We start from the raw sequence: 57,120 nt of genomic DNA, 5'->3' as shown, positions 1-57,120 counted from the left end.
AGGGTCTTCCGTAATACCCCTTGCATTAGTTTTAAGTAGCCTCCTTAAAATATGCCATTAATAAACTTTAATCTATTCGACATTTGTTATAGTATTTCCTTCCAATGTCGCCTTAAATACTGTTAAGAACTCATTAAAAAAGGGAGCGGCCTGACCGCTCCCCTTAAAATTACCGCCTTAAACCCAGGGCATCAACAATTTGCCGGTAACGCTCAATATCGTTGTCCCGCAGGTAGTTAAGTAAACCACGGCGTTGACCAACCATTTTCAGCAAACCCCGGCGTGAGTGATGGTCCTTGTGGTGCACCTTCAGGTGTTCCGTCAGGTGGTTGATGCGTTCCGTCAGGATGGCAATCTGGACTTCCGGTGAGCCGGTATCATTTTCATGCTGCTGGTAGCGGGCGATGATTTCCCTTTTTTTAGCTGGATCCAGGGCCATCGGCGTCACCTCCTTCTCCTTAAAATCCCCAACCGGCCAAGAAAAGCGTCGGAGCTTCGCTAATCCTCGCCTCGGGTTCATTAACTATATTATAGGCCTACCGGGCACTAAACGCAACTATTCCTTTTGCCTGCCTGTTACTTACCAATAATGGTAATCACCAGACGCCCGGCCAGCACATCTTTCACCACCAGGTCAAAGGGGCGCCCGGAAGCTGCCATAAAACCCCGGAAACGGGTGGCCGTGGGTATATGGCCGGGGATGCTTCTAGCTGCTACCCGGATATCATGCTCATTAATCTGTTCCTGGCGTAAGTCCTGCAGGCGTTTCCTGGCGTGGGCAGTAATCACTACCTTCATCATTCCCAGCCCCAATCTAGCCACGGTAAATTTTTGGATTCGCCGCAGTATATTTTACGCCATGGCCCTGCGGGTGGTTACGCCTGCCTGTCGCAGGGCTGGGAGGTAAACAAACTATCGCCGCTCAAAAACTCTCGCGCCCTGGCGCTATCTTCCTGTAACTGGGCTACTAATTCCTGGGGAGAGGCAAATTTGCGCTCCGGGCGTAAGAAAGCGCGCAACTCAAGTTCTACTTCCTGGCCATAGAGGTTACCCTCAAAGTCCAGCAAATGGGCTTCAATGGTTGCCGGCAGGGCGGGTCCGAAAGTGGGGCGGCGGCCGATATTGACTACAGCCTGGCGCACCTGGTCCTGGAAGCGGGCCAGGCAGGCGTAAACTCCCCATGCCGGCAGCTTGACTTCCGGCGGTACGGCCAGGTTGGCAGTTGGAAAACCGAGTTCACGACCGCGCCGGTCGCCACCAACGACGGTACCGGCCAGGACCGGCCAGTAACCCAGGAGATTCCTGGCGAGGGGAATGTCCCCCCGGTCGAGGGCGTTACGGATGGCGGTACTGCTGACGGTTAACCCTTCGTAGGTTACCGGGGCCATTACTTCTACCTTAAAACCAAGTTCCTCTCCCAGCCGGCGCAATAAAGCCGGTGTACCGGCGCCCCGGTGACCAAAGGTAAAATTAAAGCCCACGGCCACCAGCCGCGGTTGAAAATGGGGCCAGAGAATATCCCGCACAAAGGTTTCAGGCGGTAGCTGGGCCAGTTCCCTGGTAAAGGGCAGGAAGAACAAAAAGTCGACTCCCAGGGCAGCTATTAACTTTTCCTTCCTGGCCCTGGTCGTTAAAAGGCCCGGCGGATTATCACAGAGTACCTGGGCGGGATGGGGTGAAAAGGTAATAACTACTGCCGGCTTCCCCCTCGTCCTGGCTTTCTGGATAATACTGCCAATTAAATGCTGGTGACCCCGGTGGACGCCATCGAAATTTCCAAGGGCCAGGTAACAGTCTCTAGCTATTTCCCCTTCAGGCATTCCCTGCCATACCTGCATCGCTTTACCCCTTTACTTCAGAACCTTGTCGGGTTTAAAGCAATATACTTCACCTTTTGGCACCACCCTGGCTACGGCCAGGAGAACTCCAGCGGGAGTTTCCAGGCGGGCCAGGCTACCCGGCCGGAGTGCCGGTACCTGAATGCAGTCAGCCGGGTCGATGGCAGCGCCATTGGCCACTGCTTTGATGGCCTTTTCCCTGACGGTAATTACCGGCAGGTGGGTAAGACCCGCTGCCGGCGGCAGGAGAAAATCCCCGTTGCCCCCGGCCACCTGAGCCGCTATTTCTTCCAGGGTCCAGGCCTCTTCTAGTTTAAAACCGCCGGCGCGGGTGCGGAGCAAGAAGGCCAGGGTAGCCCCGTAACCCAGGTAATCACCCCAGTCGGCTCCCAGGGTACGGATATAGGTGCCTTTGGAACAGGTAATATCTGCCATCACCCGGAAGAACGGCCCGTCCGGCCACGCTTTAAGCACCTGGAAATTCTCGATGGTCACCCGGCGGGCCGGCCGTTCTACCTCCTGTCCCTCCCGGGCCAGTTCATAGAGGCGGCGGCCCTGGTAATGAACCGCCGCAACCATGGGAGGTATCTGGCTGATGGTACCGGTAAAACGCCGGGCCGCCGCCTGGAGTTCCTCGAGCTTTAAGCCCGGGCAACCCGGCCTGGCCAGGACCCGGCCGCCGAGATCCTGGGTATCAGTTTTGAGCCCCAGGATAAACTCCGCCCGGTAGGCTTTGCCCCCCGCCTGGATATATTCCAGTAAACGGGTGGCTTTCCCCACAGCTACCGGCAGCACCCCGGCGGCCATGGGGTCCAGGGTGCCGCCATGGCCAATCCTCCGTTCCTTTAAAAGGCGGCGCAGGTTCTGGACGACATCGTGGGAAGTAAGGCCGGGAGGCTTTAAAACGTTAATAAAACCCGTTACCATTAAAGTGCCTCACCTGCTGCTGCTACAACCATGGTTACAACTGTATCAAGATCACCTCTAATCGTACAGCCGGCAGCGCGGCGGTGGCCGCCGCCGCCAAAGCGGGCGGCTACTGCGTTAACGTCAACAATTTTTTTAGAGCGTAAACTGACCTTCACGAGGCCGTCAGGCAATTCCCGGAAGAGCAGGCCTACCTCAACGCCGGCAATGCTGCGCGGGTAATTTACCAGTCCCTCGGCGTGTTCCGGCCGGGCACCGGCGGCCTCTAACGCGGCCCTGGATACCGTCAGCCACGCTACCCTGCCGTCATAGGCCAGGGTCAGGGTGGGTAAAACTGCCGCCAGCAACCGGATACTGGCCAGGGGCTTCCTTTCCCAGAGATATTCCCTGATCAGGGACAAATCCGCCCCCTGCTCCATCAGTCTCGCTGCTAGGCGCATGGTCGTAGCCGTACAATTCTCGTACTGGAAAGAGCCGGTGTCGGTAGCCAGGGCTGTATAAAGACAGGTAGCTATTGCCGGCGTAATGGTTACCGGGATTTTTTCCAGGACGGCATAGATTAACTCGGCCGTTGCTGCCGCCCGGCTATCCACCAGGTTCAGGTCCCCGAAACGGGTATTGCTGACATGGTGATCGATGTTAATTACCATTTTGGTTTTTTGCCGCCACTGGCTGAAGCCTTCCCCGGCCCGCTCCATGTCGGTACTGTCAACCATTACCAGCAGCGGCGGTACCTCAGTTACCTTCTCTGGTGGGATGATGGTTTCCTGGCCGGGCAAAAACTGAAACATATCCGGTACCGGGTCGGCGTTAACGGCCACTGCCCTTGTACCCCGCTGCCGCAGGGCCAGGGCCAGGGCCAGGGTGGAACCCAGGCAATCCCCATCGGGGATAATATGGGAGACAACGGCTACATCCCGGGACGCGGCCAGGGCGGCAGCTATACTTTCAATGGCCGTCATGCCCCTGCTCCTCTGCCTTGACGCGCGCCAGCAACCTGTTGATATGATCGCCGTGCTCAATGGAAGCATCAAATTTAAAGGTAATTTCCGGAGTATAACGCAGGCTCAGGCGCTGGCCGATTTCCCGCCGTACAAAGCTCGTTGCCCGAGCCAGGCCTTCCATGACCTCACTCTTTTGGGCTTCATCCCCGTAGATGCTGACGTATACTTTAGCATAGTGGAGATCGTTGGAAAGCTCTACCCCCGTAACCGTAACCAGCCCGCTTTCCAGGCGGGGATCCTTTAATTCATCCCGCAAAATCTGGGCAATTTCCTTTTTCATCTGTTCGGCAACCCGCTCAACCCGCAGCGCCACGGCCATCGCCTCCCTACAGTTCCCGTTTAACCTCTTCTATCATATAGGCTTCGATAACGTCGCCTTCCTTAATGTCGTTAAATTTTTCCAGGCCGATACCGCACTCATAACCCTGGGCCACTTCCCGGACGTCATCCTTAAAGCGCTTCAGCGAGTCAATGCGGCCTTCAAAGACCACCACCCCGTCCCGGATTACCCGGGCCAGGGCCCGGTTCTGGATCTTGCCTTCGGTCACAAAGCAACCGGCCACCGTACCTACCTTAGGCACTTTAAAGGTAGCCCGTACTTCGGCCCGGCCCAGGACCACTTCCCGTTTCACCGGTTCCAGGAGACCGGTCATGGCAGCTTTAACCTCGTCGATAATCTCGTAGATCACCCGGTAGAGACGGATTTCTACCCCTGCCTCTTCCGCCGCCCTCCGGGCGTTGGCATCCGGGCGGACGTTAAAGCCGATGATAATGGCTTTAGAAGCTGCGGCCAGCATGACATCGGTTTCGGTAATGGCACCGACGCCGCCATGAATGATACTAACTTTAACTTCGCTGGTAGACAATTGCTCCAGGGCCGCCCTCAGGGCCTCCACCGAACCCTGGACGTCTCCTTTGACCACCAGATTAAGTTCTTTAACTTCGCCGGCTTCCATCTGCTTGAACAGGTCATCCAGGGAGGTCTTACCGGCTGCCTTTAATTCTTCCTGGCGCCGTTCTTCCTGGCGCAAGGTAGCAATCTGGCGGGCCAGCTTTTCATCCTCTACCACCTGGAAAATGTCACCGGCCTGGGGTAACTCGGAAAGACCCAGGACTTCCACCGGCATGGAGGGCTCGGCGCTCTTTACCCGCTCGCCCTTATCGTCAAACATGGCCCTGACCCGGCCGTAAACCGCACCGGCTACCAGGTTGTCGCCAACCTTCAGGGTACCCTTCTGGACCAGCATGGTAGCCACCGGGCCGCGACCTTTATCCAACTGGGCTTCAATGACAATCCCCCGGGCCGGACGATTGGGATTGGCCTTGAGTTCCATCATATCGGCCGTGAGTAAGGTCATTTCCAGCAATTCATTCAGGCCCTCCTTTTTGAGGGCTGAGACGGGTACCATGATGGTATCGCCGCCCCACTCTTCCGGCACCAGGCCGTACTCCGTCAACTGCTGTTTGACCCGGTCCGGGTTGGCGTCGGGGCGATCTATTTTATTAATGGCCACGACAATGGGTACCCCGGCAGCTTTGGCATGGTTAATGGCCTCTACCGTCTGGGGCATGACACCATCGTCGGCAGCCACCACCAGGATGGCAATATCCGTCGCCTGGGCGCCCCTGGCCCGCATAGCCGTAAAGGCCTCATGGCCGGGAGTATCCAGGAAAGTGATTTTCCGGTTTTTAACCTTTACCTGGTAGGCCCCGATATGCTGGGTGATACCGCCGGCCTCGGTGGCCGTAACATTGGTGCGCCGGATGGCATCCAGCAAAGAGGTCTTGCCGTGATCGACATGGCCCATAACGGTTACTACCGGCGGCCGTTCTTTTAGGGTTTCGGGATCGTCTGGCAAGTCTTCCAGGACAGTGAGGGGTTTTTCCTCTTTAACCTCAACAATGGCACCCATTTCCTGGGCGACAATGGCGGCCGTATCTATATCCAGCTCCTGGTTAATGGTAGCCATTACGCCCTGGCCCATTAAAAACTTGATAACTTCAGCCGCTGTTTTGCCGATCCTTTTTGCCAGTTCCTGGACGGTAATACTACCCGTCAGGGTTATCCGGCGGACGACTTTGGGCGCTTCCTGCTGGGCGGCCTTAGCCTTATTTTTATCTTTATCCCGCCGCAGCAAACGCTCTTCCCGCTGCTGTTCAAGCTCAACCAGCTTGCGGTTGCGACCGGTTTCGGCCTGTTTGGCAGCCGGCTTACCCGCAGGACGTTCCCGCCGCTTTTCCGGCGCCTCCTTGGTAACTGCCTCCGGCGGCTTCGGTATACGTAACTGTTTATTTCTAGCCGGCCTGCCGGCTCCTTTACCTGCCGGGCGCGGGGCAGCAACCGTGGCTGGTACCTGTACCTGCTGGTCAACCCTGGCCGGCCGCTCCTCCCGCTCCGGGCCCCGGCGTCCTTCCTGCTCCTGGCCTTTATTATCTCGCCGGCGCGCCTGCCCTTCTTCCTGCCGTTTCTTAGCCCGTCCTGGTTGTTGGCCAGCTTGCTGCCCGCCAGCCCGGGATTGCTGGTTCCCGGCCGCCTGCTTGCCGGATCGTTCTTTACCTTCCTGTTCCCGGGTCCGTTCGGGTTGGGCTGCAGCAGGGGCAGGTTCCCCTCCCGCCAGCTTCCGCTCTTTTTCCGGCCGGGCCTTAGCCCCTGCCTCTGCCGGCGGCATGGCAGGTGCCTTCCCGGTAACCTGTTGGGGCTGGCCGGCACCTGCCTTCTCTGCACCCTGCTGTAGCGGGGTAATTGCTGCCGCCTTCCCAGCACCCTCTTCGGGCCTGGTAACTGCGGCTTTCTCAGCACCCTGCTGGGGCTGCCTGGTCGCTGCTTTCTCAGTAATATGCTGGGCCTTCCCGGTCGCTGCCACCTTCTCAACATCCGGCTGGGGCGGTGCAACAGCTTCTGCCACCGGCGTCGCCGGTGATGCCTGTTGTTGTTTTAGCTTGGCTGCCCTGGCTGCCCGCCACATTTGCCGGTAATGGTTGCGTATTTTTATTACTTCCCCGTTTTCCAGGACACTCATGTGGGAACGGGTATATATACCCAGCTGAGCCATGGTATCCATTAAATCCTTATTAGAAACCCGTAATTCCTTGGCTAATTCGTAGACGCGTGTTTTGGCCATTAAACCACCCCCATATTCTCATGCACCAACCTCCCGTACATGTTGCCGGATTAACCTGGCCAGATTTGCATCAGTAACGCCGACGACGGCACATGGAGGTTTACCTAGCGCTGCTCCCATAGTAACTTTATCACCATAAACGATTCCTTCAATTGCGTACTCCCGGCAGGTTGTTAACAACTTTCTCTTTAGCCGGGGGCTGCTGTCACCCGCCATTAGCAGGAGAAAAACTTTCCTCCTCTTTAAAGCCGCCATAACTGCCTGGTATCCCCAGGCTACTTTGCCCGCCCGGTAAGCCAGACCAAGGAGGTTATAAACATCATTCATTGCCATTGCCCTGGCTGAGACTGGCCTCGAGATCTGCCAGGACCTCCGGGGTTAAACTTACGCCTAGAGCCCGCTCCAGGGCCCGGCTTTTAACGGCTTTGCGCAGGCATTCCACCCTGGGGCAGATATAGGCCCCTCTCCCGGCACGTTTCCCGGTAGGGTCAAGAACCACCTCTTGCGCCGGTGTACGGACAACGCGCAATAAATTACGCTTATCATTGCGCGCCCGGCAACCGACACACATCCGTACGGGTATTTTCCTGGGCTTGGGCAAGCTTACTCCTCCTCTATCCCGCCTTCAAGTTCCAGGTCATTATCCCAGGTATCCCAGTCACCAGCTTCCGACTCACTTTTAATATCGATTTTCCACCCTGTTATCCTTGCCGCCAGGCGGGCATTCTGGCCTTCCTTGCCAATGGCCAGGGATAACTGGTTATCAGGGACAATTACCTGGCTAACCTTATTTTCTTCATCCACGGTAACGTCCAGGACCCTGGCCGGGCTCAAGGAGTTGGCCACAAAAACAGCCGGGTCATCACTCCATTTAATAATATCGACCTTTTCGCCCCGGAGTTCCTGGACCACTGCCTGCACCCGGGAGCCTTTAGGCCCCACACAGGCGCCGACGGGGTCAACCTTTTCATCCCGGGAATGGACGGCAATTTTGGAGCGAGCACCGGCTTCCCGGGCCACTCCCTTAATTTCCACAATCCCATCATGAATTTCCGGTACTTCCAATTCAAAAAGCCTTTTAATCAGGCCGGTATGGGTGCGGGACACCAGGATTTGCGGTCCTTTGTTGGTCTTGCGTACTTCCAGGATATAAGCTTTTAAACGTTCTCCCTGGCGGTAAACCTCACCGGGACTTTGCTCGCTGGGCAGGAGGATGGCCTCGGCCCGGCCCAGGTCAAGGATAATATTTTTACCCTCCTGGCGCTGGACAACCCCGGTAACAATATCGTTCTCGCGGCCAATAAACTCATCGTAAATTAAACTCCGCTCGGCTTCACGAATACGCTGGACGACTACCTGTTTGGCCGTCTGGGCAGCAATACGCCCAAAATCCCGCGGCGTTACCTCCTTTTCCACCACATCGCCAATCTCATAATTGCTATTTATGGCCCGGGCTTCAGCCAGGGAAATCTCCGTCCGGGGATCGCCTACCTCTTCTACCACCTGGCGCTGGGCCAGGACTTTAATCTCCCCTGTATCGCGCTGGATTTCCACCCGGACATTCTGGGCCGACCCAAAATTTTTCTTATAAGCCGATATCAAGGCTGCTTCGATGGCTTCCAGCAGGATGTCGACCTTAATACCCTTTTCCTTTTCCAGGTCCCGTAATGCTTGGATAAATTCGATATTCATCCTTAGGCCTCCTCATCCTCCGCCAGGTCAAACACCAGCCTGGCAGTCGCTACCTGGTCCAGGGGGATGGCCAGCCGGCGCCCATCATCGAGCTGCACCTGCACCCGCCCCTCCTGGTAACCAAGGAGCCGCCCCTGAAAATGACGTTGACCGTCAATAGGGGCAAACATACGCAATCTAACTTTACGCCCGGCAAAACGCTGAAAATCGGCTTCTTTTTTTAAGGGGCGCTCCAGGCCCGGCGATGATACTTCCAGGTAATAGCTGTTGGGAATGGGGTCCTCCTGGTCCAGGATGTCACCGACGATCCGGCTGACCTTCTCACAGTCATCCAGGCCAATACCTTCCGGCCGGTCGATAAACAGCCGCAGGATATAGCGCCCTCCTTCCCGGCCGTATTGCAGGTCGACCAGTTCGTAGCCCATCCCGGTCAGGACTGGTTCTACCAGGCCCTGGATTAACTCTGTCAGCTTGCTCAAAAAAGTGGCCTCCCTAAATTTTCAACATAAAAGAGTGGGCAGGAACCCACTCTTTTCCAGCTAAACAGCAAGTAATGTCGGCCTGAAAAAACAACCTGGAAATAGTATAGCACAGGTTGTTCCGGGCTGCAAGGGAAAAAATAAATTTGCCTGTCTTCCTATGCCCCCCGGTTCAGATCGCTTAATGCGAAGTTGCATTTCTCCAACCGGAACCGTTTTATCGTCGAGGCAGTTGTTGAGAAAATGCGGCGCGAAATGCAAGTTCAAGCATTTAAAAATACGCGCGGTATTCTGGCGGCCGAGGATGTCCCGGAATGGGTTAACAACTCCGGCGCTGATTGGGTGAAAAAATTGCGGCAGCCCATGGCTTCCCCCTCAGGGTGTTAAGTTACACTTAACCCGGATACCCCCACACCCTCTCCACATCATCACCGCTTTTGCTCCGCTTATGTTCCCAATTTCACAATTAAGCCAGGTTTAACTAGCAATTTTTCCTAACTACAATTTCTGTAAAACTCCCTCCAGCATACTGCCCAGGTTTAAGTACGCCCGATACAGCTCGCGGTACCTGGCGGCATTTTCCGGGTCAGGGGTATAGGTTTTCGTGAAGCCGCAGCCCATCTTTTCCTGGGCCGCCTCCACCGCCGGGTACAACCCGGCAGCAACGGCACCGAACATGGCTGCCCCCAGGGCGCAGGTCTGGTCCGAGGCTGCTATCTTGATGGGCATGGCTAGCACATCGGCCAGGACCTGCATAGCAAAGTCGTTCTTCCTGGCAATGCCGCCCAGGGCGATGACTTCTTTGATTGCTATGCCTTCTTCCATAAACCGGTCGTTGATGGCCCTGGCCCCGTAAGCCGTAGCCTCTACCAAGGCGCGGAAGATCTTCGGCGCGGTGGTTCCAAGGGTCAGGCCGGTAATGGCTCCCTTCAGTGTCTGGTCGGCGTAGGGGGTCCGCCGGCCGTTGAGCCAGTCCAGGGCCAATAATCCAGTCTCGCCAGCATTGATCCTGGCTGCTTCTTCCGAAAGGCACTGGAGGAGGCAGCCTTCTATCTCTTCCTGCAACTTTTCACCGGTCTCCCTATTTACCAGGGAGGTTTCCGGCAAGATGGCCTCCAGGGGCCAGGTGAGGAGGTCTTTGAACCAGGCATAGACGTCGCCGTAGGCTGACTGGCCTGCCTCCAGGCCGATGAGGCCGGGTATGACCGAGCCGTCTACCTGGCCGCAGATGCCGCCGATTAATTTATCGCCGATTGTTTCCTTATGAGCAACCATAATATCACATGTGGAAGTGCCCATGATCTTCACCAGGGCTCCGGGGGTAATCCCGCCGCCAACGGCCCCCATGTGGGCGTCCAAGGCCCCTACCGCTACCGCGATCCCCGGCGGTAGACCAAGCCGCTCCGCCCAGGCGGGCGTGAGATTTCCGGCCCTGGTAGCAGCGGTGTACGTCTTGCTGTAGAGCCGGTCGCGCATGCCCTGCAGGAGGGGGTCGATACGTACCAGGAATTCCTCCGGCGGCAGCCCTCCCCATTCTTCGTGCCACATTGCTTTGTGCCCGGCCGCACAGCGGCTTCTCTTGAGGAGGCGGGGGTTTTCGGTGCCTGTGAGCAAGGCCGGTATCCAGTCGCAATGTTCTACCCAGGAATAGGCTGCTGCCCTTACCGCCGGGTCGTGACGTAATATGTGGAGGACCTTGGCCCAGAACCACTCGGAGGAATAGACCCCACCTTCATATTTGGTGAAGTCGGTGTCGCCCCAGTGGCGGGCCGCATGGTTGATCTCCCCGGCCTCCTGCACGGCGGTGTGGTCCTTCCAGAGTATGAACATGGCGTTGGGGTTCTCGCTGAATTCTTCGCACAGGGCCAGGGGCCGCCCACCTGCATCGACGGGGCCCGGTGTTGAACCGGTGGTGTCGATGCCGATGCCCGCTGCCCGCTGCGCGGCCTCCGGCGGCAATTTGGCCAGGGCCCCCTTGACGGCGGTTTCCAGCCCTTCGAGATAGTCCAGGGGATGCTGGCGGAATTGATTCCGGGCCGGGTCACAGTATTTACCTGCGGCCCAGCGCCGGTAATATGCTACCTCACTGGCCAGCTCTTCCCCGGTGGCGGCGTCGACCACCACCGCCCGCACCGAATCGGTGCCAAAGTCGACGCCGATGACCAGATTATAGTCATCCATATAATATACCTCCATGGTAAATAACACGACAAACTATGGGGAAGTATCAGCCCAGCAGCCTAATAAATGCCTCATACTTTTCCTCCCACACATCTGTCTTTTCTGCTTCATAAGTTTTTAGGGCAAAGGAACGACGAACGATTTTCCGGGCTTCATTCAAGCTTCCCACTTCTCCCATGGCCATAGCCTGGACCAGGAGGTTGCCGGCGGCCGTAGCTTCCACCGGACCGGCCACCACCGGGCGCCCGGTGGCACTGGCGGTAAACCGGCAGAGAAGCTCGTTCCGCGTGCCGCCGCCAACCATGTGAATAACCGGAAGTTCCTTCCCCAGTATACCCTCCAGCTTTTCCAGCACCCAGCGGTATTTCAGGGCCAGGCTTTCCAGGGCGCACCTGACGATTTCGCCTTTAGTCTGGGGTACCGGCTGGCCCGTTTCCCGGCAGTAGGCCTGGATGGCCGCCGGCATGTCTTCCGGGTTCAGGAAGGCCGGGTGGTCCGGGTCGATAACGGCAGTCAAGGGACTGGCCTCCCGGGCCAGGGCCGTCAGCTCGCCGTAACTTAATTCTTCTCCCCGGCGCGCCCAGGCGCGGCGGCACTCCTGGACCAGCCACAGGCCGGTGACGTTCTTGAGGAGCCGGAAGGTACCTCCTACCCCGCCTTCGTTGGTAAAGTTGAGGCTCAACGTTTGCTCGTTGATTACCGGTTCCCTGACCTCCACCCCTACTAACGACCAGGTACCGCAGCTGATGTACATGTAGTCCGGCCCTGTTGCCGGCACGGCGGCTACGGCGCTGGCCGTATCGTGGCTGCCGGGGGCAATGACAGCTATTTCCCCCGCTCCTGTTTCCCTGGCCACCCGGGGTAAAAGTGGGCCCACAATCGTCCCCGGCGGGTTAATGGCCGGCAGGATGGCAACCGGTAATCCTAATTTTTCCAGCATCCCGGTGGCCCAGGTGCCGGTACGGGGGTTGTACATCTGGGTGGTGCTGGCGTTGGTGAATTCCCCGGCTTTTATGCCGGTAAAAAAGAAGTTGAAGAGGTCGGGCATCATCAACAGGGTCTGCGCCTGGCTTAACATGGCGGGCTGCTGCTGCCGCCAGGCCAGAAGCTGGTAAAGGGAGTTGATGGGCATAAACTGGATGCCCGTCTGGGAAAAAATCTCTTCCCTGGGTACAACTTTGAAAGCTTCTTCCATCACGCCCCGGGTGCGGTCGTCCCGGTAGTGGTAAGGATTGCCCAGGAGGACATCCTTTTCCCCCAGGAGGCCGAAGTCCACGCCCCAGGTGTCGACGGCCAGGCTTTTAAGGCCCGTCCCGTAACGGGCCGTGGCCCGGCGCAGGCCTTCTTTCATTTCGTGAAAGAGGCGTAAAACATCCCAGTGCAGGCCGTCCGGAATCCGTACCGGTTCGTTGGGAAAACGATAGATTTCTTCCAGGGTGAGGCGGGCATCCTCCAGGGTACCGATTATGGCCCGGCCGCTCTCTGCCCCCAGGTCAAAGGCAAGATAGCGCATGCTTGCCCAGCTCCTTTGGAAATAATTGCGGTAAAATGGGATCGGGATCACCCCTGGCCAAAAGCCCCGGAGGGCTCTTTCCCGGTCAACACCTTTACAGTTTCCCGGGCGATCATTACTTCTTCATCGGTATGCACCACCAGGACCTGGACGCTGGCCTCCGGGCTGGAGATTAAGCGGTCGCCGCTGCCGTTTTCATTGCGTTCATCATCCAGCTTGATACCCAGGAACTCCAGGCCGCGGCAGATTTCCCGGCGCAGGCTGCTACTCTTTTCGCCGATGCCACCGGAGAAAATCAGGACGTCAATCCCGCCCATGGCCGCCGCATAGGCGCCGATATATTTTTTCGCCCGGTAGGCCAGGACTTCCAGGGCCAGGCGGGCCCGTTCATGCCCCTGACGGGCGGCTTCTTCCACCGCCCGGTAATCGTTGCTGATGCCGGAGATACCCAGCCAGCCGCCTTTTTTGTTGATGACTTCCTCCAGGGCATCGGGGGCAAGGCCTTCCTGGCGCAGGAGATAAACAAGGACGCCAGGGTCGACATCGCCGCAGCGGGTCGACTGGAGTAACCCCTCCGTGGGCGTGAAGCCGGTAGAGACATCGATAGATTCCCCGCCGCAGCAGGCGTTAGCCGTAGTGCCGCTGCCGAGCATGAGGGACACAATTTTTAGCTCCTGCAGATCCCGTCCCAGCATTGCCGCGGCGCGGTGGACCATATAGCTGAAAGTTATCCCGTGGAAACCGTAACGGCGCAGGCCGTATCGCTCGTAATATTCATAGGGCAGGCCGTAGAGATAGGCCCGGGGCGGCAGGGTCAGATGAAAAGTATTGTCGCAGACGGCCACCTGGGGTACTTCCGGCAGGAGTCGCGCCACGGCCTCGATACCGGCAACGTTGGCCGGGTTGTGCAGGGGGGCCAGCTGGCAGCAGGCCTTTAAAGTGGCCAGGACAGCGGCATCAATCCGGGCCGGCCGCCGGAGGCTCGCGCCGCCGTGAACCACCCGGTGACCGACGGCATCAATCCGGTAAGGCTGCAATAACTTAAGGATTTCTTCCAGGGCTTCGCCATAGTCACCCCGGGGTAAATGCTTCCGGCACTCAGCCGCCTCGCCTGTTAAATCTTGATGCCGTAGAGTAGTTCCCTGGCTGCCGATGCGTTCAACGCTGCCCTGGACCAATACTTTTTCTTCGGGCATGGAAAAAACTTTATATTTAATCGAAGACCCCCCGCAGTTTAGAGCCAGAATTTGCACCGGTTTTCCCTCCCGCTTCTATATCTTCTCCTGCCAGCATTCTCGGGGGATGCTCAAACCGGTAACCGGATGAGGAGATAATAAGGGCGGTGCTAACTTAGCGCGGCAGCCCCTTGATGTCCCCCTCCACCTGGTCGATAATGCCCACGATAGCCAGGTCCACCGGGGCCTGGGGGACACCCAGGCCCAGGCGGGCGGCACTCCCTGTGGCCACCAGCACCAGTTCCCCCCTGCCGGCACCCACGGTATCCACGGCCACCAGGGTTTCTCCCCGGCGGCCGCCATAAAGGGGCCGGACGAGAAGGAGCTTGCTGCCGGTAAGGCTTTCATTTTTCCGGGTAGCGACCACTGTCCCGGTAACTTCGGCAATGAGCATCTTCTCACCTTATTTCCACTTCGTCGTTGCACTGGAGCCCGGCGGCATTGGCGTCGTCGGTGTCGATGTGCATGACGAGCTTGAATTTGGGGCTGACCCGCACCTGGACGCCGCCGAAGATGGTGGGCCGGTCGGATTTAATGGTACGCACGGTGACTTCGTCGTTGTCTTTTAGCCCCCACTTTTCCGCTTCGACCGGGCTCATGTGGATGTGACGGTTGGCGATAATGGCCCCTTCGGGTAAAGTAACTGAACCTTTCGGGCCGACCAGGGTAATGGGGGCGGAGCCGGCCAGGTCCCCGGAACGGCGCACCGGCGCCGGAATGCCTAAGGTTATGGCATCGGTGCGAGAGATCTCTACCTGGGTGCGGTCACGTACCGGCCCCAGGATGCGGACGTTGGTCAGGGGGCGCAGTTTCGGGCCTACCAGGGTGACGACTTCGTTGGCGGCAAATTCTCCCGGCTGGTAGAGGTCGTTCCTTTTGGTGAGCTGGTAGCCGGGGCCGAAAAGGATGTCGATCTCCTTTTGGGCCAGGTGAACATGGCGTGCCGAGATGGCCACGGGAACACGTTTGGCTGCCGGGGTGACAGGGGCAGAAGAGCCGGCCGCGGTGGTTTTACCCCGGCGTTCCTTTAGCTCGGCCAGGACTTCCCTGGTGATTAATTCGATAAGGGCGGCTGTGGACATTGAGCGGTCACCTTGCTTTACAAAGGTTAAAGGTCAAACTACAACTTTTACAACTTTTATAGTTATGCGCTTGTTCAGGTCCGGGCCGTTGCCGCGTAAAACCTGTGGGTGTCAAGAACAACCCATCGGTTCCAAACTACTGGTGAGCTAGCAACAGGCTGTAGTGATCCAGGCCCATATTTTGGCTTAGCAGGGTGTCTTTACCCCAGCTGCTCCCACAACTTTGAATGGGGAGATGGAAGAACGATGGCATCCACTAGTTCCCCTTCTTCTTTGAGGGGAAGTGCAGCGGCGTTTACGGCGGCCTGGACAGCGCCGACGCTACCGGTCAGGATGACCACCCCTTTACCCCCCAGCCCGTAGGCCGGACGGATGTCCAGGAGTTCGACAACGGCCGCCTTGGCGGCGGTGTCGGCGGCTTTGATGGCGGCCGTGACGCTGAAAGTCTCGAGGACTCCCAGGGCACCTTTAGGGGTTGCTGCGGCTACCCCGCTCAGGGCCGGCAGGACCCCGGGATGGAGGTTACCCAGGATTAAACTATTGACGACCGTTACCCCGCCGGTAGCGACGCCATGTTCTACGGCGCTCGTTACGGCGCTGATCTCGCCGCTTATGATAATCAGGCTTTTGCCGGGGCAGGTAGTGCGTATTTTCAGGTCTACCGGCGCGGCCTTAAGACAGCTGTCGGCTACCATTAATCCCCGCGCCAGGCTCTTAAGTTCGATAAGTCCGACGGCGATACCCATCAGTCACCACCTCCATTATTGAGCCTCATTATGGGTATTATGGGTTGGCGCCTCCCTGGATGACAATGTTGCTATTGATAGCGGTAATAATGCCGTTGATGCTGGCATGGAGGTTGGCGCCCGGGGTATCGTCCTTGATACGTGCTAAAAGGTCCCCCGCTGAAACCCGGTCACCTATCTTTACTACCGGCTCCGGCGCGACCCCGGTGCTCTGCTTTAAGGGCAGGTGGACCTGGTTAACTGTGGGGTTTTCTTCCCGAAAAGTTACCGGGCGTTCGCAATACTCTCTTAAGCCGAGGCGGCTGATAAGGCGTTGAGTTGGTACCTGCCGTCCTTCCCGGAAAAGGGAAGGGGTAGTAGCTTGCCAGGGGCCGGGCCGGAAACCCTTTTGCTGCAGTTCGGCCTTTATTTTCCTGTTGACCTGCCGCGGGGAGAGGTTGAAGGGGCAGGCGTAAAGGTCGCAGAGGCCGCATTCGCTGCAAAGCAGGGCCTGGGGCAGGGTTATATCAGCCAGGCCATAGGTGACGGCGCGCATGACCCGGTGGGGTTCCAGGGGATGCCCTAAAAGGTGCCGCGGGCAGAAGTCCGTGCACTGCTGGCACTGGCAGCAGACCTTGAGGGCGAGTGTTAGCTCCCGGTTCAGATCCCGCTGGTAACCGAAAGCCAATGGGTGGTCCAGGGGCAGGACAATTATGCCCTTGGTAGTTTTGGTAACCGGCGCATTAATGCTTGTAACCTTACCCATGCAGGGGCCGCCGGCGATAAGCAGGTATTGGTCTACAGCCGGGCCGCCGGCCAGGGCCAGGAGTTCCCGGACCGGGGTGCCGACCGGTACCCTGGCAGTGATGGGCTGCCGGACGGCGCCGGTGACGGTGACGTACTTATGGGTTACAGGGTGGCCTTCCAGGGCCTGGTGGATATTGTATAAAGTCTCGACGTTTAAAACTACCGCTCCCGCCTGTAGGGGTAAACCTCCCGGCGGGATTGTTCGGCCGGTGACGCTATAGGTTAATAAGTGCTCGTCCCCCATGGGGTAGACGTCCGGCAGGAGGTGAAGCTTTAGCCCAGGGTAATTGCTTATTTCTCCTGCCAGGGCAGTATGGGTCTCCCGGTATTTTTCTTTGAGGGCTATGACCCCTGTTCGGGCGCCGGTGGCCTGAACAAGGGTGGCTAAAGTGGCCAGGAGTTCCGCCGGGTAGCGGGCCATGAGTTCCTGGTCGACTTTAAGCAAGGGTTCGCACTCGGCCCCGTTAATGATAACGGTCTGGATAGGTGTTCCGGTCTTCAGTTTAAAGGCGGTGGGAAAACCGCCCCCGCCGGCGCCGACCACGCCGGCAGATGCTATTTTATTTATGATGGCGTTTAGTTCGCTGCCAGGCATTTCCTTCAAAGCGGCATCCACTCCGCTCTCGTTCCAGATTTCATAATTAAGCTGCATTTAATTACTAGTCTACCGTCCGCAGCGCTCCGACGATAACCGTCCGCTGTTCCCGGGTGTAGGTGCGGGGGGTGCAGATGCCTTCGCCTGTGGGGCTGGCGATGGTGTGGCTGAAGTGCCCTTCGCCGCCGATGTTTAACCCGGCAGCCGAGGAAGCGTTGGCCACCAGGATGTCGGTGCGGAGCTTGCGGGCGTAAGCGGTGATGCGGCTGACGTCCTGGCTGTGGATGATGGCTGTGTGTTGGAAGCCGTGTTCTACCTGGGCGGCCAGCTCCAGAGCGGCGTCGAAGTCCGGCACCCGTACCAGGGGCAGGACCGGCAGCAGCTGTTCTTCCTGCACCAGGGGATGCTCCGGGGGACATTCCAGGAGGGCGATCCTGGTGTTTTCCGGGGCGTCGATGCCGGCTTGCTTTAGAATTACAGTGGCGTCCCGGCCGATAAGATCGGGGTGGAAGCGCTTGCCGTCGGGCAGGATGGTGCGCATGAGTTTTTCTTTATCTCCTTCGTCCCGCACGAGATAGGCGCCGTGGCTCTGCAGGTGGAAGAGGAGCTCATCGGCTATTGCTTCCACGGCGATGATGACCTTTTCGGCTATGCAGAGGACGGTGTTGTCAAAAGCAGCGCCGTCGACAATACATCTGGCGGCGTAGTCCAGGTCCTTGACGGTTTCGTCGACGACTACGGGGGGATTGCCGGGCCCGGCGGCAATGGCTTTTTTGCCGCTTCTTAAGGCGCGGTTGACTACTTCCGGCCCGCCGGTGGCGACGACCAGATCTACATCGGGATGGCTTAAGACCAGGTCCAGGTTTTCCAGGCTGACTTTATCGCCTACTACTAATAAGTCTTCCGGCCCGCCGGCTTCCTGGATGGCGGTGTTGAAAAGGCGCACCAGGTACTGGGTGGTCTTGAGCCCTTTAGGATGGGGCAGGAAGATTATGCTGTTGCCGGCGGCGACCATGCTGATGGCGTGGTTGATGACGCAGGAGCCGGGATGGGTGGCCGGCTCGATGGAGGCGATGAGGCCGAAGGGCGCCCGCTCAATCAGGATGAGGCCGTTGTCGCCGCTGATGGCTTCGGTCTTTAAGTCTTCGACGCCAGGGGTTAGACGGGCGGCATAGAGCTTCTTCTGGATCTTGTCTTCTACCCGGCCGTAGCCGGTTTCTTCGTGGGCCAGCCTGGCAATTGTTTCTACGTTGGCGATGGCCGCCCGGCGGATGGCGGCGACAATCTCGCCCCTGGTTTTGAGGCTTAACTTTACCAGTTCTTGCTGCGCTATTTTGGCAGCGCGGATAGCTGCCTTCAAGTCGCTGTATACGCCTTTGTCACCGCGGGAGGTAGTGGCCGCGGCCTGGCCGGTCCGCGCCTGGCAGGCACCGCTACACGTTGTTGCCGTAGTAGCTGTTGTCCCATTGCGGGACTGCTGCTGGATGTTTTTTAATACTTCGGCGACAATGCTGGCGATAGTGGTTTCGTCGATCATTTCTGCTCACCGCTCAGGCTGGTAATATCCTGCTGAGGTCCGTATGGGGCCGCGGGATGACGTGGACGGCGACAATCTCGCCGAGTCTCCCGGCGGCAGCGGCTCCGGCTTCGGTGGCGGCCTTGACGGCTCCGACATCACCGCTGACCATGACGGTGACCAGGCCGGAGCCGATCTTCTCCATGCCTACCAGCTCGACGCTGGCGGCTTTGAGCATGGCATCTGCCGCTTCGATGGCCGCAACCAGTCCTTTGGTTTCGATGAGCCCCAGGGCGCCGTCCTTCATGTTAATCTACCCCCTTGGCAGAGGCGTCTTTTTTCCCGGGCAGGATGCGGGCGACGTCGCTGTGGGGCCTGGGGATGACGTGGACGGCGATGACTTCCCCGAGCCGGGCGGCGGCGGCACCACCCGCTTCGGTGGCGGCCTTGACCGCACCTACTTCGCCGCTCACCATGACGGTGACAAGACCCGAACCGATCTTTTCCATGCCTACCAGCTCGACGCCGGCGGCTTTGAGCATGGCATCTGCCGCTTCGATGGCCGCGACCAGTCCTTTGGTTTCGATGAGTCCTAAGGCGCTCATGGGTTGACTCTTCCTCCTTTAATTTCTAAGGTTCTCCTGGGTTTTTACTTGGAGAGTTTCTTAGGTTAAATACCGCGCTAGTTCTTCATGGGGCCGGGCGATGATCCGGCTCGCAAAAACGGTGCTGACGTTAGCAACCTGTGCCTTTGCGGCTTCGATGGCTGCCGTGACGGCGCTGACTTCACCGCTGATTTTTAATACTACTAGGCCGCTGCCTTTGGTCGGTTCGTAGCCGAGGATGGTGACTGCAGCCGTCTTGGCGGCCGTGTCCGCGGCAGCGACGGCGGCGGCCAGGCCGCGAACTTCAATTATACCCAGGGCTTGATGGTTCATATTTTGCCTCCGAAATGGACTTGCAGTGGTTGTAATTAATTTAACTTAAGGGAAGACGGCGCTATCCTGCCCCTCCTTTACTGTTGCCTATCCCCAAGGGAAGCCAGGACGCGTCGGGTAACATTGGTGATAATCTCTTGCAGTTCTTCTTCCGTTATGCCGGTTGCGGTCGGGGCTTCGCGGGTAGAGACGCTGCAGGCGCCACAATCAACACAGCCGGGGTTGGGTGAAGTAACTCCTGACCTGGCCCGGATTTCCATAAGCTTATAGACCTGTTCCGCCGAGAGAACATTTTCATTTCCCAGCAACCTGGCGGTAAGGCTGATTTTGGCGAATAACTCCAGCGACTCCATTTTATAATAAGCATTATATACGTCCGTACCGACAGTCAGGGCTCCGTGGTTGGCAAGCAGCAGGGCATCATGGCTACCGATATATTCCTTCACCGCAGCCGGCACTTCATCAGTCGAGGGCGTCCCGTAGGCAACCAAGGGTATACTCCCCAGGTTGATAATAATTTCCGGCAGCACACAACGATCCAGGGGAATACCGGCCACGGCGAATCCGGTAGCCGTCGGCGGATGAGCATGAACCACCGCCCGTACATCCGGCCGCTGGCGGTATATTTCCAGGTGCATTTTCAATTCCGATGAAGGTTTTAACTGCCCGCTCAATTGTTCTCCCTGCATATTGACTTTAACTAGCATCTCCGGGGTCATAAAACCCTTACTGACGCCGGTAGGTGTCGCCAATACTTCTTTTTCATTCAGGCGGATGCTGATATTACCGTCATTGGAAGCCACGAAACCATGCTGGCAAATCCGCCGCCCTACTTCGCAGATATCCTGGCGTAATTGAAATTCCGAAGGCACCATGTTTGCCCCCCAGCATGTTTTCTAAATCTAAAAGATACCCCGGGGGCACTGCTACAATCATCAGTCCCCCGTTAACAGCTATATTTCCTCGTCAAATTCACCCAGATCTAGCGGATACCTGCCATATTCCCGTACCAGTTGCACCAGGTAATCATAATTCTCCGGCGGTACATTAGCAGCTACGGAATGGTCAGAAGAAATGATATAGCCCCCACCTTTGGCAGCGTTTAGTTTACGCAGGACCTCCCTCCGGATCGCATCTTTATCCCCTTCGGCTAAAACCCTGACGTCAATATTACCATTAAATGCCAGCCGGCCCTTGTACTGGCGCTTTAATTCCACCACATCCAGGCCAGCTTTAGCTTCTAGGGGGTTATAGCAGTCCACACCCGCGTCGATCAGGTCCTCGTAAATAGCACGAGCATTGCCGCAGCCGTGGTAAATGATCTTCGCCCCCATGGCGTGGAATTCAGTGCATAGCTTTTTCACTGCCGGGTAAAACATCTTCCGCCACAGTTCCGGGGAAAAGAACATGCCCTTGTCGTAAGCCACATCGCCCCAGATGTACATGCCCTTTAAATTAAACATTTCAATCTGCTTCTTACCGATGGCCAGCATATGCTCAGTCAGGCGGTCGATAAAGGCTTGGGTTTCATCGGGATAGAGCACCAGGTCCATCAAAGCTCCTTCCGTACCACGGCAGCGCCAGAGGGCTTCAAAGGGTTCGCAGACGCTACCAAAAATGAAATAGTCGTCTTTATAGCGCTCTACTGTCTCGGCAAAACTGGGCAATACGAGGTAGGTGTCACCGGTATTGATGATATCGTCCCGCTCGTCATAATAACGGCGGGGATCGAGGGGATCATCGAACTCAAACTTCTCATATTCAGCTGCTGACTTGATACCAAATTCGAGGAACATGGGCATGGGAGCTTCAACCTGTCTTTTGATAATTGAACCCCAACCGGTTTCGTAAATCATATACTCATCATTTTTTTCAATAAAACGGCTACGCATAACACGGGGGTCCATGTTAGGGCTGACTACAAGGATATCAAGGTCGTAGTAATCGTATATAAAAATGTCCTCACTATTTCTTTTTTGCCATTCTTGTAAGAAAAGGCTCCAGAAGAAATCAGTAATAGGTACCCGATCCGGTTCTTCATGGTTTAAGGCTTTAAGTACCCGTTCAGTTTTAACCTCACCTTTAGTTTTGCTCATGGTAGTAGAAACCTCCTATCCTCTTCCCTTACTATAGTCTTGTTAATCAATACTTCCCGTACAGGGGCCCAAAGTTACGACAGGCCCTATAATCCGCACCTTCCAGGTCTTCTGTTCCAAAGGCACTCCAGGCACTTGGCCGGAAGATTCTTTCCGGCGGAACATTGTGCATGCACACAGGTATTCTCAAAATGGAGGCAAGGGTTATTAAATCTGCCCCGATGTGGCCATAACTGAAGGCGCCATGATTGGCTCCCCAGTTATTCATCACCGAGTAAACATCGGTAAAGGCACCCTTACCTGTCAGCCTTGGGGCGAACCATGTCGTCGGCCAGCTGGGATCAGTCCTGTCGTCCAGGACCCTGTGTATATCTTCCGGTAATTCTACTGTATAGCCCTCCGCTATCTGCAGTACGGGTCCTAGCCCCTTAATAATATTTACCCGCGAAAGGGTTATGGGCATCCCCCCCTTAGTAACGAATTTTGAGGAGAAGCCGCCACCCCGGAAATACTCGCGGACAGCGGGCCACCAGGTGGTTGCCTCCAGGCAGGCTTTTACATCTTCTGGTGCTATCTCCCAGAAGGGTTTCATGGCCGGCCGCCCATCTTTAAGCATTCTCCCCGAGCCATCCAGGGCCGCAGCACCGGAGTTGATAAGGTGGATAATACCCCCCGCGGCAATCCCTTCCAGTTCTTTGCCGGTTACTCTCTTGACGGCAGCCGGGCTCCAAAAGGTTCTAACATCGGCAAAAACCTGGGCGGTATTAGTCAACAAATAGCCAAACAGCATGGCCACACCATTGAGGCTATCGTTTTCCGTGGCCATAATATAAGGTCGCCTGATGCCGTTCCAGTCAAAGGAGGAATTTAAAATGGCTTCCATGAAATCGCCGTTGGGGAAATGGTCGGTCCACTGCCGCTGCCCCTGGAAGCCGGCAGCCAGGGCATTATGGCCTTCGGCTTCTTCTTTATATCCCATGTCGGCCAGCCTGGGATTGCCAACCATTAGATCCCGGCATATTAAGGCCATCTTAACAGAAGTACTCCATTCATTATCCTTTTGTTCCCAGCCGGCCTGCTTGTCAGGTGGGTTGCGATCTGCACCTTCTTTACAGTTCTCCTTCACCCATTGCATCGCCCTGGCATACTCTTCCTGGTCGTAAATTACCTCTTCAATCCTCCGAGTTATTTCCGACATATCGACGTATTCACATCTCATCCCGAGATAACTCTCAAAAAAATGAGGATCGACTATAGATCCGGCAATGCCCATGGATACATTGCCGATTGATAGGTAGGATTTGCCCCGCATCAAAGCGACCGCCATGCCGGCCCTGGCAAACTGCAGGATTTTTTGCGCGACATCATCGGGAATTTTTTCATCGCCGGCATCCTGGACATCGCGTCCATAGATGCCAAAAGCCGGCAGCCCCTTCTGGTTATGCCCTGCCAAGGCAGCCGCAAGATAGACGGCCCCCGGACGCTCCGTCCCATTAAATCCCCAGATCGCTTTTGGCATAAAAGGATCCATATCGATAGTTTCGGAGCCGTAACACCAACAAGGAGTTACGCTTATCGTCAGGCCGACGCCTTCGCGGGCAAACTTCTCCGCGCAGCGTGCTGCTTCGGCCACGCCGCCGATGGTGGTATCGGCGATGACACACTCCACCGGCGCACCATTGGGATACCTTAAATTGGCCTCCAGGAGCTTCTTTACTCTTCTGGCCATGCCCATGGTAGTATTTTCCAGAGATTCCCGCACCCCGTTACGTCGCCCATCAATGATAGGCCGGATACCGATTTTAGGTAATCTTGCATTCAAAAATAGGGTATCTTTCATTTGCTTCACCTTCATCCCCAATTTTTATGATGAAATAAGCTGCGGATATATCTCTGCGGTAACAGGTAGGGTGACTTTTAGATTAATCCTGATGGAATACTTCCTCCATAACCGCCCACCATTCCCCTTCCCCCCGTGTCTCGAGTGGTTCTTGACAGGGTTTACATACCTCCCACCATTTCTGGGTGGTAGGATCGGCCGCCATTTTGGCCATGTCGGCCTCGTAGTCCTCGCCAATATATTCATAGTAACTAAATAGATACCCATCTTTATAGAAAATGCTATAATTCCTTATGTTGCACTCGGTAATCATCCTGGCCACCCCTGGCCATATGGCTGCGTGCAGCTTTTTATATTCCTCCAGTTTTTCAGGCTTAACCTTAATGACCATGCCATAGCGTTTCATCTTTATCCTCCCTCCCATAATTTGCTATCATTAATAGACACATTCCCTTGCTGCTTCGCCATAGGCAAGAAGGTTTTCCTTAGGCGCGTCGAAGAAGTGGTCGGCAGGCATCATAATGTACCCACCGCCTTTGCCGTAAATCTCAAAAAGCCTGTGAACTTCTTGCTTGACCTGCTCCGGCGTCCCGTTGGTTAGGATGTTATACTGGTCCAGGCCACCTATAAGGGCCACTTTGCCATGCATGGCTTCATACAGCTCGGGGCCCTCAATATTGCCTCCCACACCTTTGGGTGCCAGGGTTTCCGAACAGTCGGTATTGGTGGCAATGATAAGATCAAAGAGGCCTAGCATACCGCCACAAGTGTGGTATGAGGCTATATGCCCAACGTCGTGAAGAGCATCGTGAATCTTCCTGTCATAGGGCAGGCAGAATTCCTCGAACATCTTGGGTGAAATGACCGTAGAAGAAGAAGCGCCACCGCCGGTTTCTATAAGATCGAATTTGGCCCCACGCAGTGATTCGTATATAAATTGCAGTTTCTTTTCCAGGAGGATATGCAAAAACTCATGTACCCATGCTGGATCATCCATGGCTGCATAGATCATTGGCGCCGTGTCATATAGCACGCAGGCGTGCTGCCAGCATCCGGCCTGGTCACCCCAGACAAATCCTTTCAAAATCCCCTTATCGCCAATACGGTCGTACTCTTTCTGGATAGCCTTTTTATCTAACTTGGGAACAGGCATATATTTTAGGAGATAAATATCCTCCGGCTTTTTAATCATAAATTCTGTAATCCATACCGTATAGCGATTGCCTTCGGTCTTATACGTCAGGGTTCCTTTGGGTGTGTGGATAGTATGGTGGACAATCATCCGGTCGAGATCGTCGTTGATGATCTCTACTTCGTCGTACCACTCATCTGAATACTTTTTAGACTCCACTTTACCCGGCACCCAGAACTGCCCCATGTCTTCAAAATACTGGATGACGGCGTCCAGGCCACACTCCTGGAAGGCTTCTAGAGCATCAATACCACCCATATACCTTTCCAGATGATAGGGCTGCCACTGGTGTACCGTCGCCGGCAAGCGGTCGGGCACTCCTTTGGCCAGGGCGGTAAGCAATCTTTCCCTGGAAGTCATTTGCGCCATTTCTTATATCACCCTTATTGCTTCAGGATTGAATGATAATCGTCTTTTATGGCAGGGGAGTTATAGCATTTAGGGCTATAACTCCCCTGGGCTATTTCTTTGGACTACCACTGGGCCGGCATAAACTTGTCGACATCGTCTTTGGTAATGATATGCATGGGCAGGTAGCGGACCGGTTCTACGTCGTGGCCATTAAACCAGTCTGCTGCCGCTTTAACGGCCGCAGCGCCGTCACCTTCAGCCGTCTGGTAGGTGATGGCTTGCAGCTTGCCTTCTTTCACCAAATCCATGCCTACTTTGCTGTTGCCTGCGGCGACAAGAATGATATCCTGTCTATTGGCGTTCTTAATAGCCTCCACCGCGCCAATGGCCTGGGCGGAATCGTCCGACAGGATAATGCCTTTTAACTTGTTACCAAACCTAGTAAGCCAGTCCGATACAACCTGCATCGTTTTTTCCGCTTCGAAGCCTGGCGCCTGCTTATCCAGGAGCTCCATCTTGGGGGCAATCTTCTTTAACTCGGTTATCGGGGCATATGTCCTGGCAAAGAAGGGAGAGCCGCCCGGGTTATGCTGAATAATTGCATAACCACCTTCATAGTGCATCAACTCTGCAAATTTTCGAGCAAGCATCCTGAACTGCCCCCAATCGTCCGGTCCGGTCCAGGCAATAACATATTTCATGGCTTCGCTTTCAGGATGAGTATTGCTGGCGATAACTGGTATGCCAGCCTGGTTGATCTTGCGGAAAAGCTGCACTGACATCTTGGCATCCACCGGGATCATCAGGATCATATCTGGCCGGGCGCCGATTGCTTGGTCCACCATCTGGGCCTGGACATCCGGGTTCCAGTTAGGCGACATGACCTTTAATTCCATTCCATAAGCATCAGCGACCTTCTTTGCTCCGCGGATGTAAGCTGTTGTCCAGGGATGATCGCCGTGTACGATGAGAATAACCTTTTTCCCTTTGGCGCCATCTTTAGGCGACTGGGGAATATTGACTTTGGTTACTCCCCAGCCCGAATACTCCATATCATACCAGTGCATGGCATCATCTTCTGGCAGCTTGCTGGGGTCGGCCGGCCGTGGCGGCACCTCTTTTTTCTCCAGGGGTGGAAGTAGAGGCTGGCCGTCATCCGACTTTAATTGGGCCACTTTCCCTTCTGCTTTAATGGATTCCTCTAAATTGGAACTCTTTTTCTCTCCTTGGCCTGTCTGGCTACCTGGCGAAGGCTGGGTTTGTTTGCCGCCGCAACCAAATAGTAATAGTAATAACGCCGCCATTAAAACTACCAGCAATACGCCTGTGATTTTCTTGCCCATATAACAACCTCCTTGCCTTGTTTGCTAGCTTTTTCCTGTCGTCTACCAAATAAATTACCATGCGCCTAACGGTAACCCCTTTCTCATGAACCTTTACTTCCCTCTTGCAGCATTCTCACCTCCTTCAATAATTCCGGCCTTTGCCCCTTCACCTTATCGGCTCGGTAAAGGGCATAAGCTTCATACAGCACCACCATGGCCAACACCAGGCCGCTGGCTAAGATCTGTATTTCATAGCCTGCGCCCAGGTTGGTAAGACCGTTGTAAAGGATAGTCAGGGTTAAAACCGCCACCGCGCTGCCCAGGATACTACCTTTGCCGCCGGCCATAGAGGTACCACCGATAATAGTTGCCGCTACAACGATCATCAGGGAACTGGTGCCGATGGTGGGCGTGGCCGAACTAAGGCTCATGGCAAACAGCGCTCCCCCAAGGGCGGCAGTTATACCTGATAGTATAAAGGCAACAATAACATACCCTTCCGTGTTAAGCCCCGCCAGCCAAGCTGTTTCTCTGTTGGCTCCTACCATATAAAAGCCCCTGCCGTACCTGGTACGGGCGAGAAGAACCTGAAACAGGAGCACCAAAACAATTGTAATCAGAACCCGTGGCGGTAAAAATGGAATAATCGGTGTTTCCAGCCAGTCGGCCACGGTGAAATCAGTGGCGTTTAAGGCATAACCTTTACCGTATAAAAAGATAATCCCTTGGACCGTGGTCATGGTCCCTAGTGTAACTATAAAAGAGTCGATCTTTGCCCGCGCCACCAGGAATCCGTTAGCCAGGCCCACCAGCGCCCCGGCCAGCACCGCAATCAGGAGACTCCAACCCCAACCCAGGGCTGGTTGAAACCCGATTACAAACATAGCCCCTAAAGTAAGAGTAGTACCGATTGATAGGTCGAGTTCCTTGCAGATCATGACGATGGTAAACCCGATGGCCACCATAACATTTAAGCTCATTCCCTTCAGGATGTTGGTAAGGTTATAGACTGTTAGGAAATTGGGTACGAATATGGCCATTGCTATGAATACCAGACTGCAGAGGAAATAGATTCTATAATTATTAATTACCTGGAAAAATTTTTTGTTCATCTTATCCATCAGCCTTCCCTAATTTTCGCAGTGAATAGGTATTAAACCAGACGACTAGGATAAACACCAGACCCTGGACAATTGTCTGGGAAAAGGTCCCCACACCCAGGAGGGTCAGGATATTATTCAAGAGGCCGATAACCACAACCCCTCCAAGGACACCGATCATGTTACCTTTGCCACCTGCCAAGCTCACCCCGCCAAGGACGATGGCTGTTACGGCCCGGAAGTCATAGCCGACACCGTTATAATATGCCCCTATTTTTACCAGCGAAGTTAAAAGGATACCCCCAATAGAAGCGGCTAGGGCGGATAATATAAAGGCCAGCCCTACCATCCCCGTTACGTTTACTCCCGTCATTCTCGCCACTTCGTAGGAAGAACCAATGAGTTTTAGTTGCACGCCAAACTTTGTTTTGGTGAGCAATAGTTGTCCGATGATTACCATTACCAGGAATACGACAACTGTAATGGGTACCGCCCCTCCTATATTAATTCTGGCCAGGTTCACAAAAGCAGTCGCCAGCTTTTCGCCCGCCTTTAAGTCCGGATAAATCTGTTCACCCCGATAAAGCCATCTCACTACGCCATTGATCACAAAGGCAACCGCCAAGGTCCAGATAATCGGGTTGGCTCTAAGTTTACCAACAACAAAGGCGTTTATCAGGCCTACCATAAGACCCGTCACCAGGCCCGAGGCTAAACTAACAACAAGGCCGTAACGCAACATGTCAACAGCGACCATTCCCGAAAGGGCAATAATACCTGGTACCGACATGTCAGCAAAATGCCCGCTGTAGGTTACAAAAGTGACACCGACGGCAACGATGCCCAGTAAAGCTACAGCATGGACAACATTCGCTAGATTGTCAATGGTTAAAAACTTGTTGGAAATTAAGGTTCCCAGGATAAGAAGTACAAGGATCATGATATAGACACCGAACTTCTCGATCCAGCCTGCCGTTTTTGTACGCCGTTTATTCAGCTCTATTCTTTCACTTTTAACTAGCATGAGCTATTTCTCCTTCACTATTTATAGCTAACAACACCGCTTCTTCCGTACAGGCCTTTCCGGGTATTTCTCCCAGCAAATGTCCCTTGCGCATTATTAATACCCGGTCAGAAAGCCGCACTAGTTCTGGTATGTCAGACGAGATAAGAATGACGGCCACACCCTGGGCGGCCAGTTTTTCGATGGCCGTGTGAATGGTGACTTTGGCGCCTATGTCCACACCCCGCGTAGGTTCATCAAGGATCAACACTCGGGGTCCGGTGGCCAGCCACTTGCCCAGCAAAACCTTTTGTTGATTTCCCCCCGATAGATTACCTACGATTCTGGAGGGGTCCGGTGGTGAAATGTGTAGGTCGTCTATTAATTTTTTAACTATACCCGTTCCTATTTGTTTCTGGTAGATAAAACCTTTGCAGTGTCGGGGAATCAAAGGCGCTAACAGATTTTCCTCTACGGTGAGGCGCAAGGCAAGCCCCTGGGTTTTACGGTCTTCAGTCAGATAAGCGATACCGTACTGGAGTGCCTGGGCCATATTTTTGACTTTAATCTTCCTGCCTGCAAGGATAATTTCTCCTGCATCTACAGGGTCCACTCCACTGATGGCTCGGCCCAGTTCGCTGCGCCCCGCCCCCGCCAGCCCGGCAATTCCCAGAATCTCCCCTGCTCTAACACAGAAGGATATGTGGTGGAAAAACCCATACCGACTTAAGTTTTTAACCTCCAGGACTACCTCGCCGAGTATCCTGTCCGCAGCGTTATTCACTTGACTGATAGACCGCCCAACCATCATTTCGATTAATTCTTCCTGTGTAACGTCCGTTATATTCAGGGTCCCTACTTTCCGGCCATCACGCATTACACTTACTCGATCTGCCACCTGGAAAATTTCAGTTAAATGATGGCTGATGTAAACGATGGCCAGCCCCTGTTGCTTCAATTTGCCAATTATTTTAAACAGCCGTTCTACCTCTTCGCGCGACAGGGCGGAAGTCGGCTCATCCATAACTAGGATGCGGGGGTTGTTGCCCAGAGCTTTGGCAATCTCCACTAGCTGGGCTTCATGTTGGCTGATTTCTTCTACCGGAGTAAAGGGGTCGAGATAATCCAGTTCTACGCTTTTCAGGCATGCTTTTGTTTCCTCTATTAAGGCCTTTTTATCAAGAAACCACTTGTTTCTTACCGGCAGCCTACCGACCAGCACATTTTCAGCAATAGTAAGTGGCCTGGCCAGGCTTAATTCCTGGTAGATCATGGCTATGCCATTAGCTTTGGCAATAGCCGGGGAATATAGTTTTACCTCCTTTCCATCAATGTAGATTTGCCCTGTATAGTCATTGAAGGAGCCGGCCAGCATTTTCATTAAGGTTGATTTACCTGCGCCATTTTCACCCACCAGGGCATGGACTTCGCCGGGATAAACTTCAAAATCGACGTTGTCCACGGCCATGGTGCCAGGAAATTTCTTGCTAACCTTTTTCATTTGCAATGCCGGAATTAAATCCATTCGTACTTCACCTTCCTGAGCTATATTTTCTGGCTTCATCATACATGGCCACAATATTGCGCGCTGGCACTTCAGGTAACAGGTAATCGTGGGAAGCTGCCACGATATATCTGCCATCGCTGCCCAGGATATCGATGATGCGCCTTGTTTCGGCCCGCACCTGTGCTTCCGTCCCGTTTAATAAAATTTCATTTTCATCAATACCGCCGAAAAAGGCAATGTGTTTGCCATATTCTCTCTTCAGCACCAATGGATCCATATGCTGGCAACTTACCTGGATGGGATTAATGACGTCTAAGCCAATATCTATCAAATCCGGTAAGATTTCATGGATATCCCCGCAGGAATGTAGACCCGCTACCGCTCCGTTTTCATGGGCCTGTTCTATCAGTTTGGCAACGTAGGGTTTGTAAAACTTGCGCCACATTTCGGGGGACATCAATAAAGCGCGCATGGAGCCAAAATCATTACCAAAGAAGTAGAAATCAATGACACCCGGGTTGGCCTCGTAAGTTCTCCGGTTGAGTTCATAATAAAACTCAAAGCATTTTCTGATAATGGCTTCGACCACCCCAGGATTTACATACATATTGACAAAGAATTGTTCCATGCCCATAAGTTCTGTAGAATCATGAAAAAACGGAGCCCATGTTGCGCCGATAAGGCAATACCCTCTAGCATCCTCCAGTTCCTCCTTGGTGATGACTACATCCCACTCATCGGGATCAGGGAATTTGTATTTTTCAACATCCTGTATTGTCTGCGCTTCTTCCAGAGGATGGTTAAGGGCCTGGCCATAGTGCAAACCGCCTCTTCTAATTCCCCATTCATTCTCTACAGTTCCATCCTCATATTTTTTAAATGGCACTCCGATATATTTAGGCCTAATGGTTTTAAAGTCCATACCCAAAATATCATACAGTGCCTCTTTCTCCGACTTTGCTCCAAGGAACTCCATTATATTGTGGGTCGTTTCGGGTGCTCCCCCATACCACATGGGTAGCCGATCTGTTTTATTTCCTTTAATCGCGGCCAGCGCCCGTTCTTTGGAAGTCATTATGTCTCTCCTCCCAGGCTTTTTACTCATATAACTTCCAGATTTTTTGTCTTCCGGAAAGGGCTGGTAGAGTCACGAATAACCAATTCAGGTTTTAAACGATACATCTGTGGAAAACCAGTATTATCCCCTCCAATTCTCTTATAAATTAACTCTGCCGCCTTTTCGCCCATTTCCTGCATGGGTTGCACCACAGCTGTTAATGGCGGATTAGCCAGCCGGGTTAATTCCATATCGTCAAATCCTACCAGGGCCAGATCACGGGGTACTTTAATACCCATTTCATTAACAGCAAGCATGGCGCCAATGGTCATATAATAATTGGCGACAAAAACAGCCGGCGGCGGATCTGGCAGGCCCATTAATTCTTTCATAAGAATATAACCGCTTTCCGTGGAAAAGTCCCCTGTGCGAATTAATCCTTCTTCCACCGACAGGTTGTAGTCTTCAAATACTCGCAAGAAGCCACGATACCTTTCTTCTCCCGTAGTTACCTCCAGGCGGCCGTTAATGAGGCCGATGCGCCGGTAGCCCAGGGTTATCAGGTGCTCTACCGCTTGGTAAGCGCCATTAACATTATCTACCAGCACACAATCAACCTGCATGTCTTTAACCATCCGGTCAACGAGTACTACAGGCGTTCCTTGTTGCTGGATTTCTCTTAAATGCGATGCAGTATCGCCGGTGGGGACAACTAGTAATCCATCGACCTTTTTTTCCACCAGCATTCTTACCCGTTCCTTTTCCCTGGCGGGATTCTCGTTGCTATTGCAAACGATAAGGCTGTAACTGTAACTATTCAAGATATCTTCAACAACTTCGGCCACCTGCATGAAGAAAGGGCCGAAGTCGGGAACTACAAAGCCGATAGTTTGGGTTTTCTGGGTTTTGAGGCTCCTGGCGATATGATTGGGACGGTAGCCTAAAGCTTTTATGGCAGCCAGTACTTTCTTCTCTGTCGCTTCTTTCACCTTCTCACCGTTAAGAACCCTGGATACAGTAGCGGTAGAAACACCGGCCCGGGCGGCCACATCTTTAATGGTCGGCATTACCACGTTTCCTTCCTTTTATTTAAACGTTACCACTAAAAAACATGATTTTATGTAATCGTTTACTTCTGTTTAGATAATATTCGCCATTTATTTTTAGATTCCTCCTGACAGATAAAATTTTTTATGTGAAATTTTCTTTTAAACTGATGCAGAAGAACCCAAAAAGCAGCTCCTTTCTATTAACATATTGACAATTATCATCTTCACCGCCTCACGCCCACCCTTCCTTAACCTTTTCCCAATCCTTCTCCGGGTAATTTCTTTTGATTTGTCTGCTTTTATTATATTAATACTACTAGTCAGTTATGTTATCGTTTACATATTTAATCTCCTATCTTTTTTATACGACAAAAAAACACTCCCGGAACAAAGTGGGAGTGTTATAGAAAACCGCCAAAAAACGCCAGCTGATCGGAGACAGGCAGGCCGGATAAGGCACCGTGTTTCTCCAGGGCTTCGATGACCGTTTTGCTCACCCGGCTGCGGCGCTGGAGGTCCTCAAGGGAGGTAAAGGGCCGTTCCTGGCGGGCGCGGACGATGGCCTCGGCCGCCGCCTGGCCTACCCCGGGCAGGGCCGCCAGGGGCGGTAACAGCCTGCCCTTGCCCACCTGAAAACGATCGGCAGCAGACCTTTGCAAATCAATGCGCTCCATGGTAATGCCCCGGCAATACATTTCCCGGGCTACTTCCAGGATGGTCAGGATGTTCTTCTCCCGGGCTGTAGCCTCGTTGCCCTTCTTCTCCAGGGTTGCGATTTCCTCCTGGATACGGGGCAGGCCGGCAACGACAATATCGGCGTCGAATTCATCGGCGCGGATGCTGAAAAAGGAAGCGTAGAAGGCCTCCGGGTAATAGACTTTAAAGTAGGCGATGCGGAAGGCCATGGTTACGTAGGCCACGGCATGGGCCTTGGGGAAGAGATAGCTGATTTTTTTGCAGGACTGGATGAACCATTCGGGTACTCCTGCCGCCCGGATGGCCTCTTCATACTCTTTTTTGACGCCCTTGCCTTTACGCACATCCTCCATGGTCCGGAAGGCGATATCGGCCACCACGCCGTGCTGCATGAGGTAGTTCATGATATCATCCCGGGTGGAAATGGCCTCACTGAGTTTCGCCGTGCCGCTTTTAATTAAATCCTGGGCGTTGTTTAACCACACATCGGTCCCGTGGGAGAAGCCGCTGATGCGCACCAGCTCGGCAAAGGTCCGGGGCCTGGTTTCCTCAAGCATCTGGCGGACAAAACGGGTGCCAAACTCGGGAATCCCCAGGGTACCGACCTGGGAACCGATGTCTTCCGGCCTGACCCCTAGCGCTTCGACGCCGGCAAAAAGGGACATGGTCCGTGGTTCATCCAGGGGGATCTCCCGGGCGTTGACGCCGGTGAGGTCCTCCAGCATTTTGATCACCGTAGGGTCATCGTGGCCCAGGAGGTCCAGCTTCACCAGGCGGTGGCTGATGGCTTCATAGTCAAAATGGGTGGTGATGGTATTGCTGCCGGTGTCGTCGGCCGGGCGCTGCAAGGGCGTAAAGAGGTGGATATCCACCCGCCGGGGGACGACCATCAGCCCCCCGGGGTGCTGGCCCGTGGTCCTCTTGACGCCGGTAATCCCCTTGACCAGGCGGTTGATTTCCGCCTGGCGGGCCTTGAGGCCCCGCTCCTCCAGGTATTTATGGACAAAACCGAAGGCCGTGCGCTCGGCCAGGGTGGCTATGGTGCCGGCCCGGAATACATGGTCTTTGCCGAAGATCTCTTCGGCGTACTGGTGCGCCCGGGGCTGGTATTCCCCGGAAAAGTTGAGGTCGATGTCCGGTACCTTGTCGCCTTTGAAGCCCAGGAAGACTTCAAAGGGGATGTCGTGGCCGTCTTTTAATAATCTGGTCCCACAGCGGGGACAATCTTTCGCCGGCAGGTCGGCGCCGCAGTTGACGCTGCCGTCGGTAATAAACTCGCTGTAGCGGCAGGCGGGGCAGCGGTAATGGGGCGGCAGGGGGTTTACTTCCGTAATCCCGGCCAGGGTGGCCACCAGGGAAGAGCCCACCGAACCCCGCGAGCCTACCAGGTAGCCGTCTTCGTTGGATTTTAATACCAGCTTGTGGGCGATTAGGTACAGCACGGCAAAGCCGTGGCCGATAATGGATTTCATTTCCTTGTCCAGGCGGGCCTGGACAAGTTCCGGGAGGGGGTCGCCGTACCAGTCATGGGCCCGGGTGGTGACGATCCGGGTTAACTCTTCTTCGGCGCCAGGGATCTCCGGCGGGTAAAACTCGTCGGGGATAGGCTTTAACTCTTCTATCTGGTCGGCAATGAGCCGGGGATTGGTGACTACCACCTGGCGGGCCGTTGCGGCATCCAGATAACTGAATTCCGCCAGCATTTCTTCCGTCGTCCGGTAGTAGAGGGGGGCCTGGACCTCGTCGGCATAACCCTGCCCGGCCTGGAGGATCTGGCGGTAGATGGCATCCTCCGGGTTTAAAAAGTGAACGTCACCGGTAGCCACCACCGGTTTGTGAAGTTTTTGGCCCAGGGCGATAATTTGCCGGTTCATGTCCATCAGGGCCTGGCGGTCGGCAAGTTTACCTTCCCGGATTAAAAAATCGTTGTTGGCCAGGGGCTGAATCTCCAGGAAATCATAAAAGGAGGCAATCTCCTCCAGGCGTTCGGCGCTTGCCCCGGCCAGGTAATGCCTGATTAATTCCCCGGCCTCACAGGCCGTACCTAAAAGGAGCCCCTCACGGTACTGCTGGATTAAACGGCGCGGCAACCTGGGTTTGCGGTAAAAATAATCCAGATGGGCCCGGGAAACCAGGCGGTATAGATTTTCTAACCCCTGCTTGTTTTTCACCAGCATGATGATATGATAAGTCTGCTGGCGGTCGGGGGGCTGGTCGTCCTCATCAAAGAGGTAGCCTTCCAGGCCGTAGATGATTTTTACGCCGTATTTACTCCCGGCCTCGGCGGCGGCCGGGAAGGCCTGCAGGACGCCATGGTCGGTGATGGCTATCGCTCCATGGCCCCATCTGGCCGCCTGTTTTACCGCCGCCGCTACCTCGGTTACGCCGTCCATGGCGCTCATCTTGGTATGGAGGTGCAGCTCCACCCTTTTTTCTGGCGCCGTATCCCGGCGCTCGGGGCGTTCCCCCCGGGCGATGGCGTCGGCAATTATCACCACTTCCTGGCTGTAACGGTCGTACTGGACCGGTCCTTGCACCTGCACCCATTCTCCATCTGCCAGGCCGTTCTCCACCAGGGGACCGGCGTCGGCAAAAGCTTTGACGCTGATGGAGTCGGTATAATCGGTGAGATTAAAACTTACCAGCCAGCGCCCGGATTTCAGCTGCCGCGCCGTAAAATCCAGGACTTCCCCCTGGACGGCAACCTGCTTTTCCTCCTCCTGGATTTCCTTCAAGGGCAGTAAAGGAGCCGTAATCTTTTTCCCCAGGAGGAAGCCATTGTCCATATTTTGCTGGCTGTTCCCTTTTTTCTCCTGGCCGTCCTTTTTAGCCTGGCCTTCTTTCTTTCCCTGGGTGGCTGCTTTTTCCCTGACCCGGACCAGCTGCTGCTCCTGAAGTTGCCGGGAAGCGGCCGCCAGTTCTTTCTGGTAGTCCCGGTCGGTGACCAGTTCCACCTGCACCTGGTAGCCATACTGCTGCAAGACTTCCTGCAAAACCCTGTCACCCCGGCAAGACCTTAAAGCCTCCATGGCCAGGGGTACCGGTAGAACCAGCTGCAAGACCTCATTAGCGGGTTCCAGCCGCGCCCCGGCCAGCCAGGCCGAGGTACCATTACCCAGCCGCCGGGCCACCTCCTCCAGGATGGCGGCCTTCTGTTCCCGGCAGAAGGTTGCCAGGTCGGTAGGGGGTGAAGGCTTCAAGACTTTAAATATAAATTCAAAGCCGGGAAACTGCCGCGCCAGGAACTGCCGGTAGGCTTCAATGTCCTCCGGTCCCAGGGTGCAGGGAGGGCAGAGGGAAAGGTAGCACCTGCCGCTCTTGCGATCAACTACAACTTTACGCACGGCCCCCTGCCGGAGTAATTCCTGCCACAGGTTTTCCCTGCCATCCATGGCCATCAACCCTTACCCCAATCGTTACCGGTACTTTTCCATCTCCCGGGCCAGCATCTCCCTTACCCGGGGTACCAGGCCTTCCCGGGGCAGGGCTGCTTCCTGCCCTTCATGCCGCCATTTAACATCCACCGTACCCTGGGTCAGGGTTTTCTTGCCTATGGTCAAGCGCAGGGGATACCCTATAAGATCAGCTTCGACAAATTTCATGCCGGCCCGTTCGTCACGATCGTCAAATACCACCTCCACCCCGGCAGCCAACAGCTCCTGGTAGAGGCCTTCGGCCACTTCCCGCTGGCCGCTGTCCTTTAAAGAGGCGGGAATAATGACCACTTCATAGGGAGCAACGCTCAAAGGCCAGATAATGCCGTGCTCATCATGGTGCTGCTCGACGACGGCGGCCATGGTGCGGCTGACGCCGATGCCGTAACAGCCCATGACAATGGGATGCTCCTGGCCCTGCTCGTCGGTATAGGTGGCGCCCAGGGGCTGGCTGTACTTGGTACCCAGCTGGAACACCTGCCCGACTTCTATCCCGCGGGCCTGGCTTAAGGGAGCGCCGCACTGGGGACAGGGTTCTCCCGCCTCCACCTGGCGGAGGTCGGCAAAGGCATCCGCTTTAAAATCGCGGCCGGGGTTGACGCCCGTCAGATGGTAGCCTTCCCGGTTGGCGCCGGCTACAGCGTTGACCAGGTAAGGAATCTCCAGGTCGGCGTAAATGGGCACACCACTTAAGCCCACCGGCCCAACATAGCCTACCGGCGCGCCGCTTACAGCCATCACCCTCTCCGGGCCGGCCAGGACCAGGTGCCGGCAGCCCAGGTAATTCTGGAGCTTTACTTCATTGAGTTCCCGGTCACCCCGGACCAGAGCGGCAACCAGCTGCCCATCGGCCTCATAAAAAATGGTTTTAATCAGCCTGTCCGGGGTGATCCCCAGGAAGGTGCTAACTTCGGCCACCGTTTTCTGCCCGGGGGTAGCCACTTCTTTAAGGGGCAGCGGTGTTTCCGCTACCGGTTTGGGCAGCGCCCTGGCCGCGGCAATTTCGACGTTGGCCGCATAGTCGCACTTCTGGCAGTATACCAGCAGCGCCTCCCCAGTAGACGCCAGGGCCATGAATTCATGGCTGTAGTTGCCGCCAATAGCGCCGGTGTCAGCCTGGACCGGCCGGAAATCAAGGCCGCAGCGGCGAAAAACATTGCTGTAGGCCTGGTACATTTTGGCATAACTCTGATTCAACCCTTCCTGGTCCCGGTCAAAGGAGTAGAGGTCCTTCATGATAAATTCCCGCCCCCTGAGGAGCCCGAAACGGGGCCGCCGTTCGTCGCGGTATTTATTTTGAATCTGGTACAGGAGCAGGGGTAATTGTTTATAAGAGTTAACCTCGCTCCGTACCAGGGCGGTGATAATCTCCTCGTGGGTGGGACCCAGGCAAAACTGGCGCTGGTGCCGGTCCCGGAGGCGGAACATTTCCTCCCCGTAAACCTCCCAGCGGCCGCTCTCCTGCCAGAGTTCGGCCGGCTGGATAATGGGCAGGACAACCTCCTGGCCGCCGGCCCGGTCCATTTCCTCCCGGATGATCCGCTCCAGCTTGGTTAGTACCCGCCGTCCCAGGGGTAAATAGGTATAGATCCCGGCTGCTGCCTTGCGTATGAAGCCAGCCCGCAGTAACAGCTGGTGGCTGGCGTTCTCGGCCTCGGCCGGCGTTTCCCTTAAAGTTGGTGCCAATAATTCACTCGTTCGCATTCTCTTCCTCCTCTTCCTCTGCTACCAGGCGCCTGACTTCTTCAATAAGGGCCCGGGCCATATCCTCTTCCTTGACCTTGCGGACGGGACGACCGTGGCGAAAAAGAAGGCCGAACCCAGGGCCACCAGCAATACCGACATCGGCCTGGCGGGCCTCGCCGGGGCCGTTGACGGCACAACCCATAACGGCTACCTTCAGGGGCCTGGCCACATCCTGAAGGTCTTGCTGCACCCGGGCTACCACCCCTTCAACATCTACCTGGCAGCGGCCGCAGGTGGGGCAGGAAATCAGCTCTATGCCCCGCTGGCGCAACCCCAGGGAACGTAAGATGGCAAAACCGGCCACAACCTCCTGCACCGGGTCACCGGTCAATGATACCCGGATGGTATCGCCTATCCCTTCATTCAGTAAAATGCCAATCCCCACCGCCGATTTGACGGCCCCTTCCAGGCCCCGGCCGGCTTCCGTTACCCCCAGGTGCAGGGGGTAGTCAACCTGTCCGGCCAGCTGGCGGTAGGCCTCCAGCATTAAGGGTACTTCAGCAGCTTTCAAGGAAATTTTTATGTCATAGAAATCCAGGTCTTCCAGCAGGCGAATATGTTTCATGGCACTGGCAACCATAGCCGCGGCCGTTACCCCGCCATGGGCGGCCATGGCCTCCTTTTCCAGGGAGCCGGCATTGACGCCGATGCGGATGGGAACCCGCCGGGCGGACGCTTCCTTTACTACAGCCTTCACCCGTCCGGGCCCGCCGATATTCCCCGGATTCAAGCGCAGGCCGTCAACCCCGGCTTCCAGGGCGGCCAGGGCCAGGCGGTAGTCAAAATGAATATCGGCGATGATGGGGATATCCACCTGGGCTTTGATCCTGGCCAGGGCTGCTGCCGCTTCTTGATCCGGTACGGCCAGGCGGACTATTTCGCAGCCGGCCCGGGCCAGCCTCTGGATCTGGGCTACAGTAGCGGCGATATCCCGGGTATCGGTATTGGTCATGGACTGAACGGAAATGGGCGCCCCCCCGCCCACGGCCACCTTACCCACCCGGATCTGCCGCGTTGGCCGGCGCGTAATACTCATTCAGGTCACCTCAGCTAAAGATGCGAATTATATCATGGTAAGTTATTAGAATAAGCAGGCCCATGAGGAGGGCAAAGCCAATCAGGTGGATTAGATTTTCTTTTTCCGGGTTGATGGGCCGGCCCCGCACCGCCTCCAGGCTTAAGAATACCAGCCGGCTGCCATCCAGAGCGGGAATGGGCAGCAAGTTGATGAGCCCCAGGTCCAGGCTTAAAACCGCCATGAAGTTCAGGACGTTGGCCAGGCCGAAGGTAGCTGCCTGGCCCACCAGCTGGATAATGCCCACGGGTCCAACGACCTCTGGGGCTGCCTGACCGGTAAACATCTGTACCAGGCTTAAGATAATGAGCCTGGTGATTTCAAGGGCCTGCCTCAGTCCCAAGATGATCGAGGTCCACAAACCCTGCCTCTCCCAGGTAGGGCCGATGCCAATCATCCCGACCCCTGACTGTGGATCCCTGGTGGTGGTCAGGGTAACCCGCTGCTGCCGGCCGTCCCGTTCGATTGTCAGGATAATTTCCTCCCCCGGATGCTGGTAGATCTGGTGCACCAGGTCGCGCCAGTTATTGACTGGTGTATTGTCGACCATCAGGATTTTATCCCCCGGCCGCAAACCCGCCTGGGCTGCCGGCATCCCCGGTTCGACGCGGCCGATAACATTAATATCCGCCGGTATGCCCAGGACCATGAACACGAAAATAAAAATAAGGATAGCCAGGAGGAAATTCATGCCCGAACCGGCGGCAATGACCCCCATGCGCTTGAGTAACGGCTGCCGGTTAAAACCCCGCGGGTCATCGAGATCCGGGCCTTCCATCCCGGCCATACGGTTAAAGCCGCCCAGGGGAAAGGCGCGTAAAGAGTAAACCGTTTCCCCCTTCTTCACCTGCCAGAGGGCCGGCCCCATACCGATGGCGAATTCTTCTACCTTGATGCCGGCTTTTTTGGCCGCCAGGAAGTGCCCGCCTTCGTGGACCACAATTAAAATGCTGAAGATAACCAGGGCCAGGATAATAGTCACCGGGCCTCAACTCCTTTGCAAAACCCTTCAGCTACTTTTTCCGCCCGCTGCCGCGCCCAGGCGTCGGCGGCAAGAATCTGCTCCAGATCAGGTGCCGTTACCGGCCGGTGTTCCTCCAGGACCCTGGCTACGACCTGGCTGATGGCCGTTAGCGGTATTTTTCTCGCCAGGAAATACTGGACGGCCACTTCGTCGGCGGCACTCAAAACTGCCGGGTAAGTGCCCCCGGCCCGGCCGGCGCGGCAGGCCAGCTCCAGGCAGGGGAAGCGTTCCAGGTCCGGCCGGCTGAAATCAAGGTGTCCCACGGCCGCCAGGTCCAATACCTGGCTATCTAAATCCCAGCGTTCCGGCCAGGTCAGGGCGTACTGGATGGGCAGGCGCATATCGGCCGGCCCCAGGTGGGCAAAAAGGGCACCGTCACTGTAGCGCACCAGGGCATGGACGACGCTCTGGGGGTGGATCAAAACTTCAATCTGGTCGTAATCCAGGTTGAAAAGGTGTCTGGCTTCAATTACTTCCAGGCCTTTGTTCATCAGGGTGGCCGAATCTACGGTAATCTTCGGCCCCATGACCCAGGTGGGGTGATTTAAAGCCTGCTCCGGGGTAACGGCAGCCATTTCGGCCAGGGTTTTCTCGCGCAAGGGTCCACCGGAAGCCGTAATAATTACCTGGACCACCCGGCCGCCCTGGCGCAGGCACTGGAAAATGGCGGAGTGCTCGCTATCCACCGGGATAATTTGACGGTCCAGGGAACGGGCCCGGTCCATGACCACCTGGCCGGCAGCTACCAGGATCTCTTTATTGGCCAGGGCAATATCCTTGCCGGCCTCCAGGGCGGCAAGGATTGCCGGCAGGCTGCGGATCCCTACCATAGCGGCTACTACCAGCTCCACCCCGGCCAGGCAGGCGGCTGCCAGGAGGCCTTCCTCTCCGGCCAGGACCTGGACCTTTAAACCGCTAACCCTGGCGGCCAGTTCCCTGGCCCCTTCCGGATCCAGGAGAACGGCCAAGCGGGGACGAAACCGCTTTACCTGCTCGGCCAGGAGTTCTACATTCCTGGCGGCTGCCAGGGCGGCAACCCTGAATTGCCCAGGATGGGCGGCCACAACCTCCAGGGTCTGGCGGCCGATGGAGCCAGTTGAACCTAAAATTGCTATTTCTTTCGCCATTTATTTAGTTACCCCCTGCCGGGAACGATAAAAAGCCTTTAAGACTACCAGCGTCAGGGGCCCAATGACCAGACCCGCAATACCCAGGAGCTTTAAACCGGCGTAAAGGGCAATCAGGGTTGTTAACGGGTACAGCCCCAGGCTGACGGCCACCAGCTTGGGCTGCAGTACCTGGCGCAGGATAATGATAAAGGCATACAGGATTAACAGGGCCAACCCCAGGCCATAATGGCCCAGGATAAATTCTACAATGATCCAGGGAATGAAAACCGTCCCCGGCCCGACAATGGGCAACAAATCGGCCAGGCCGATTAAAAAGGCCAAGGTGAGGGCATAATCAACTTTTAAAATTAAAAGACCGATAATACTCTGGGTCATCTGCAGGCTGACCAGTAAAATTTCCGCCCGCAGGTAACCGATGATGGCCTGGCCCAGGGAGCTAAATACCTGGCTCATCCGTTCCCGCCAGGGCGGTGATACCACCTGGACCAGGGTGCGGAGGATAAATTCTTTATCCCGGCTGAAAAAGTAAGTGGCCACCAGGGTAATGATCAGCGATATAAAGAGCTCCGGCAGGGAGCTGATAAAAGCTATCAGCCACTGAACCGTCAGCCCCAGGAGATTCTTCAGCCAGACCACCGCATTATCCAGGAAGGACTGTAGGGTACTCAAGACTTCAACCGGCAAATTACCGGCAAAATAAAAACTCTGGAGGCGGGAAAAATACTCCTGGAAGATGGCCCCCAGGGCCCTGGCCTGGGCCGGCAGTGTTAAGGCCAGGCTTTCCAGCTCGATAATCAGGTTAGCCACCAGGTAAAAGATGGCTATGCTGAGGATGGCCAGGATAAGCAAGAGAGTGATAATTACCGCCCAGCCCCGGCCTATTGTGAGCCTTATTTCAATAAAATTAACAACCGGATCGATGATTGCGGCCAGCAGCACTGCCAGGGCAAAGGGCAGGACCACCGGTACCAGGGCTTTAATGATTTCTCCTGTGGCCGGGAATATGTAATAAAAAAGCAATAGGAAAAGGGAGGCAGCCATCAAGGCTACCAGTAAAGTTTGAAAGGTTTGTTTAAACCGATCGTCAAAGTTAGCCAAAGATTTCACTCCATTTTTGGTAAAAAGAAGACCAGATAATAGTATACCACCGGAGCCACCAGTAGCAAACTGTCAAAACGGTCTAAAATCCCCCCGTGACCCGGTAAAAGCCAGCCGCTGTCCTTAACCCCTGCCTGGCGCTTAAAACCAGATTCAATCAAATCACCGGCCTGGGCGGCAATGGCGGTGAGTATTGCCAGCCCTGCCAGCTGCCAGCTGTTTAAAGCCGGCAAAAGGAGGGGACCCAAAACTTTTGCCACCCCTACAGTTACCAGCAGGCCACCGATGGCCCCGGCCCAGGTTTTACCGGGGCTGAGCTTGGGCCAGGGGTGGCGGCGGCCGAAGATACGGCCGCAAAAATAAGCGCCAGTATCGTTGGCCCAGGTCAAGAGGAAGGTCAGGATGAGGGCCCCGGTACCACCGGGTAAAAGGCGAAGCAAAGGCAGGTAAGCCATCAGCCCCCCTACATACCAGCTCCCCAGAAAGGTCATGGCTACATCGGCCGCTGCCAGGCGAGGAAACAAAGCCAGGAAAAGCAAGAGCATCCCCACAGTCAGTCCAGCACCCAGCCAGGCTACCATACCCTTATTAAGATATGCCAGCAGGACGAACATCAGGCCACCTGTAATACCGGCCGGGACCAGCGGTTTTAGCTTCAGGCAGGCGGCCAGGTGATAAAACTCCACCAGGCCGGTAAAAGCCAGCAGGATTACCAGCAGGAGAAACCACCAGCCACCCAGGTAGGCTGCTCCCAGTAATAACGGGATACCCACCAGGGCAACTAAAATTCTGGTGCCAAGCACAGTCAACACCACCACGGGTCAAATTTTCAGGCCGCCGAAACGCCTCTCCCGCTGCTGGTAAGCCAGCAGGGCCTGGCGTAAATTTTCCCGCCGGAAATCCGGCCAGTAGACATCAGTAACCCATAATTCTGTATAGGCCAGCTGCCAGAGTAAAAAGTTGCTGAGGCGCATTTCCCCGGAAGGGCGAATTAAGAGATCGGGGTCCGGGAGGTCGCCGGTATAAAGGGCGCCTTTGAGCACGGTCTCATCTATATCCTCCGGCCGGAGTTTGCCGGCCAGTACCTCGCGGGCAATGTGCCGGCAGGCATCCACCAGCTCGGCCCGGCCGCCATAGTTGAGGGCCAGGTTGAGGATGAGCCGGTTGTTGCCGGCCGTTTCCCGCCGGGCCCGGGCCAGTTCTTGCTGGGCCGGTAACGGCAAGGCTTCCAGGCGGCCAATGGCCCGCACCTGCACCCCTTCTTTCTTTAACTCGGGTAGCTCCCGGCGCAGGTACTCAACCAGCAGGTTCATTAAAGCTTCCACTTCTTCCTGGGGTCTTTTCCAGTTTTCTGTGGAAAAGGCATAAACCGTGAGTATGGCAATGCCCCAGTCAACGCAGGCCCGGACAATATCGCGTAAAGATTCGACTCCCGCCCGGTGGCCGGCCACCCGGGGCAGGCCCCTCTTTCTGGCCCAGCGACCATTGCCGTCCATGATAATAGCTACATGGCGCGGCAGTTTGCCCGGTTCGAATTCCCTATCTTCCGTTGCTCTGGGCGGCCCGTGGCGGAGCCATCTGGTCAGGAAACCAGGCACCAGTTTCCCCCCTAATGATATATGCCTATAAAACAAACCCCCTCGGGGAGGGGGATTGTCGCCATCCTATTCTTCGACGATGGCCTCATTAGGACAGGCTTCCAGGCAGGTACCGCAATCAGTGCAGAGTTCCGGGTCAATAACATAGGTGTCTTCGCCTTCGGAGATGGCGCCCTGGGGGCACTCATCTGCACAAACGCCACAAGACAGGCACTCTTCCGTTATCCGATGGGGCATTGGTCCTTCCACCTCCTTTCACTGGTGGTGAGTATCTACATAAGCCAGGACCAGGTCAACCTGGCCGGCTCCCACCAGGCGTAAACGCACGACGCGGCCCTCTTCCTCCTCACCCGGTACAGGGCGAAGGGGACCGGTAAAGGAGTAATTGTGCACCTGCCAGCCGTTAACTGCCAGCAGTCTTCTGGCTTCAGCCAGGGTTAAGCCCAGGCAGTCAGGTACGGTCAAAGCTAAACCTCCATAATTTCAGCTTCTTTACTGGCCAGGATCTTATCAATGGTCTGGATGTAATTATCGGTTAGCTTCTGGACCTTTTCCTGGGCCCGCTTGACCTCATCTTCCGAAGCAGTTTTATTTTTCTCCTGGGCTTTTAACTTATCGTTGGCATCCCGGCGAGCATTGCGGACCAGTACCCGGAATTCCTCAGCTTTCTTGCGGACCATTTTGACCAGCTCGGTACGCCGCTCTTCCGTTAGCTGGGGAATGGCAATGCGGATAACGGTGCCGTCGCTGGCCGGCGTCAACCCCAGGTCCGACTTTAAAATGGCCTTTTCCATTTCCGGCAGGATGTTGCGGTCCCAGGGTTGGATGACTAAGAGCCGGGCTTCCGGGGCGGAAACCGTGGCCAGCTGGTTAATAGGGGTGGGTGTACCATAATAGTTAACGGTAATCTTCTCCAGCAGGGCCGGGTTGGCCCGTCCCGCCCGGATAGAAGCCAGCTCCCGGCGTAAGTTCTCGACTGCCTTTTGCATCCTGCTTTCGGTTTCCTTTAAAATATCGTCCAGCATCACTCTAACCTCCCGACAAAGGTACCGATGGGTTCACCCATGATTACCTTCAGGATATTGCCTTTTTCTTTTATCCCAAAGACAATGATAGGAATGCGGTTATCCATACACAAAGAAGTGGCAGTCGCATCCATTACTCCCAGGCCACCATTCAATACTTCCAGGTAATCGAGATCCTTTAACCTCCTGGCATCGGGGTTTATCTCGGGGTCGGAATCATAAACGCCATCAACCCGTTTGGCCATTAAGATGACATCGGCTTCAATCTCGGCCGCCCGCAGGGCTGCGGTAGTATCCGTGGAAAAATAAGGGTTACCTGTACCGGCGGCAAAGATTACCACCCGGCCCTTTTCCAGGTGGCGGATGGCCCGGCGGCGGATATAAGGCTCGGCTATCTGGCGCATTTCAATGGCCGTCTGCACCCTGGTATCCACGCCCTGGCTCTCCAGGGCATCCTGCAGGGCCAGGGCGTTGATTACCGTCGCCAGCATACCCATGTAATCGGCAGTGGCGCGGTCCATACCCCTGGCACTACCCTTGACCCCCCGCCAGATATTGCCGCCACCGACGACAATGGCCACGTCAACCCCCAGATCCCGTACTTCTTTTATTTGCGCCGCTATAGAAGTGAGGACTTCCTGGTCGATGCCAAAACCCTGGGTACCGGCCAGGGCTTCCCCGCTAACCTTTAGAACTACCCGTTTAAACTTGGGTTGCGCCATACCCGGCAAATACCTCCGTAACTCCTGAATACTTTCTACACGTTAGCCAAAATTCCTCTTTACCCGTGGAAAAAAAGAGCACCGCGGTGCTCTTTTTTCAGCTATTTTTCCTCCGCCTTGATACCTTCGCCCACTTCATAGCGGACAAAACGCCGGATAACAATCTTTTCGCCCAGCTTGGCTACGGCCTCGTTAATAAGGTCCTGGACGGTCCGGTCCATATCTTTAATAAAGGGTTGCTCCAGGAGGCAATTATCCTGGAAGAATTTTTCCAGGCGACCGGCAACAATCTTGTCGATTACCTTTTCCGGCTTGCCTTCATTTAAAGCCTGGGCCCTTAAGATTTCCTTTTCTTTAGCCAGGACTTCTTCCGGTACATCTTCCCGGGCTACATACTCGGGCCGGGAAGCAGCTACCTGCATGGCCAGGTTGTGAACCAGGTCCTGAAAGGCTTCCGTCTTGGCCACAAAGTCGGTCTCGCAGTTGACTTCAATTAAAACGCCTATCCGGCCACCACCATGGATGTAGGCATGGACCAGGCCTTCGCTGGCTATTTTACCGGCCCGTTTGGCCGCGGTGGCCAGGCCTTTCTTGCGTAAATATTCAATGGCTTGCTCCATGTCGCCGCCAGACTCTTCCAGGGCCTTTTTGCAATCCATCATTCCTGCTCCGGTCCGGTTCCGCAGCTCTTTGACGTCAGCAGCCGAAATCATAACTTCACTCCTCCGCAGGTTACTTCTCTGTTTAGTGCTGCTACTACACTATGTAAGCGCAGGTAAATACCTGCGCTCAGGTTAATATTATTCCCCGACGACTTCTTCCGGTTGATCCTGGCCCTGCAGGCCTTCAATAACGGCATCAGCCATTTTACTGGTTAGCAAACGGACGGCCCGGATGGCATCGTCGTTACCAGGAATAACATAATCCACCTCATCGGGATCGCAGTTGGTATCGACAATGGCCACAATGGGAATGCCCAGGCGCCGCCCTTCCGCCACGGCAATCCGCTCTTTGCGCGGGTCGATGATGAAGAGGGCATCGGGCAGGTTCTTCATCTCCTTAATGCCGCCCAGGTAACGCTCCAGTTTTTCCTTCTCGCCCCGTAAACGGGCGACTTCCTTTTTGGGTAACAGCTCAAATGTTCCTTCTTCTTCCATCCGTTCCAGCTCTTTCAGGCGTTCGATCCGCCGGCGGATGGTCTGGAAGTTGGTCAGGGTCCCTCCCAGCCAGCGCACATTGACATAAAACATGCCACAACGCTCGGCTTCTTCCTTGACGGCTTCCTGGGCCTGCTTTTTGGTGCCCACAAAAAGGATTTTCCCCCCCTCGCGGGCCAGGTCCCGGACGAAATTATAGGCTTCTTCAATCTTTTTAACGGTGCGCTGGAGGTCAATGATATAAATCCCGTTGCGCTCCGTAAAAATATACGGGGCCATTTTAGGATTCCAGCGCCGGGTCTGGTGGCCGAAGTGGACACCGGCCTCCAGCAACTGCTTCATGGAAATAATCACGAAACTGCACCTCCTGTAGTTTTAACCCGCCGCTACCTTCATCAGGTCAAGAGGACCTTTTACCCGGCACTTCTCCTGCCCTCCGGCGCGTGTGGAATCAAACACCAGAGGTTAGTATAGCATAAACCCCTGGTGCCCGGCAAGTCTAAGTCTTAACGGCGGAGCTTTTCTAACTCCTCCAGCAGGTGATCGTTGAGGATGCGGATATAGGTCCCCTTCATGCCCAGGGACTTGGACTCGATGACGCCGGCGCTTTCGAATTTTCGCAGGGCGTTGACGATAACGGAACGGGTTATACCCGCCCGGTCGGCGATCTTGCTGGCGACCAGGATACCTTCGTCGCCGTCGAGCTCGGCGAAGATGTGCTCCACGGCCTCCAGTTCGGAGTAAGACAGGGTCGCTAAGGCAACATGGACGGCAGCGCGTTTGCGGGCTTCTTCCTCAATTTTATCGGCTTTGGAACGCAGGATCTCCATACCGACTACGGTGGCACCATATTCGGCCAGGACCAGGTCTTCGTCATCAAAGCGGACGTTAAACTTGGAGAGGACCAGGGTACCCAGGCGCTGGCCGCCGCCAACAATGGGCACTACCGTGGTCAGCTTGTTGTTGAAAACACACTTTTTGTCCAGGTCAAAAACGCAGGCATTGCCTACCTGGCAAAAGTTGGCCTGGGTTTCGTCAATGCGCAGGAGTTGTTCATTGTACTGCTCCGGGAAACGCTCCGACTGGAAGACAATGTCTTCCATAATATCACAGGTGAAACCTTCAACAAAGGCATACCCCAGGACGCGGGCATGGCGGCCAACAATATAGGTGTTGGCTCCCAGGACATCGCGCATCACACTGGCCATTTCTTGAAAGTCCACCGGGTTACCAGCCGCCCGCTGCAACAGGCGGTTGATTTTCCTTGATCTTTCCAATAAACTTTCCATATACCTTCTTCCTTTCCTTAGAGAATATAACTTTGCAAATCGGCATGTTGCATTATGTCGCCCAGCTGTTGCCGGACATAAGTTGCATCAATCACAACCTTGCGTCCCTCCACTTCTGGCGCCCTGAAAAGGAGATCCTGCAAAACCTTTTCCAGGATAGTGTGTAGCCGGCGTGCGCCGATATCTTCGCCCTGATTATTTACAGTATAAGCAATATCGGCAATTTCCGCAATAGCATCGGCTGAAAATTGTAATTCTATACCTTCTACTGCCAATAAAGCTGTATACTGGCGCAAAAGGGAATTCTTGGGTTCGGTTAAAATACGTTGAAAATCGTCCCGGTTTAAGCTTTTCAGTTCTACCCTGATAGGAAACCGGCCCTGGAGCTCGGGGATGAGATCCGATGGTTTGGCCAAATGGAAGGCCCCGGCGGCGATAAAGAGAATATGGTCGGTTTTCACCGGGCCGTATTTTGTCTGGACGGTGGTACCTTCGACAATGGGCAGGATGTCGCGCTGGACTCCTTCCCGGGAAACATCAGGGCCGTGCCCGCTTTCCCTACCGGCTATCTTGTCAATCTCATCCAGGAAGATAATACCATCCTGTTCCACTCGCTGGACGGCTATGGCTGCCACTTCATCCATATCAATCAGTTTATCCGCCTCTTGCTGGGTGAGAATCCGCCGGGCTTCCGCCACCGTTACCAGGCGCTTGCGCTTGCGCCGGGGAAGCATATTGCCCAGCATATCCTGGAGGTTCATCCCCAGTTCTTCCAGCCCCAGCCCGCCCAGGACTATCCCCGGGCCGGTATTATCCTCTACTTCCACCTCCACCATCATGTCTTCCAGTTCCTGGCGCTTTAATTTTTCCTTGAGAATAGCCCGCTTTTCGGCGGTATTCTCTTCTTCGGCCGCCATCCCTTCCCCGCCGGCCGGTACACCGCCAAAGAGAACCTCCCACGGGGAGCGGCTGCTCCTTTCCTTCCCGGCCCGGGGGGCTATCAGGTCCAGCAAACGCTTTTCCGCCAGTTTGGCTGCCTTAGTTTCCACTTCAGCCCGCTTTTCTATTTTAACCATTCTCACGGCATTTTCTACCAGTTCCCGGATCATTGATTCCACATCGCGGCCGACATAACCCACTTCGGTGAAGCGGGTGGCTTCTACCTTTAAGAAAGGCGCCCCTACAAGGCGCGCCAGGCGACGGGCAATCTCGGTTTTGCCCACACCGGTAGGGCCAATCATAATGATATTTTTGGGAAGGACCTCATCGCGTAAATCCGGGCTTAATTTTTGCCGCCGGTAACGGTTTCTCAAGGCGATAGCCACGCATTTTTTCGCTTCTTCCTGGCCGACGATATAGCGGTCTAACTCGGCTACTATCTGCCGGGGTGTAAGGTCCAATCTTCCTTCCCTCCCCTGGAACATTAGAGTTCTTCTACCACAATATTATTGTTGGTATAGATGCAGATAGAAGCGGCAATCTCCATAGCTTCCCGGGCGATGGCGCCGGCCTCCAGGCCGGTATGCTTTATTAAGGCCCGGGCAGCCGCCAGGGCATAGGGACCACCGGAGCCGATGGCTGCAATCCCGTCATCGGGTTCAACTATTTCACCGTTACCGGAGATTACCAGGAGGTGCTCCCGGTCGGCCACCACCAGCAGGGCTTCCAGGCGCCGTAAAAACCTGTCCGTACGCCATTCTTTCCCCAGTTCTACGGCGGCCCGCTGGAGGTTGCCATGGTATTCCTCCAGCTTGGCCTCAAACTTTTCAAAGAGGGTAAAGGCGTCGGCCACACTACCGGCAAAGCCGGCCAGAACTTTATTCTGGTATAACCGGCGTACTTTACGGGCCTTATGTTTCATAATGGTATGGCCGAAGGTCACCTGGCCGTCGCCGGCTACGGCCACCTTGCCTTTATGGCGGACGGCTATCACCGTTGTGCCTTGCACGGGTTCTACCCCTCACTTCTTCTAGCCCTGGGGTGGGCCTGCTGGTATACTTCTCGTAATCTGGCCTGGCTGAGATGGGTATAGATCTGGGTAGTGGAAAGGTTAACATGGCCCAGGAGTTCCTGGACTACCCTAAGATCCGCCCCCCGCTCCAGCATATGGGTGGCAAAACAGTGGCGCAGGGTATGGGGGGAGATACCACTGCTTAAAGCCGCCTTTTCCACATAGTGGTTCAACCGCTCCCGTACGCCCCGCACGGTCAGACGTCCTCCCAGGTGGTTGAGGTACAGGGCTTTTGCTTCCGGCGGATTGCGGCGGGCAGCTAGTTCCGGCCGGCCCCGGGCCAGGTAATCCCGCAGGGCTTCAACGGCCTGGCTGCCCAGGGGGACAACCCTTTCCCGCCGGCCCTTGCCCAGGACCCGGGCGTAACCGGCCTCCAGGTCAAGATTTTCCAGCTCCAGGCCGACCAGCTCGCTCACCCTTATGCCAGAGGCATACAGGGTTTCCAGCATGGACCGGTCCCGTAACCCTAACGGGGTAGTAGGCGGTATGGCCAGCAATTTTTCTACCTCGGCATAGCTTAAAAAACGGGGTAAACGCTTTTCCCGGCGCGGTCCTGCCAGCAGGGCCGCCGGGCTGCTTTCTACTTTGCCTTCCCGGAGCAAGAAGCGGTAAAAGGACCGCAAAGCAGCCAGCTTGCGGTTCATGCTGCTCTTTTCCCGGCCCAGCTGGTTGAGCCAGCCTAAAAAACGGCGCACCAGCCAGGTATCAACGTCTGCTGGCCCGGCCCCCGGGCCCTGGCGCTCGTACACGAAGGTAGCAAATTGCTCGATATCGGCCCGGTAGGCGGTAATGGTACAGGGAGAGGCTTGCTTTTCGCCTTCCAGGTATAAGATAAACCCTTCCAGCCCTTCTTGAAAGGCAGTTCCGATCATACCCTCACCCCCGAACCCTATATATGCTAACATATTCACTTGTAAAGTGCAAGTCAATTGCCGGAAAATTCACCGAGGCTGGACCAGATTTGTAAAGCCCGCTCCGCTAAAGCCCGGTTGCGCGCTTCCCGGCCCTTGACCCGGCGCTCCAGGGGCGGCAGCAGGCCAAAATTAATATGCATGGGCTGCAAGGGGTCGTGGGTGGGATCGGTAATATAATGGAGGAGGGCACCGTGGGCCGTAGCCGGAGGCAGGATCAGGGGGTCCTGGCCCTTGATTAAACGCGCCGCGTTGATCCCCGCCACCAGGCCGCTGGCGGCGGACTCAATGTAACCTTCCACGCCGGTTAGCTGGCCGGCCAGGAAAACCTGCGGGTGTTCCTTTAACTGCAGGGTAGGTTTAAGCACCGGGGGCGAATTAATATATGTGTTGCGGTGCATGACGCCAAAACGGACAAACTCCGCCTCTTCCAGGCCGGGGATGAGGCGAAAGACCCGTTCCTGTTCTCCCCACTTGAGGCTCGTCTGGAAACCCACCAGGTTATACAAGGTACCGGCCAGGTTATCCCGGCGCAACTGCACCACGGCATAGGGCTCCTTCCCGGTAGCCGGGTCTATGAGCCCCACCGGGCGCATGGGGCCAAAGCGCAGGGTATCCGGTCCCCGCCTGGCCATGACTTCCACCGGCATGCACCCTTCAAAAACTACCTCGGGCTCAAATTCATGCCGGGGGTGGCGTTCAGCCGTAATTAAGGCCTCGTAAAAGCGCCGGTACTCCTCTTCATTCAAAGGGCAGTTGAGGTAGTCTTCCTCCCCCCGCCCGTAGCGGGAAGCCTTGAAAATACGGTTGTAATTTAAAGATTCGGCCGTAACAATAGGCGCCGCCGCGTCGTAAAAGTATAGATACTCGGCGCCGGTTAAACCTTTAAGGCTTTCGGCCAGGGCCGGCGAAGTTAACGGCCCGGTGGCAATAATCACCGGCTCGTGCAGGGGTATGGCCCGGGCTTCCTCCCGGATAATGGTGATCCGTTCTTCCGCCTCCAGGGCCGCAGTCACCCGGGCGGCAAACTCCTCCCGGTCTACCGCCAGGGCCTTGCCGGCCGGCACGCGGCACTCCTCAGCTACCGCCATGATGAGGGAACGGGCCCGGCGCATCTCCGCCTTTAACAGGCCGGCCGCATTCTCCAGGGTATCGGCTCTTAAAGAATTGGAGCAGACCAGCTCGGCCAGGTAACCGGTACGGTGGGCCGGCGTCATCTTGCCCGGCCGCATCTCCCACAGCTCAACTTTAACTCCCCGCCGGGCCGCCTGCCAGGCGGCCTCGCTGCCGGCCAGGCCACCGCCAATGATGATCAGCTTTTCCGGCAACTTATCGCCTCCGTAAACAAACTATTTAGCCTGCTGGATCTTTTGTTCATAGCCGCATTCCTTGCTGGGGCAAAGCAAGCGTACCCCCTGGCGGGAAGCCTTTTCCACCAGGCGGGTCCCGCAGCGGGGGCAGTTCTGGTTGGTAGGTTTATCCCAGGAAACATAATTGCACTCCGGGTAGTTCTGGCAGCCGTAAAATTTACGGCCTTTCTTTGTCCGCCGGGCCACAATTTCTCCCCCGCACTGAGGACAATTAACGCCAATGGTCTCCAGCAAGGGTTTGGTAAAACGGCACTCTGGGAAGCCGGGACAGGCCAGAAATTTGCCAAAGCGGCCCGTCTTGACAACCAGGTTACGGCCGCAGAGATCACATTTTTCTTTACTAACTTCTTCCGGCAGCTCGATAGTGCCGATCTCCCTTTCGGCCCGTTCCAGCACCCGGGTGAAGGGCTCGTAAAATTCGGCCACTACCTGGCGCCAGGATAATTTCCCGGCTTCAATCTCGTCCAGCTGCTGTTCCATCTGGGCCGTAAATTCCACGTCAATAATATCAGGAAAATGCTCCTTCAGGAGGTCCACTACCACCCGTCCCAGTTCCGTGGGGATAAACTGTTTTTGCTCCCTGACCACATAACCGCGCTCCAGGATGGTCTCAATAGTCGGGGCATAGGTGCTGGGCCGGCCGATACCCAGCTCTTCCATCGTTTTTACCAGGGTGGCCTCGGTATAACGCGGCGGCGGTTGGGTAAAGTGTTGTTTGGGTTCCAGGGATTGGAGTTTTAGAGTCTGGCCGGTGGTCAGGGCGGGCAGCCTTTGTTCCTGCTCCTTACCTTCACCGTCGCTGCCTTCCTGGTAAACCCGCAAGTAACCCGGAAACTTGACTACCGAACCCGTAGCCCGGAAAAGGCCGGGCCCGGCGCTAATATCCACCGTCATGGTATCCATTATGGCAGCCTGCATCTGGCTGGCCACAAAACGCTCCCAGATTAGATTATAGAGGCGGAACTGGTCCCGGGTAAGGACATTTTTCAAGGCCTCCGGTTCCCGCCAGACGGAAGTGGGCCGGATGGCTTCGTGGGCATCCTGGATGTCCTTACGGCCTTTAAACTGCCTTAAGCCTTCCGGGACATAATCGGGGCCAAAGCGTTCCATAAGAAAGTCCCGGGCTTCAAGCTGGGCGACGCTGGCAATCCGGGTGGAATCAGTACGGATGTAGGTTATCAGGCCGACAGGACCTTCACTGCCGCCCAGGTCAATACCCTCATAGAGCTGCTGGGCCACCTGCATAGTCCGCCTGGCCGTAAAATTTAGTTTGCGATAAGCCTCCTGCTGCAGGGTGCTGGTGGTGAAGGGGGCCGCCGGGTTTTTGCGCCGTTCCCGCTGCTTGACCTCAGTTACGACATAGGTAACCCCCTCCAGGGCTGCCAGGATGGCTTGCATATCGCCTTCATTTTTAATAGCTGGGTCCTCACCAAGATATTTAAAGAGTTTGGCCGGGAAAGCCTCCCCATCACCGCCGGCCAGCAACCAGGCCGTCAGGCTCCAGTATTCTTCAGGCTGGAAGGCTTCGATTTCCCGTTCCCGGTCGACAATCAGGCGCACGGCTACCGACTGCACCCGGCCGGCACTTAAACCTTTACGTACCTTGCGCCACAGGAGGGGGCTCAAACGGTACCCCACGACACGGTCCAGCACCCGCCGGGCCTGCTGGGCATCGACCCGGTTTTGATCAATCTCCCGGGGCTTTTTTATAGCCTCCTGGACGGCGTTGCGGGTAATCTCGTGAAACTCGATCCGGATCGGCCCGGGAGGCAGCTCAAGGAGATGCTGCAGGTGCCAGGCAATGGCCTCCCCTTCCCGGTCCGGGTCCGTAGCCAGTAAAACGCGCTGGGACTTCTGGGCGGCGGCCCGCAGTTCCTTGACAACGGTCCCTTTACCCCGGATGGTAATATAATGAGGCTCAAAACCATGCTCGACGTCGACGCCAAACTGGCTCTTGGGTAAATCGCGGATATGCCCCATGGACGGTTTAATGGTATAGTTCCGCCCCAGGAATTTGCCAATGGTCTTGGCCTTGGCCGGCGATTCCACGATAACTAGTGTATGGGCCAAAATTTCCCCCCCTAACAGCGCAGGTAAAAACCTCCCGGTAACCGCCGGATTAATTTTCTTATCTCCAGCTGGAGCAGGGCGGTATTCAGTTCCCCCGGCGGCAGGCCAGTTGTGGCCATAATGGTATCCAGGTGAGTAGGCATAACACTGAGAACGGCCAGTACCTTCTCCTCGGCAGCTGTCAGAACCACCTCCACCTGGCTTTCTTGCCGGGACAAGGGCCACAGGGATTGGGGCTCATATTCGGCCAGAATATCGGCTACCCCGGTCACTACCCTGGCCCCCTGTTTAATTAATTCATTGGGGCCCTCGCTGTAGCGGCTGGTGACTGGCCCCGGGACGGCAAAGACGTCGCGATTCTGCTCCAGGGCCAGGTCGGCTGTAATCAGGGCTCCGCTTTTGGCTGCGGCCTCGACGACCACTGTACCGCTCGTCAGGCCGCTTATAATCCGGTTGCGGGCCGGGAAATGGCCGGCATCCGGCGGCGTGCCCGGGGGAAACTCGGAAAGGATGGCCCCGTGGTCCATTACCTGGTGGTAAAGCTCCCGGTGTTCCGGAGGATAAATAACGTCTACCCCACAGCCCAGGATGCCCCAGGTGAGACCGTTCCCCCGGATGGCTCCCCGGTGGGCGGCAGCATCTATGCCCCGGGCCAGGCCGCTGACAACCCCGACGCCGGCGGCGGCAAGACCAGCAGCGAGCTCCGTGGCCACCTTAAGACCATAGGCCGTCGCCCGGCGGGTACCGACAATGGCTATTTTCAGGCCTTCCCCCGGCGGCTGGCTGCCCCGCCAGTAGAGGACGGGTGGCGGGTCATAAATACGTTTGAGCTCCAGGGGGTAGGTATCTTCCTCCAGGATCAGCACTCCGATACCGGTTTTCTCTAGTTTAGCCATAATCTTTTCCGGTGTTACCTGGCGGCGCCAGTTAATCAAGGAGGTTGCTGCCTTACCCAGACCTTCCAAAGCCAGAAGCTCTTTTTCCGGTGCCTGCCAGACGGCCCGGGGACTCCCGAAAAATTTAACCAGCTGGAGGACCCGGCGAGCCCCCAGACCCGGCGCCTGCTGAAGGGCTACCCAGAATGGTTTTTCTTCCATGGTTTCTCCCCTGCTGTATAGTTGTAAAAGTAACCTTTCGCGGTCTGGGCGAAATTTCCTGCCGGTAAGGAACAAAAGTTACCGCGTTTCCTAAAAGCATATCTATTCTTTAGCGGTTCGTCAAGCTTAGAGTAAAAAAGTCCCCTGGAGGGACTAATACAATTCTGAAGGTATTCTGGCCCGGAGGCAGGTTCTTCATACTAGCCCAGGCTCCGGCGTAACATGTTTAGTAAATCCTCTGAAGTCGCCTGGCGGGCCGTCCAGGTCAGGCTGCTGGTGTTTGTTGCTGCCAGGTCTGCCATCCGTTCTAGCTCCCTTTCTGGAAATTTTCCCAGTGGCGGTAATAGCTGCCGGATCAGGCCTTGGACATCCTCCAGGGAAGCCATTCCCAGGGCCTCCAGGAGATTGTTAACCTTAACCGGTTCTGCCGGTTGGATAAATTCCAGGTAGGCTGCCAGCAAATAGCCATTGGCACGGCCGTGGGGTATGTCATGGCTGTAGGTTAAAGGATAACCCATGGTATGGAGGATAGTCGTCCGGGTCTGGGCAATGACCATACCCCCCAGGGTGGAGGCATACATGAGGTCCCGCCTGGTCGCCGGGAGCAAGTTTCCGGCCAGCAGGGCCTCCTTTTGCCCGGCAAAAAGGCGCACGGCTTCCAAGGCCAGGGTGTCGCTTAAAGGGGTGGAACGCCTGGATAGGTAACCTTCCATGGCATGGGTCAGGGTATCCAGGGCGGTATCTATGGTAATAGCAAGGGGTAAGGAATAGGTATAGCGGGGGTCCACCCAGGCCGCCAGGGGAAAGCAGCGGTCGTCGCTGAAACCCTTTTTTATTTCCCTAGCTGGTAAAGTAAAGACCGCATGCTGGGTAACCTCGCTACCGGTACCGGCGGTAGTCGGTACAGCTACCAGGGGTAGGGGCGGCTCCGGCAGGTCGGCCTCGTAAAGCCGGGCTGCCGCTGCCCTGTTGGGTACCAGCAGGGCCACGGCCTTAGCCGTGTCCAGGGGGGACCCGCCACCAATGCCAATGACCAGGTCAACCCTTTCCTGGCGGGCCAGGTCAACAGCTTTAGCTACTGTTTCCAGGGTTGGGTTGGCCGGTACCTCGTTGAAAACAACCCAGCTTAAGCCCAGCCTTTTAGCCAGGACTTCAAAATCAGCCAGGGCACCGCTGGTAACGGCACTTTGGCGCCCGGTAACTACCAGGGACCGCCGGCCCAGCCGGCCGAGGAAATCGCCATACTCGTTTAAAACCCCTTTGCCAAAAAATACCTGGGTAGGCAGGTAAAAACGGAAGGTCATTTTAATCGCCTCCACAAATCCCTTCAACCCAAATTTTCTCGGGTTTAACCCTTTTAATGAATGGGCGCCCAGGGGAGGAAGCCCTGGGCGTCGTGGATGAAAACTGGTGATTATAGTTCGAGCCCTGCATAATGCGTCTTTAAAACAACCTAGCGATCAAAATAAATGTTTTTCCCGGTAGCGGCGATG

At 55.7% G+C, this 57,120-nt stretch carries 58 protein-coding genes (2 of these 58 running past the window's edge); 1 reads left to right on the top strand and 57 read right to left on the bottom strand.

Going from position 1 to position 57,120, the window contains the following annotated elements; genetic code table 11:
- The 12 genes from MOMUL_RS08615 to rimP all read right to left on the bottom strand — a co-directional run.
- A protein-coding gene (locus tag MOMUL_RS08615; protein WP_062284087.1) for a polyribonucleotide nucleotidyltransferase crosses the window boundary here: on the bottom strand, window positions 1-26 show its 5' end (the start). 2,212 nt of this gene lie to the left of the window's left edge; only the first 26 of its 2,238 coding nucleotides appear in the window; the start codon lies at window positions 24-26; its stop codon lies beyond the left edge, outside the window.
- 143 nt (window positions 27-169) lie between these two features.
- Window positions 170-439 (bottom strand): 30S ribosomal protein S15, encoded by a 270-nt coding sequence (rpsO, locus tag MOMUL_RS08610; RefSeq protein WP_062284085.1) that lies wholly within the window; start codon window positions 437-439, stop codon window positions 170-172.
- Between the two features lie 137 nt (window positions 440-576).
- Window positions 577-798 (bottom strand): hypothetical protein, encoded by a 222-nt coding sequence (locus MOMUL_RS08605; protein WP_062284082.1) that lies wholly within the window; start codon window positions 796-798, stop codon window positions 577-579.
- Between the two features lie 77 nt (window positions 799-875).
- The gene (locus MOMUL_RS08600) at window positions 876-1,838 is read right to left on the bottom strand and encodes a bifunctional riboflavin kinase/FAD synthetase (protein ID WP_062284079.1); all 963 of its coding nucleotides are present in this window, start codon (window positions 1,836-1,838) and stop codon (window positions 876-878) included.
- A 12-nt stretch (window positions 1,839-1,850) separates the two neighbouring features.
- Window positions 1,851-2,765 carry a tRNA pseudouridine(55) synthase TruB gene (gene truB / locus MOMUL_RS08595; RefSeq protein ID WP_062284076.1) on the bottom strand — a complete coding sequence of 305 codons (915 nt, stop codon included), beginning with the start codon at window positions 2,763-2,765 and terminating at the stop codon, window positions 1,851-1,853.
- The gene (locus MOMUL_RS08590; RefSeq protein WP_062284072.1) at window positions 2,765-3,727 is read right to left on the bottom strand and encodes a DHH family phosphoesterase; all 963 of its coding nucleotides are present in this window, start codon (window positions 3,725-3,727) and stop codon (window positions 2,765-2,767) included. Before MOMUL_RS08590 ends, truB begins: the two co-directional genes overlap by 1 nt.
- Window positions 3,714-4,088: a 30S ribosome-binding factor RbfA gene (gene rbfA, locus MOMUL_RS08585; RefSeq protein WP_062284069.1), complete on the bottom strand. Its 375-nt coding sequence runs from the start codon at window positions 4,086-4,088 to the stop codon at window positions 3,714-3,716. Before rbfA ends, MOMUL_RS08590 begins: the two co-directional genes overlap by 14 nt.
- A gap of 7 nt (window positions 4,089-4,095) precedes the next feature.
- Complete coding sequence (infB, locus tag MOMUL_RS08580; RefSeq protein WP_062284066.1) at window positions 4,096-6,891, bottom strand: translation initiation factor IF-2; 2,796 nt, start codon at window positions 6,889-6,891, stop codon at window positions 4,096-4,098.
- An 18-nt stretch (window positions 6,892-6,909) separates the two neighbouring features.
- Window positions 6,910-7,218 carry a L7Ae/L30e/S12e/Gadd45 family ribosomal protein gene (locus MOMUL_RS08575; RefSeq protein ID WP_062284063.1) on the bottom strand — a complete coding sequence of 103 codons (309 nt, stop codon included), beginning with the start codon at window positions 7,216-7,218 and terminating at the stop codon, window positions 6,910-6,912.
- On the bottom strand, window positions 7,211-7,492 hold the full coding sequence (gene rnpM / locus MOMUL_RS08570) for an RNase P modulator RnpM (RefSeq protein ID WP_054936077.1): 282 nt from the start codon (window positions 7,490-7,492) through the stop codon (window positions 7,211-7,213). The genes MOMUL_RS08575 and rnpM overlap by 8 nt, the downstream gene beginning before the upstream one ends.
- 2 nt (window positions 7,493-7,494) lie before the next feature.
- Window positions 7,495-8,583, bottom strand: a complete 1,089-nt coding sequence (gene nusA, locus MOMUL_RS08565; protein ID WP_062284060.1) for a transcription termination factor NusA — start codon at window positions 8,581-8,583, stop codon at window positions 7,495-7,497.
- A gap of 2 nt (window positions 8,584-8,585) precedes the next feature.
- Window positions 8,586-9,062, bottom strand: a complete 477-nt coding sequence (rimP, locus tag MOMUL_RS08560) for a ribosome maturation factor RimP (protein WP_062284057.1) — start codon at window positions 9,060-9,062, stop codon at window positions 8,586-8,588.
- A gap of 192 nt (window positions 9,063-9,254) precedes the next feature.
- Between rimP and MOMUL_RS16600 the strand changes: the two genes are divergently transcribed.
- Window positions 9,255-9,449, top strand: coding sequence for a hypothetical protein (locus MOMUL_RS16600; protein WP_161484986.1), 195 nt, complete (start codon window positions 9,255-9,257; stop codon window positions 9,447-9,449).
- A gap of 111 nt (window positions 9,450-9,560) precedes the next feature.
- Here the strand turns inward: MOMUL_RS16600 and MOMUL_RS08555 are convergent, their stop codons facing one another.
- From MOMUL_RS08555 to MOMUL_RS08335, 45 genes are all read right to left on the bottom strand, one after another.
- Window positions 9,561-11,243: a ribulokinase gene (locus tag MOMUL_RS08555; protein WP_062284054.1), complete on the bottom strand. Its 1,683-nt coding sequence runs from the start codon at window positions 11,241-11,243 to the stop codon at window positions 9,561-9,563.
- Window positions 11,244-11,289: 46 nt separating this feature from the next.
- Complete coding sequence (locus MOMUL_RS08550; protein ID WP_062284052.1) at window positions 11,290-12,756, bottom strand: rhamnulokinase; 1,467 nt, start codon at window positions 12,754-12,756, stop codon at window positions 11,290-11,292.
- 47 nt (window positions 12,757-12,803) lie between these two features.
- On the bottom strand, window positions 12,804-14,009 hold the full coding sequence (locus tag MOMUL_RS08545) for an acetate/propionate family kinase (protein ID WP_062284049.1): 1,206 nt from the start codon (window positions 14,007-14,009) through the stop codon (window positions 12,804-12,806).
- Window positions 14,010-14,106: 97 nt separating this feature from the next.
- The gene (locus tag MOMUL_RS08540) at window positions 14,107-14,385 is read right to left on the bottom strand and encodes a EutN/CcmL family microcompartment protein (RefSeq protein WP_054935794.1); all 279 of its coding nucleotides are present in this window, start codon (window positions 14,383-14,385) and stop codon (window positions 14,107-14,109) included.
- Window positions 14,386-14,389: 4 nt separating this feature from the next.
- Window positions 14,390-15,073: a phosphate propanoyltransferase gene (gene pduL, locus MOMUL_RS08535; protein WP_062284047.1), complete on the bottom strand. Its 684-nt coding sequence runs from the start codon at window positions 15,071-15,073 to the stop codon at window positions 14,390-14,392.
- Between the two features lie 200 nt (window positions 15,074-15,273).
- Entirely contained in the window at window positions 15,274-15,819 is a 546-nt protein-coding gene (locus tag MOMUL_RS08530; RefSeq protein WP_062284044.1) for a BMC domain-containing protein, read from the bottom strand.
- A gap of 37 nt (window positions 15,820-15,856) precedes the next feature.
- Window positions 15,857-17,257 (bottom strand): 4Fe-4S dicluster domain-containing protein, encoded by a 1,401-nt coding sequence (locus MOMUL_RS08525; RefSeq protein ID WP_062284041.1) that lies wholly within the window; start codon window positions 17,255-17,257, stop codon window positions 15,857-15,859.
- 7 nt (window positions 17,258-17,264) lie between these two features.
- A complete protein-coding gene (locus MOMUL_RS08520; RefSeq protein ID WP_062284039.1) occupies window positions 17,265-18,737 on the bottom strand; it encodes an aldehyde dehydrogenase in 1,473 nt (490 codons plus the stop codon).
- A gap of 13 nt (window positions 18,738-18,750) precedes the next feature.
- Window positions 18,751-19,023, bottom strand: a complete 273-nt coding sequence (locus MOMUL_RS08515; protein WP_062284036.1) for a BMC domain-containing protein — start codon at window positions 19,021-19,023, stop codon at window positions 18,751-18,753.
- 1 nt (window position 19,024) lies between these two features.
- On the bottom strand, window positions 19,025-19,321 hold the full coding sequence (locus MOMUL_RS08510) for a BMC domain-containing protein (protein ID WP_054937955.1): 297 nt from the start codon (window positions 19,319-19,321) through the stop codon (window positions 19,025-19,027).
- Between the two features lie 60 nt (window positions 19,322-19,381).
- Window positions 19,382-19,654, bottom strand: coding sequence for a BMC domain-containing protein (locus MOMUL_RS08505; RefSeq protein ID WP_062284033.1), 273 nt, complete (start codon window positions 19,652-19,654; stop codon window positions 19,382-19,384).
- Window positions 19,655-19,731: 77 nt separating this feature from the next.
- Window positions 19,732-20,529: a class II aldolase/adducin family protein gene (locus tag MOMUL_RS08500; protein WP_064774368.1), complete on the bottom strand. Its 798-nt coding sequence runs from the start codon at window positions 20,527-20,529 to the stop codon at window positions 19,732-19,734.
- 78 nt (window positions 20,530-20,607) lie between these two features.
- Entirely contained in the window at window positions 20,608-21,750 is a 1,143-nt protein-coding gene (locus tag MOMUL_RS08495) for a uroporphyrinogen decarboxylase family protein (RefSeq protein ID WP_062284030.1), read from the bottom strand.
- A 46-nt stretch (window positions 21,751-21,796) separates the two neighbouring features.
- On the bottom strand, window positions 21,797-23,590 hold the full coding sequence (locus MOMUL_RS08490) for an L-fucose isomerase (RefSeq protein ID WP_062284028.1): 1,794 nt from the start codon (window positions 23,588-23,590) through the stop codon (window positions 21,797-21,799).
- Between the two features lie 82 nt (window positions 23,591-23,672).
- Window positions 23,673-23,996: an L-rhamnose mutarotase gene (locus MOMUL_RS08485; RefSeq protein WP_062284025.1), complete on the bottom strand. Its 324-nt coding sequence runs from the start codon at window positions 23,994-23,996 to the stop codon at window positions 23,673-23,675.
- A 30-nt stretch (window positions 23,997-24,026) separates the two neighbouring features.
- A complete protein-coding gene (locus tag MOMUL_RS08480; RefSeq protein WP_062284022.1) occupies window positions 24,027-25,151 on the bottom strand; it encodes a uroporphyrinogen decarboxylase family protein in 1,125 nt (374 codons plus the stop codon).
- A gap of 104 nt (window positions 25,152-25,255) precedes the next feature.
- A complete protein-coding gene (locus MOMUL_RS08475; protein WP_062284020.1) occupies window positions 25,256-26,476 on the bottom strand; it encodes a sugar ABC transporter substrate-binding protein in 1,221 nt (406 codons plus the stop codon).
- Between the two features lie 83 nt (window positions 26,477-26,559).
- On the bottom strand, window positions 26,560-27,570 hold the full coding sequence (locus MOMUL_RS08470; protein WP_161484985.1) for an ABC transporter permease: 1,011 nt from the start codon (window positions 27,568-27,570) through the stop codon (window positions 26,560-26,562).
- A gap of 1 nt (window position 27,571) precedes the next feature.
- Window positions 27,572-28,582: an ABC transporter permease gene (locus tag MOMUL_RS08465; protein ID WP_062284015.1), complete on the bottom strand. Its 1,011-nt coding sequence runs from the start codon at window positions 28,580-28,582 to the stop codon at window positions 27,572-27,574.
- Entirely contained in the window at window positions 28,572-30,062 is a 1,491-nt protein-coding gene (locus MOMUL_RS08460; RefSeq protein ID WP_062284210.1) for a sugar ABC transporter ATP-binding protein, read from the bottom strand. The genes MOMUL_RS08465 and MOMUL_RS08460 overlap by 11 nt, the downstream gene beginning before the upstream one ends.
- A 31-nt stretch (window positions 30,063-30,093) precedes the next feature.
- Window positions 30,094-31,143, bottom strand: coding sequence for a uroporphyrinogen decarboxylase family protein (locus MOMUL_RS08455; protein ID WP_062284012.1), 1,050 nt, complete (start codon window positions 31,141-31,143; stop codon window positions 30,094-30,096).
- Between the two features lie 26 nt (window positions 31,144-31,169).
- Complete coding sequence (locus MOMUL_RS08450; protein WP_062284009.1) at window positions 31,170-32,192, bottom strand: LacI family DNA-binding transcriptional regulator; 1,023 nt, start codon at window positions 32,190-32,192, stop codon at window positions 31,170-31,172.
- A 383-nt stretch (window positions 32,193-32,575) separates the two neighbouring features.
- Window positions 32,576-36,262, bottom strand: coding sequence for a PolC-type DNA polymerase III (locus MOMUL_RS08445; RefSeq protein WP_062284202.1), 3,687 nt, complete (start codon window positions 36,260-36,262; stop codon window positions 32,576-32,578).
- Window positions 36,263-36,286: 24 nt separating this feature from the next.
- The gene (locus MOMUL_RS08440) at window positions 36,287-38,008 is read right to left on the bottom strand and encodes a proline--tRNA ligase (protein WP_062284006.1); all 1,722 of its coding nucleotides are present in this window, start codon (window positions 38,006-38,008) and stop codon (window positions 36,287-36,289) included.
- A complete protein-coding gene (gene ispG, locus MOMUL_RS08435) occupies window positions 37,995-39,080 on the bottom strand; it encodes a flavodoxin-dependent (E)-4-hydroxy-3-methylbut-2-enyl-diphosphate synthase (RefSeq protein ID WP_407937687.1) in 1,086 nt (361 codons plus the stop codon). The genes MOMUL_RS08440 and ispG overlap by 14 nt, the downstream gene beginning before the upstream one ends.
- A gap of 16 nt (window positions 39,081-39,096) precedes the next feature.
- Window positions 39,097-40,107: an RIP metalloprotease RseP gene (gene rseP, locus MOMUL_RS08430; RefSeq protein ID WP_062284000.1), complete on the bottom strand. Its 1,011-nt coding sequence runs from the start codon at window positions 40,105-40,107 to the stop codon at window positions 39,097-39,099.
- The gene (locus MOMUL_RS08425; protein ID WP_062283993.1) at window positions 40,104-41,276 is read right to left on the bottom strand and encodes a 1-deoxy-D-xylulose-5-phosphate reductoisomerase; all 1,173 of its coding nucleotides are present in this window, start codon (window positions 41,274-41,276) and stop codon (window positions 40,104-40,106) included. Before MOMUL_RS08425 ends, rseP begins: the two co-directional genes overlap by 4 nt.
- Entirely contained in the window at window positions 41,277-42,377 is a 1,101-nt protein-coding gene (ytvI, locus tag MOMUL_RS08420; protein ID WP_062283990.1) for a sporulation integral membrane protein YtvI, read from the bottom strand.
- Between the two features lie 5 nt (window positions 42,378-42,382).
- Complete coding sequence (locus MOMUL_RS08415; RefSeq protein ID WP_062283987.1) at window positions 42,383-43,180, bottom strand: phosphatidate cytidylyltransferase; 798 nt, start codon at window positions 43,178-43,180, stop codon at window positions 42,383-42,385.
- 18 nt (window positions 43,181-43,198) lie between these two features.
- On the bottom strand, window positions 43,199-43,978 hold the full coding sequence (gene uppS / locus MOMUL_RS08410) for an undecaprenyl pyrophosphate synthase (RefSeq protein WP_062284199.1): 780 nt from the start codon (window positions 43,976-43,978) through the stop codon (window positions 43,199-43,201).
- A 63-nt stretch (window positions 43,979-44,041) separates the two neighbouring features.
- Window positions 44,042-44,212 carry a 4Fe-4S ferredoxin gene (fdxA, locus tag MOMUL_RS08405; RefSeq protein ID WP_062283985.1) on the bottom strand — a complete coding sequence of 57 codons (171 nt, stop codon included), beginning with the start codon at window positions 44,210-44,212 and terminating at the stop codon, window positions 44,042-44,044.
- Between the two features lie 18 nt (window positions 44,213-44,230).
- Window positions 44,231-44,440, bottom strand: a complete 210-nt coding sequence (locus tag MOMUL_RS08400; protein WP_062283982.1) for a PASTA domain-containing protein — start codon at window positions 44,438-44,440, stop codon at window positions 44,231-44,233.
- Window positions 44,441-44,442: 2 nt separating this feature from the next.
- Window positions 44,443-45,000, bottom strand: coding sequence for a ribosome recycling factor (gene frr / locus MOMUL_RS08395; RefSeq protein ID WP_062283979.1), 558 nt, complete (start codon window positions 44,998-45,000; stop codon window positions 44,443-44,445).
- Window positions 45,000-45,722: a UMP kinase gene (pyrH, locus tag MOMUL_RS08390; protein WP_062284196.1), complete on the bottom strand. Its 723-nt coding sequence runs from the start codon at window positions 45,720-45,722 to the stop codon at window positions 45,000-45,002. The genes frr and pyrH overlap by 1 nt, the downstream gene beginning before the upstream one ends.
- A gap of 101 nt (window positions 45,723-45,823) precedes the next feature.
- Complete coding sequence (tsf, locus tag MOMUL_RS08385) at window positions 45,824-46,435, bottom strand: translation elongation factor Ts (RefSeq protein WP_062283976.1); 612 nt, start codon at window positions 46,433-46,435, stop codon at window positions 45,824-45,826.
- An 87-nt stretch (window positions 46,436-46,522) separates the two neighbouring features.
- Window positions 46,523-47,221, bottom strand: coding sequence for a 30S ribosomal protein S2 (gene rpsB / locus MOMUL_RS08380; RefSeq protein ID WP_062284194.1), 699 nt, complete (start codon window positions 47,219-47,221; stop codon window positions 46,523-46,525).
- A gap of 164 nt (window positions 47,222-47,385) precedes the next feature.
- Entirely contained in the window at window positions 47,386-48,168 is a 783-nt protein-coding gene (gene codY / locus MOMUL_RS08375) for a GTP-sensing pleiotropic transcriptional regulator CodY (protein ID WP_062283974.1), read from the bottom strand.
- Between the two features lie 17 nt (window positions 48,169-48,185).
- Entirely contained in the window at window positions 48,186-49,592 is a 1,407-nt protein-coding gene (hslU, locus tag MOMUL_RS08370) for an ATP-dependent protease ATPase subunit HslU (RefSeq protein ID WP_062283971.1), read from the bottom strand.
- Window positions 49,592-50,116, bottom strand: coding sequence for an ATP-dependent protease subunit HslV (gene hslV / locus MOMUL_RS08365; protein WP_062283968.1), 525 nt, complete (start codon window positions 50,114-50,116; stop codon window positions 49,592-49,594). The genes hslU and hslV overlap by 1 nt, the downstream gene beginning before the upstream one ends.
- A gap of 5 nt (window positions 50,117-50,121) precedes the next feature.
- Complete coding sequence (gene xerC, locus MOMUL_RS08360; RefSeq protein WP_062283965.1) at window positions 50,122-51,051, bottom strand: tyrosine recombinase XerC; 930 nt, start codon at window positions 51,049-51,051, stop codon at window positions 50,122-50,124.
- 53 nt (window positions 51,052-51,104) lie between these two features.
- A complete protein-coding gene (gene trmFO, locus MOMUL_RS08355) occupies window positions 51,105-52,418 on the bottom strand; it encodes a methylenetetrahydrofolate--tRNA-(uracil(54)-C(5))-methyltransferase (FADH(2)-oxidizing) TrmFO (RefSeq protein WP_062283962.1) in 1,314 nt (437 codons plus the stop codon).
- A 21-nt stretch (window positions 52,419-52,439) separates the two neighbouring features.
- Window positions 52,440-54,530, bottom strand: a complete 2,091-nt coding sequence (gene topA / locus MOMUL_RS08350) for a type I DNA topoisomerase (RefSeq protein WP_062283960.1) — start codon at window positions 54,528-54,530, stop codon at window positions 52,440-52,442.
- An 11-nt stretch (window positions 54,531-54,541) separates the two neighbouring features.
- Complete coding sequence (gene dprA, locus MOMUL_RS08345; RefSeq protein ID WP_062283957.1) at window positions 54,542-55,627, bottom strand: DNA-processing protein DprA; 1,086 nt, start codon at window positions 55,625-55,627, stop codon at window positions 54,542-54,544.
- 200 nt (window positions 55,628-55,827) lie between these two features.
- The gene (locus MOMUL_RS08340; protein ID WP_062283955.1) at window positions 55,828-56,931 is read right to left on the bottom strand and encodes an iron-containing alcohol dehydrogenase family protein; all 1,104 of its coding nucleotides are present in this window, start codon (window positions 56,929-56,931) and stop codon (window positions 55,828-55,830) included.
- A 149-nt stretch (window positions 56,932-57,080) separates the two neighbouring features.
- On the bottom strand, window positions 57,081-57,120 hold the 3' portion of the coding sequence (locus MOMUL_RS08335; protein WP_062283953.1) for a ferredoxin domain-containing protein. 485 nt of this gene lie beyond the right edge of the window; the window shows 40 of its 525 coding nt (coding positions 486-525); its start codon lies beyond the right edge, outside the window — the gene reads right to left on this strand; it ends in the stop codon at window positions 57,081-57,083.

The sequence above is a fragment of the Moorella mulderi DSM 14980 genome (genome assembly GCF_001594015.1).
GTDB lineage: Bacteria > Bacillota > DSM-521 > Neomoorellales > Neomoorellaceae > Neomoorella > Neomoorella mulderi.
Note: the sequence above shows the minus strand (reverse complement) of the source record. Positions and strands in the feature narration are given on the sequence as shown.

Excerpts from the sequence above, each read along its gene's own strand:
- pduL (WP_062284047.1), bottom strand. The coding sequence starts at position 15,073 with ATGTCCACAGCCGCCCTTATCGAATTAATCACCAGGGAAGTCCTGGCC.
- MOMUL_RS08455 (WP_062284012.1), bottom strand. The coding sequence starts at position 31,143 with ATGACTTCCAAAGAACGGGCGCTGGCCGCGATTAAAGGAAATAAAACA.
- MOMUL_RS08600 (WP_062284079.1), bottom strand. The coding sequence starts at position 1,838 with ATGCAGGTATGGCAGGGAATGCCTGAAGGGGAAATAGCTAGAGACTGT.
- rpsB (WP_062284194.1), bottom strand. The coding sequence starts at position 47,221 with ATGAAGCAGTTGCTGGAGGCCGGTGTCCACTTCGGCCACCAGACCCGG.
- xerC (WP_062283965.1), bottom strand. The coding sequence starts at position 51,051 with ATGATCGGAACTGCCTTTCAAGAAGGGCTGGAAGGGTTTATCTTATAC.
- MOMUL_RS08460 (WP_062284210.1), bottom strand. The coding sequence starts at position 30,062 with ATGAAAAAGGTTAGCAAGAAATTTCCTGGCACCATGGCCGTGGACAAC.
- infB (WP_062284066.1), bottom strand. The coding sequence starts at position 6,891 with ATGGCCAAAACACGCGTCTACGAATTAGCCAAGGAATTACGGGTTTCT.
- fdxA (WP_062283985.1), bottom strand. The coding sequence starts at position 44,212 with ATGCCCCATCGGATAACGGAAGAGTGCCTGTCTTGTGGCGTTTGTGCA.
- MOMUL_RS08505 (WP_062284033.1), bottom strand. The coding sequence starts at position 19,654 with ATGAACCATCAAGCCCTGGGTATAATTGAAGTTCGCGGCCTGGCCGCC.
- hslU (WP_062283971.1), bottom strand. The coding sequence starts at position 49,592 with ATGTTCCAGGGGAGGGAAGGAAGATTGGACCTTACACCCCGGCAGATA.
- MOMUL_RS08445 (WP_062284202.1), bottom strand. The coding sequence starts at position 36,262 with ATGGATGGCAGGGAAAACCTGTGGCAGGAATTACTCCGGCAGGGGGCC.
- MOMUL_RS08555 (WP_062284054.1), bottom strand. The coding sequence starts at position 11,243 with ATGGATGACTATAATCTGGTCATCGGCGTCGACTTTGGCACCGATTCG.
- MOMUL_RS08590 (WP_062284072.1), bottom strand. The coding sequence starts at position 3,727 with ATGACGGCCATTGAAAGTATAGCTGCCGCCCTGGCCGCGTCCCGGGAT.
- MOMUL_RS08480 (WP_062284022.1), bottom strand. The coding sequence starts at position 25,151 with ATGGCGCAAATGACTTCCAGGGAAAGATTGCTTACCGCCCTGGCCAAA.
- MOMUL_RS08500 (WP_064774368.1), bottom strand. The coding sequence starts at position 20,529 with ATGGTGCCTTCGGAATTTCAATTACGCCAGGATATCTGCGAAGTAGGG.
- MOMUL_RS08425 (WP_062283993.1), bottom strand. The coding sequence starts at position 41,276 with ATGGCGAAAGAAATAGCAATTTTAGGTTCAACTGGCTCCATCGGCCGC.
- MOMUL_RS08470 (WP_161484985.1), bottom strand. The coding sequence starts at position 27,570 with ATGAACAAAAAATTTTTCCAGGTAATTAATAATTATAGAATCTATTTC.
- MOMUL_RS08520 (WP_062284039.1), bottom strand. The coding sequence starts at position 18,737 with ATGATCGACGAAACCACTATCGCCAGCATTGTCGCCGAAGTATTAAAA.
- MOMUL_RS08340 (WP_062283955.1), bottom strand. The coding sequence starts at position 56,931 with ATGACCTTCCGTTTTTACCTGCCTACCCAGGTATTTTTTGGCAAAGGG.
- truB (WP_062284076.1), bottom strand. The coding sequence starts at position 2,765 with ATGGTAACGGGTTTTATTAACGTTTTAAAGCCTCCCGGCCTTACTTCC.
- MOMUL_RS08515 (WP_062284036.1), bottom strand. The coding sequence starts at position 19,023 with ATGAAGGACGGCGCCCTGGGGCTCATCGAAACCAAAGGACTGGTTGCG.
- dprA (WP_062283957.1), bottom strand. The coding sequence starts at position 55,627 with ATGGAAGAAAAACCATTCTGGGTAGCCCTTCAGCAGGCGCCGGGTCTG.
- MOMUL_RS08550 (WP_062284052.1), bottom strand. The coding sequence starts at position 12,756 with ATGCGCTATCTTGCCTTTGACCTGGGGGCAGAGAGCGGCCGGGCCATA.
- MOMUL_RS08495 (WP_062284030.1), bottom strand. The coding sequence starts at position 21,750 with ATGAGCAAAACTAAAGGTGAGGTTAAAACTGAACGGGTACTTAAAGCC.
- MOMUL_RS08475 (WP_062284020.1), bottom strand. The coding sequence starts at position 26,476 with ATGGGCAAGAAAATCACAGGCGTATTGCTGGTAGTTTTAATGGCGGCG.
- rbfA (WP_062284069.1), bottom strand. The coding sequence starts at position 4,088 with ATGGCCGTGGCGCTGCGGGTTGAGCGGGTTGCCGAACAGATGAAAAAG.
- rpsO (WP_062284085.1), bottom strand. The coding sequence starts at position 439 with ATGGCCCTGGATCCAGCTAAAAAAAGGGAAATCATCGCCCGCTACCAG.
- codY (WP_062283974.1), bottom strand. The coding sequence starts at position 48,168 with ATGGAAAGTTTATTGGAAAGATCAAGGAAAATCAACCGCCTGTTGCAG.
- MOMUL_RS08440 (WP_062284006.1), bottom strand. The coding sequence starts at position 38,008 with ATGCGAACGAGTGAATTATTGGCACCAACTTTAAGGGAAACGCCGGCC.
- MOMUL_RS08510 (WP_054937955.1), bottom strand. The coding sequence starts at position 19,321 with ATGAGCGCCTTAGGACTCATCGAAACCAAAGGACTGGTCGCGGCCATC.
- nusA (WP_062284060.1), bottom strand. The coding sequence starts at position 8,583 with ATGAATATCGAATTTATCCAAGCATTACGGGACCTGGAAAAGGAAAAG.
- MOMUL_RS08450 (WP_062284009.1), bottom strand. The coding sequence starts at position 32,192 with ATGCCGACCATTAAAGATGTGGCCGCCCGGGCCGGTGTTTCTACCGCT.
- MOMUL_RS08530 (WP_062284044.1), bottom strand. The coding sequence starts at position 15,819 with ATGGGTATCGCCGTCGGACTTATCGAACTTAAGAGCCTGGCGCGGGGA.
- MOMUL_RS08575 (WP_062284063.1), bottom strand. The coding sequence starts at position 7,218 with ATGAATGATGTTTATAACCTCCTTGGTCTGGCTTACCGGGCGGGCAAA.
- MOMUL_RS08605 (WP_062284082.1), bottom strand. The coding sequence starts at position 798 with ATGAAGGTAGTGATTACTGCCCACGCCAGGAAACGCCTGCAGGACTTA.
- frr (WP_062283979.1), bottom strand. The coding sequence starts at position 45,000 with ATGCTGGACGATATTTTAAAGGAAACCGAAAGCAGGATGCAAAAGGCA.
- tsf (WP_062283976.1), bottom strand. The coding sequence starts at position 46,435 with ATGATTTCGGCTGCTGACGTCAAAGAGCTGCGGAACCGGACCGGAGCA.
- MOMUL_RS08465 (WP_062284015.1), bottom strand. The coding sequence starts at position 28,582 with ATGCTAGTTAAAAGTGAAAGAATAGAGCTGAATAAACGGCGTACAAAA.
- MOMUL_RS08540 (WP_054935794.1), bottom strand. The coding sequence starts at position 14,385 with ATGCTCATTGCCGAAGTTACCGGGACAGTGGTCGCTACCCGGAAAAAT.
- MOMUL_RS08485 (WP_062284025.1), bottom strand. The coding sequence starts at position 23,996 with ATGAAACGCTATGGCATGGTCATTAAGGTTAAGCCTGAAAAACTGGAG.
- MOMUL_RS08525 (WP_062284041.1), bottom strand. The coding sequence starts at position 17,257 with ATGCAGCTTAATTATGAAATCTGGAACGAGAGCGGAGTGGATGCCGCT.
- MOMUL_RS08490 (WP_062284028.1), bottom strand. The coding sequence starts at position 23,590 with ATGAAAGATACCCTATTTTTGAATGCAAGATTACCTAAAATCGGTATC.
- pyrH (WP_062284196.1), bottom strand. The coding sequence starts at position 45,722 with ATGGCGCAACCCAAGTTTAAACGGGTAGTTCTAAAGGTTAGCGGGGAA.